General features: G+C 60.2%; 55 protein-coding genes and 1 pseudogene. 40 read left to right on the top strand and 16 right to left on the bottom strand.

Going from position 1 to position 55,054, the window contains the following annotated elements; genetic code table 11:
- Nucleotides 1–14 precede the first annotated feature (14 nt).
- Entirely contained in the window at nt 15–188 is a 174-nt protein-coding gene (locus ACQ4LH_RS17085) for a PA1571 family protein (protein WP_430698319.1), read from the bottom strand.
- Nucleotides 189–340: 152 nt separating this feature from the next.
- Here ACQ4LH_RS17085 and ACQ4LH_RS17080 point away from each other — a divergent pair, with 152 nt between their 5' ends.
- The 5 genes from ACQ4LH_RS17080 to ACQ4LH_RS17060 are packed head-to-tail and all read left to right on the top strand — an operon-like array spanning nt 341 to nt 4,702.
- Nucleotides 341–1,456 (top strand): ATP-NAD kinase family protein, encoded by a 1,116-nt coding sequence (locus ACQ4LH_RS17080; protein ID WP_430698318.1) that lies wholly within the window; start codon nt 341–343, stop codon nt 1,454–1,456.
- 24 nt (nt 1,457–1,480) lie between these two features.
- Complete coding sequence (locus ACQ4LH_RS17075; RefSeq protein ID WP_430698317.1) at nt 1,481–2,056, top strand: DUF1287 domain-containing protein; 576 nt, start codon at nt 1,481–1,483, stop codon at nt 2,054–2,056.
- Between the two features lie 23 nt (nt 2,057–2,079).
- A complete protein-coding gene (locus tag ACQ4LH_RS17070) occupies nt 2,080–2,514 on the top strand; it encodes a thiol-disulfide oxidoreductase DCC family protein (RefSeq protein WP_430698316.1) in 435 nt (144 codons plus the stop codon).
- Nucleotides 2,507–2,896, top strand: a complete 390-nt coding sequence (locus tag ACQ4LH_RS17065; RefSeq protein ID WP_430698315.1) for a DoxX-like family protein — start codon at nt 2,507–2,509, stop codon at nt 2,894–2,896. The genes ACQ4LH_RS17070 and ACQ4LH_RS17065 overlap by 8 nt, the downstream gene beginning before the upstream one ends.
- 27 nt (nt 2,897–2,923) lie before the next feature.
- Nucleotides 2,924–4,702 (top strand): ABC transporter transmembrane domain-containing protein, encoded by a 1,779-nt coding sequence (locus tag ACQ4LH_RS17060; protein WP_430698314.1) that lies wholly within the window; start codon nt 2,924–2,926, stop codon nt 4,700–4,702.
- On the opposite strand, the gene rhtA is transcribed toward ACQ4LH_RS17060, so the two are convergent.
- The 3 genes from rhtA to ACQ4LH_RS17045 form a co-directional block, all read right to left on the bottom strand.
- Nucleotides 4,699–5,571: a threonine/homoserine exporter RhtA gene (gene rhtA, locus ACQ4LH_RS17055; protein ID WP_430698313.1), complete on the bottom strand. Its 873-nt coding sequence runs from the start codon at nt 5,569–5,571 to the stop codon at nt 4,699–4,701. The genes ACQ4LH_RS17060 and rhtA overlap by 4 nt on opposite strands.
- A 71-nt stretch (nt 5,572–5,642) precedes the next feature.
- Complete coding sequence (locus tag ACQ4LH_RS17050) at nt 5,643–5,924, bottom strand: pyrimidine/purine nucleoside phosphorylase (protein WP_430698312.1); 282 nt, start codon at nt 5,922–5,924, stop codon at nt 5,643–5,645.
- Between the two features lie 96 nt (nt 5,925–6,020).
- Nucleotides 6,021–6,572 carry an exonuclease domain-containing protein gene (locus ACQ4LH_RS17045; protein ID WP_430698311.1) on the bottom strand — a complete coding sequence of 184 codons (552 nt, stop codon included), beginning with the start codon at nt 6,570–6,572 and terminating at the stop codon, nt 6,021–6,023.
- Between the two features lie 198 nt (nt 6,573–6,770).
- Between ACQ4LH_RS17045 and ACQ4LH_RS17040 the strand changes: the two genes are divergently transcribed.
- The 5 genes from ACQ4LH_RS17040 to ACQ4LH_RS17020 all read left to right on the top strand — a co-directional run bounded on the left by ACQ4LH_RS17040 (nt 6,771) and on the right by ACQ4LH_RS17020 (nt 12,848).
- A complete protein-coding gene (locus ACQ4LH_RS17040) occupies nt 6,771–7,658 on the top strand; it encodes an NAD(P)-dependent oxidoreductase (protein ID WP_430698310.1) in 888 nt (295 codons plus the stop codon).
- 90 nt (nt 7,659–7,748) lie between these two features.
- Complete coding sequence (locus ACQ4LH_RS17035) at nt 7,749–9,965, top strand: GGDEF/EAL domain-containing response regulator (RefSeq protein WP_430698309.1); 2,217 nt, start codon at nt 7,749–7,751, stop codon at nt 9,963–9,965.
- Complete coding sequence (locus ACQ4LH_RS17030; RefSeq protein WP_430698308.1) at nt 9,965–11,860, top strand: sensor histidine kinase; 1,896 nt, start codon at nt 9,965–9,967, stop codon at nt 11,858–11,860. The genes ACQ4LH_RS17035 and ACQ4LH_RS17030 overlap by 1 nt, the downstream gene beginning before the upstream one ends.
- An 89-nt stretch (nt 11,861–11,949) precedes the next feature.
- Nucleotides 11,950–12,210, top strand: a complete 261-nt coding sequence (locus ACQ4LH_RS17025) for a YkgJ family cysteine cluster protein (protein WP_430698307.1) — start codon at nt 11,950–11,952, stop codon at nt 12,208–12,210.
- A gap of 35 nt (nt 12,211–12,245) precedes the next feature.
- Nucleotides 12,246–12,848 (top strand): START domain-containing protein, encoded by a 603-nt coding sequence (locus tag ACQ4LH_RS17020; protein WP_430698306.1) that lies wholly within the window; start codon nt 12,246–12,248, stop codon nt 12,846–12,848.
- 67 nt (nt 12,849–12,915) lie between these two features.
- On the opposite strand, the gene gltA is transcribed toward ACQ4LH_RS17020, so the two are convergent.
- Nucleotides 12,916–14,190, bottom strand: a complete 1,275-nt coding sequence (gene gltA / locus ACQ4LH_RS17015) for a citrate synthase (protein ID WP_305593030.1) — start codon at nt 14,188–14,190, stop codon at nt 12,916–12,918.
- A gap of 362 nt (nt 14,191–14,552) precedes the next feature.
- Here gltA and sdhC point away from each other — a divergent pair, with 362 nt between their 5' ends.
- The 12 genes from sdhC (at nt 14,553) to ACQ4LH_RS16955 (ending at nt 28,793) form a co-directional block, all read left to right on the top strand.
- The gene (gene sdhC, locus ACQ4LH_RS17010) at nt 14,553–14,927 is read left to right on the top strand and encodes a succinate dehydrogenase, cytochrome b556 subunit (protein ID WP_304867789.1); all 375 of its coding nucleotides are present in this window, start codon (nt 14,553–14,555) and stop codon (nt 14,925–14,927) included.
- Entirely contained in the window at nt 14,921–15,289 is a 369-nt protein-coding gene (gene sdhD / locus ACQ4LH_RS17005; RefSeq protein WP_430698304.1) for a succinate dehydrogenase, hydrophobic membrane anchor protein, read from the top strand. The genes sdhC and sdhD overlap by 7 nt, the downstream gene beginning before the upstream one ends.
- A gap of 3 nt (nt 15,290–15,292) precedes the next feature.
- The gene (gene sdhA, locus ACQ4LH_RS17000) at nt 15,293–17,065 is read left to right on the top strand and encodes a succinate dehydrogenase flavoprotein subunit (RefSeq protein WP_275962789.1); all 1,773 of its coding nucleotides are present in this window, start codon (nt 15,293–15,295) and stop codon (nt 17,063–17,065) included.
- 26 nt (nt 17,066–17,091) lie between these two features.
- Nucleotides 17,092–17,799 carry a succinate dehydrogenase iron-sulfur subunit gene (locus ACQ4LH_RS16995; RefSeq protein ID WP_422582108.1) on the top strand — a complete coding sequence of 236 codons (708 nt, stop codon included), beginning with the start codon at nt 17,092–17,094 and terminating at the stop codon, nt 17,797–17,799.
- 247 nt (nt 17,800–18,046) lie between these two features.
- On the top strand, nt 18,047–20,878 hold the full coding sequence (locus ACQ4LH_RS16990) for a 2-oxoglutarate dehydrogenase E1 component (protein ID WP_430698302.1): 2,832 nt from the start codon (nt 18,047–18,049) through the stop codon (nt 20,876–20,878).
- Between the two features lie 69 nt (nt 20,879–20,947).
- Nucleotides 20,948–22,180 carry a 2-oxoglutarate dehydrogenase complex dihydrolipoyllysine-residue succinyltransferase gene (odhB, locus tag ACQ4LH_RS16985; RefSeq protein WP_430698300.1) on the top strand — a complete coding sequence of 411 codons (1,233 nt, stop codon included), beginning with the start codon at nt 20,948–20,950 and terminating at the stop codon, nt 22,178–22,180.
- Between the two features lie 66 nt (nt 22,181–22,246).
- Complete coding sequence (gene lpdA / locus ACQ4LH_RS16980) at nt 22,247–23,683, top strand: dihydrolipoyl dehydrogenase (RefSeq protein WP_430698298.1); 1,437 nt, start codon at nt 22,247–22,249, stop codon at nt 23,681–23,683.
- A 221-nt stretch (nt 23,684–23,904) separates the two neighbouring features.
- Complete coding sequence (sucC, locus tag ACQ4LH_RS16975; protein WP_090253289.1) at nt 23,905–25,071, top strand: ADP-forming succinate--CoA ligase subunit beta; 1,167 nt, start codon at nt 23,905–23,907, stop codon at nt 25,069–25,071.
- Entirely contained in the window at nt 25,071–25,958 is an 888-nt protein-coding gene (gene sucD, locus ACQ4LH_RS16970; protein ID WP_090242057.1) for a succinate--CoA ligase subunit alpha, read from the top strand. The genes sucC and sucD overlap by 1 nt, the downstream gene beginning before the upstream one ends.
- 283 nt (nt 25,959–26,241) lie before the next feature.
- On the top strand, nt 26,242–27,555 hold the full coding sequence (brnQ, locus tag ACQ4LH_RS16965) for a branched-chain amino acid transport system II carrier protein (RefSeq protein WP_430698295.1): 1,314 nt from the start codon (nt 26,242–26,244) through the stop codon (nt 27,553–27,555).
- 114 nt (nt 27,556–27,669) lie between these two features.
- Nucleotides 27,670–28,404, top strand: coding sequence for a DUF599 domain-containing protein (locus tag ACQ4LH_RS16960; protein ID WP_430698293.1), 735 nt, complete (start codon nt 27,670–27,672; stop codon nt 28,402–28,404).
- Complete coding sequence (locus ACQ4LH_RS16955; RefSeq protein ID WP_430698291.1) at nt 28,401–28,793, top strand: MAPEG family protein; 393 nt, start codon at nt 28,401–28,403, stop codon at nt 28,791–28,793. The genes ACQ4LH_RS16960 and ACQ4LH_RS16955 overlap by 4 nt, the downstream gene beginning before the upstream one ends.
- 58 nt (nt 28,794–28,851) lie before the next feature.
- Here ACQ4LH_RS16955 and ACQ4LH_RS16950 read toward each other — a convergent pair whose 3' ends face one another.
- Both ACQ4LH_RS16950 and ACQ4LH_RS16945 read right to left on the bottom strand, forming a co-directional pair.
- Nucleotides 28,852–29,142 carry a hypothetical protein gene (locus tag ACQ4LH_RS16950; RefSeq protein WP_430698289.1) on the bottom strand — a complete coding sequence of 97 codons (291 nt, stop codon included), beginning with the start codon at nt 29,140–29,142 and terminating at the stop codon, nt 28,852–28,854.
- Between the two features lie 139 nt (nt 29,143–29,281).
- Nucleotides 29,282–29,563 (bottom strand): hypothetical protein, encoded by a 282-nt coding sequence (locus tag ACQ4LH_RS16945; protein ID WP_430698287.1) that lies wholly within the window; start codon nt 29,561–29,563, stop codon nt 29,282–29,284.
- Nucleotides 29,564–29,711: 148 nt separating this feature from the next.
- Between ACQ4LH_RS16945 and ACQ4LH_RS16940 the strand changes: the two genes are divergently transcribed.
- From ACQ4LH_RS16940 to ACQ4LH_RS16920, 5 genes are all read left to right on the top strand, one after another.
- Nucleotides 29,712–30,188 (top strand): PaaI family thioesterase, encoded by a 477-nt coding sequence (locus ACQ4LH_RS16940; RefSeq protein WP_430698285.1) that lies wholly within the window; start codon nt 29,712–29,714, stop codon nt 30,186–30,188.
- A complete protein-coding gene (locus ACQ4LH_RS16935) occupies nt 30,185–30,631 on the top strand; it encodes a PaaI family thioesterase (RefSeq protein ID WP_090386159.1) in 447 nt (148 codons plus the stop codon). The genes ACQ4LH_RS16940 and ACQ4LH_RS16935 overlap by 4 nt, the downstream gene beginning before the upstream one ends.
- A 54-nt stretch (nt 30,632–30,685) precedes the next feature.
- The gene (locus ACQ4LH_RS16930) at nt 30,686–31,939 is read left to right on the top strand and encodes an MFS transporter (protein WP_430698282.1); all 1,254 of its coding nucleotides are present in this window, start codon (nt 30,686–30,688) and stop codon (nt 31,937–31,939) included.
- Between the two features lie 98 nt (nt 31,940–32,037).
- Complete coding sequence (gene htpG, locus ACQ4LH_RS16925; protein ID WP_430698280.1) at nt 32,038–33,942, top strand: molecular chaperone HtpG; 1,905 nt, start codon at nt 32,038–32,040, stop codon at nt 33,940–33,942.
- A 104-nt stretch (nt 33,943–34,046) separates the two neighbouring features.
- A complete protein-coding gene (locus ACQ4LH_RS16920; RefSeq protein WP_430698278.1) occupies nt 34,047–34,829 on the top strand; it encodes a dienelactone hydrolase family protein in 783 nt (260 codons plus the stop codon).
- 41 nt (nt 34,830–34,870) lie between these two features.
- On the opposite strand, the gene ACQ4LH_RS16915 is transcribed toward ACQ4LH_RS16920, so the two are convergent.
- From ACQ4LH_RS16915 to ACQ4LH_RS16890, 6 genes are all read right to left on the bottom strand, one after another.
- Nucleotides 34,871–35,662, bottom strand: coding sequence for a DUF4394 domain-containing protein (locus ACQ4LH_RS16915; RefSeq protein ID WP_430698276.1), 792 nt, complete (start codon nt 35,660–35,662; stop codon nt 34,871–34,873).
- A gap of 298 nt (nt 35,663–35,960) precedes the next feature.
- Nucleotides 35,961–36,674 carry an anti-sigma factor gene (locus ACQ4LH_RS16910; protein ID WP_430698274.1) on the bottom strand — a complete coding sequence of 238 codons (714 nt, stop codon included), beginning with the start codon at nt 36,672–36,674 and terminating at the stop codon, nt 35,961–35,963.
- Nucleotides 36,671–37,219, bottom strand: coding sequence for a sigma-70 family RNA polymerase sigma factor (locus tag ACQ4LH_RS16905; RefSeq protein ID WP_430698272.1), 549 nt, complete (start codon nt 37,217–37,219; stop codon nt 36,671–36,673). Before ACQ4LH_RS16905 ends, ACQ4LH_RS16910 begins: the two co-directional genes overlap by 4 nt.
- 90 nt (nt 37,220–37,309) lie before the next feature.
- Nucleotides 37,310–38,170 carry a pirin family protein gene (locus tag ACQ4LH_RS16900; protein ID WP_430698270.1) on the bottom strand — a complete coding sequence of 287 codons (861 nt, stop codon included), beginning with the start codon at nt 38,168–38,170 and terminating at the stop codon, nt 37,310–37,312.
- Complete coding sequence (locus ACQ4LH_RS16895) at nt 38,170–38,568, bottom strand: OsmC family protein (RefSeq protein WP_430698268.1); 399 nt, start codon at nt 38,566–38,568, stop codon at nt 38,170–38,172. Before ACQ4LH_RS16895 ends, ACQ4LH_RS16900 begins: the two co-directional genes overlap by 1 nt.
- Nucleotides 38,565–39,464 carry a substrate-binding periplasmic protein gene (locus ACQ4LH_RS16890; protein ID WP_430698266.1) on the bottom strand — a complete coding sequence of 300 codons (900 nt, stop codon included), beginning with the start codon at nt 39,462–39,464 and terminating at the stop codon, nt 38,565–38,567. Before ACQ4LH_RS16890 ends, ACQ4LH_RS16895 begins: the two co-directional genes overlap by 4 nt.
- 77 nt (nt 39,465–39,541) lie before the next feature.
- On the opposite strand from ACQ4LH_RS16890, the gene ACQ4LH_RS16885 reads away from it, so the two are divergent.
- The 3 genes from ACQ4LH_RS16885 (at nt 39,542) to ACQ4LH_RS16875 (ending at nt 42,901) form a co-directional block, all read left to right on the top strand.
- Nucleotides 39,542–40,564, top strand: a complete 1,023-nt coding sequence (locus tag ACQ4LH_RS16885; protein ID WP_430698264.1) for an amidohydrolase family protein — start codon at nt 39,542–39,544, stop codon at nt 40,562–40,564.
- Between the two features lie 62 nt (nt 40,565–40,626).
- A complete protein-coding gene (locus ACQ4LH_RS16880) occupies nt 40,627–41,091 on the top strand; it encodes a DUF3859 domain-containing protein (RefSeq protein WP_430698262.1) in 465 nt (154 codons plus the stop codon).
- 184 nt (nt 41,092–41,275) lie between these two features.
- The gene (locus ACQ4LH_RS16875) at nt 41,276–42,901 is read left to right on the top strand and encodes a methyl-accepting chemotaxis protein (protein ID WP_430698261.1); all 1,626 of its coding nucleotides are present in this window, start codon (nt 41,276–41,278) and stop codon (nt 42,899–42,901) included.
- A gap of 76 nt (nt 42,902–42,977) precedes the next feature.
- Here ACQ4LH_RS16875 and fabB read toward each other — a convergent pair whose 3' ends face one another.
- From fabB to ACQ4LH_RS16860, 3 genes are all read right to left on the bottom strand, one after another.
- Complete coding sequence (fabB, locus tag ACQ4LH_RS16870; protein ID WP_430698259.1) at nt 42,978–44,198, bottom strand: beta-ketoacyl-ACP synthase I; 1,221 nt, start codon at nt 44,196–44,198, stop codon at nt 42,978–42,980.
- A 12-nt stretch (nt 44,199–44,210) separates the two neighbouring features.
- A complete protein-coding gene (gene fabA / locus ACQ4LH_RS16865) occupies nt 44,211–44,726 on the bottom strand; it encodes a 3-hydroxyacyl-[acyl-carrier-protein] dehydratase FabA (RefSeq protein ID WP_304867185.1) in 516 nt (171 codons plus the stop codon).
- A gap of 176 nt (nt 44,727–44,902) precedes the next feature.
- Nucleotides 44,903–46,825, bottom strand: a complete 1,923-nt coding sequence (locus ACQ4LH_RS16860) for a response regulator (RefSeq protein ID WP_430698257.1) — start codon at nt 46,823–46,825, stop codon at nt 44,903–44,905.
- Nucleotides 46,826–47,075: 250 nt separating this feature from the next.
- Here ACQ4LH_RS16860 and ACQ4LH_RS16855 point away from each other — a divergent pair, with 250 nt between their 5' ends.
- The 10 genes and pseudogenes from ACQ4LH_RS16855 to ACQ4LH_RS16810 all read left to right on the top strand — a co-directional run.
- Entirely contained in the window at nt 47,076–48,098 is a 1,023-nt protein-coding gene (locus ACQ4LH_RS16855; protein ID WP_430698255.1) for an NAD(P)H-dependent glycerol-3-phosphate dehydrogenase, read from the top strand.
- A 34-nt stretch (nt 48,099–48,132) separates the two neighbouring features.
- Nucleotides 48,133–48,480, top strand: a complete 348-nt coding sequence (locus ACQ4LH_RS16850; protein ID WP_422581798.1) for a DUF4389 domain-containing protein — start codon at nt 48,133–48,135, stop codon at nt 48,478–48,480.
- Nucleotides 48,481–48,505: 25 nt separating this feature from the next.
- Nucleotides 48,506–48,970, top strand: coding sequence for a phosphohistidine phosphatase SixA (gene sixA, locus ACQ4LH_RS16845; protein WP_430698252.1), 465 nt, complete (start codon nt 48,506–48,508; stop codon nt 48,968–48,970).
- Nucleotides 48,971–49,084: 114 nt separating this feature from the next.
- On the top strand, nt 49,085–50,752 hold the full coding sequence (locus ACQ4LH_RS16840; protein ID WP_430698250.1) for an AMP-binding protein: 1,668 nt from the start codon (nt 49,085–49,087) through the stop codon (nt 50,750–50,752).
- Nucleotides 50,753–50,819: 67 nt separating this feature from the next.
- Nucleotides 50,820–51,266, top strand: coding sequence for a hotdog fold thioesterase (locus ACQ4LH_RS16835; RefSeq protein ID WP_430698248.1), 447 nt, complete (start codon nt 50,820–50,822; stop codon nt 51,264–51,266).
- A 146-nt stretch (nt 51,267–51,412) separates the two neighbouring features.
- Nucleotides 51,413–52,222 carry an alpha/beta fold hydrolase gene (locus ACQ4LH_RS16830; protein WP_430698247.1) on the top strand — a complete coding sequence of 270 codons (810 nt, stop codon included), beginning with the start codon at nt 51,413–51,415 and terminating at the stop codon, nt 52,220–52,222.
- Nucleotides 52,219–53,082: an alpha/beta fold hydrolase gene (locus ACQ4LH_RS16825; RefSeq protein ID WP_430698245.1), complete on the top strand. Its 864-nt coding sequence runs from the start codon at nt 52,219–52,221 to the stop codon at nt 53,080–53,082. Before ACQ4LH_RS16830 ends, ACQ4LH_RS16825 begins: the two co-directional genes overlap by 4 nt.
- Before the next feature lie 51 nt (nt 53,083–53,133).
- Nucleotides 53,134–53,796 carry a glutathione S-transferase family protein gene (locus ACQ4LH_RS16820; protein WP_430698243.1) on the top strand — a complete coding sequence of 221 codons (663 nt, stop codon included), beginning with the start codon at nt 53,134–53,136 and terminating at the stop codon, nt 53,794–53,796.
- Entirely contained in the window at nt 53,793–54,605 is an 813-nt protein-coding gene (locus ACQ4LH_RS16815; RefSeq protein WP_430698241.1) for a DUF4892 domain-containing protein, read from the top strand. Before ACQ4LH_RS16820 ends, ACQ4LH_RS16815 begins: the two co-directional genes overlap by 4 nt.
- Before the next feature lie 91 nt (nt 54,606–54,696).
- Nucleotides 54,697–55,054: pseudogene (locus tag ACQ4LH_RS16810) on the top strand (hypothetical protein); the annotation flags it as partial.

The raw sequence follows: 55,054 nt of genomic DNA, 5'->3' as shown, positions 1-55,054 counted from the left end.
CCCTGATGGGACGCTTAACGTTTAGCGGCTTGTTGCTGGGCTTTTTCCAGTGCGTTGCAGGCTTGCTGGATCATCTCTTCGGTGATCGGGATTTCGCGGCCCTGGGCGTCGATGACAAAGCCACCAATCGGCATTGTTGTGGCTTTTTGCGAATTCTGTTGTTGGCTGTGCATGGCGTGTCTCCTCATCGGTTAGCGCGATTTTATGAGTGTTAGATGAAGGCGCTATGACAACTGCGACGGCAAAAAACCGCCGCAAGACACAGGGCAAGTCAACCGTTGCAGGCACTGTGCCAGGGCCTGCGGGTATTGAGCAGGCAGGTATTGAATTAGAGGGTGTTATGGGTTTTTTCCATATTGGCTTGATCATCAACCCATTGGCCGGGCTGGGCGGCCCGGCTGGGTTCAAGGGCAGTGACGGCATGGCCGAGCAGGCCTTGGCTTTGGGCGTTGAGGCCAAGTCGGCGCTGCGTACGCAAACTGCCCTTGAGGTGCTGTTGCTGCTACGCGAGCGCCTGGAATTCGTCACCTTTCCCGGCGCCATGGGCGCCGATCTGCTGAGCGAGATGGGCTTTGCCCATCGCGTGGTCGGTGAACTGGGCGCCGGCCCCAGCAGTGCGGCCGATACCCGCCAGGCCGTTGAACGGCTGCAGGATGCCGGCGTGGCGCTGATTCTGTTCGCCGGTGGCGATGGTACGGCGCGGGATATCTGCGCGGCGGTGCGCGAAGGTCAACCCGTACTGGGGATTCCGGCCGGGGTGAAGATTCAGTCCGGCGTTTACGCCATCAGCCCGCGCGCAGCCGGCGAGCTGACCGCGCGGCTGATCGAAGGCGGCCTGGTGCGCCTGAGCAGTGGCGAAGTGCGTGATATTGATGAAAGCGCCCTGCGCGAGGGGCGCGTAACCGCGCGCTGGTATGGCGAGCTGACGGTGCCGCAGGAGGGTGGCTATGTGCAGCAGGTCAAGCAGGGTGGCGTGGAGTCCGAAGAGCTAGTGCTAGGTGACCTGGCCGACTGGTTGCAGGACAGCTGGGAAGCCGATGTGCGCTATGTGTTTGGCCCCGGTTCGACCCTGCATGGTTTGGCGCAGAACCTCGGCTTGCAGACCACCTTGCTCGGCGTCGATGTAATCGAAAACGGCCAGTTGCTGGCCTGCGATGTAACCGAAGCGCAGCTATTCGAGCTGATTGATGGCCATCCGGCGCGGCTGTTGGTCACCGCCATTGGCGGGCAGGGCCATATCATCGGCCGCGGCAATCAGCAGATCAGCCCACGGGTGCTGCGCGCCATCGGCCTGGAAAACCTGCGGGTGGTCGCCACCAAGCGCAAGCTTGGCACGCTTGAAGGCCGGCCGCTGCTTGTGGACAGCGGCGATACGGCGCTGGACGATGCCTTTCCCGATGTTGTGCGCGTGTGGGCTGGTTATAAGGAAGAGCTGCTCTATCCCGTGGGTAAGTAGCAGCTGAACTATTAAGGAGATGTTATGCGGGTGATTCTACTGTTCGCGCTGAGTATTCTGCTGAGCCCCCAGGCCTGGGCGCTGCAGGCTGATGCCCTGGTCGCAGCTGCCCGCGAGCAGGTCGGCGTGACTTTGAGTTATGACCCCGCCTATCGTCGCCTGAGTTACCCCAATGGTGATGTGCCGCTGACTACCGGCGTGTGTACCGATGTGGTGATTCGCGCGTTGCGCCAGCAGGGTCTCGATTTGCAGCAGGCGGTGCATCAGGACATGCGTGCGAATTTTCGCCTGTATCCAAAGAACTGGGGGCTAAGCCGGCCCGACAGCAATATTGATCATCGCCGCGTGCCGAACTTAATGACCTGGTTCAAGCGCCAGGGCTGGGCGCTGCCGCTTGGCCAGGATGCCGAGCGCTATCGCCCCGGCGATATCGTCACCTGGGATCTGGGTGGTGGGCTGACCCATATCGGTATTATCAGCGATCTCCAGGCCGGCAGTGGCGTACCTCTGGTGCTGCACAATATCGGCCGCGGCACCCAGGAAGAGGACATTCTCTTTAGCTTTAAAATTACCGGTCATTACCGTATTCCCGCCGCCTGAGGGCTGCACAGAAGGAGTTGGTTATGCAGGAGCAAATACCTCCACCCTTTATTCAGCCCGGCGAGCGCGTGGTGCTGTTTGATGGGGTGTGCAAGCTGTGCAACGGTTGGGCGAAGTTTCTGATTCGCCATGACGCTGAGCAGCGCTTTCGTCTGGCTTCGGTGCAATCGGCCGAGGGTCAGGCGCTGTTGGACTGGGGCGGCTTGCCCACCGAGCGCTTCGATACCATGGCGTTGATCGAGAACGGCCAAATGCTGCTGCGTTCGGATGCGGTGCTGCGCATCGTCGCGCAATTGCCTAATCGATGGCGTTTGCTGGCCTGGCTGCGGGTCATTCCACGGCCTGTGCGTGACTGGTGCTATGACCGTATTGCGCTCAATCGCTATCGGCTATTCGGTCGTTACGACAGTTGCCTCATACCAAACGCCGACCATGCCCGGCGCTTCTTGCATGACTGATCCCCGTCTACAGCAGATTGCCTGGGTCGCGCGTATCGCCTTGGCGCTGGTGTTTATCTGGCACGGTCTGGTGCCGAAGATCCTCTGGTTAAGCCCGGATGAGCTGGCGATGATTCAGGCCCATAACCTGCCAGCCCCCGAGTGGGTGGCCCGTATCGCTGGTCTGGCGGAAATCATCCTGGGTTTGTTGCTGCTTTGGCGGCGTCAGCGCTGGCCATTGTTGCTGGCGGGTGTGCTGTTGATTGGGCTGCTGCTTGATGTGGCGCTATTCAGTCCCCATCTACTGCTGCAGGCGTTCAATCCGCTGTCCACCAATCTCGCCGCTTTGGCGCTGTGTTGGGTGGCTTGGCGGGCGGAAACGCCGCAATCGCCTCCTCATTAACGGGCGTCAGCGCCCCAGCGAGACTCCATGCTTTCGATCCTGTCTTCCCGTCAGCGCAATGCCTTGCGTATGGCCTGGCGCTTTATCGCGCCGTATCGCGGTCGCGTGTTCGGGGCCTTGCTGGCGCTGATGTTTACCGCGGCCATCACCCTGTCGATGGGCCAGGGCATCAAGCTGTTGGTCGATCAGGGTTTGGCCACTCAGTCGCCAGCGGCGCTGCAGCAGTCCATCGGACTGTTCTTCGTGCTGGTGCTGGCGCTGGCCATCGGCACCTTTACCCGTTTCTATCTAGTGTCGTGGATTGGCGAGCGCTTTGTCGCCGATATCCGCAAGCGCGTGTTCAACCACCTGATCGAACTGCACCCGGGCTTTTATGAGAGCAACCGCAGCTCGGAGATTCAGTCACGCCTGACCGCCGACACCACGCTGCTGCAATCGGTGATCGGCTCGTCGCTGTCGATGGCGCTGCGCAACCTGATCATGCTGGTTGGCGGCAGCGTGCTGCTGGTGGTGACCAACGCCAAGCTCAGCGGCATCGTGCTGATGGCGCTGCCGCTGGTGGTCGCGCCGATTTTGATATTCGGTCGCCGCGTGCGCGCGTTGTCGCGGCAGAGCCAGGACCGGGTGGCGGATGTTGGCAGCTACGTTGGTGAGGTGCTGGGGCAGATCAAAACCGTGCAGGCCTACAACCACCAGGCTGAGGACAAGCGTCGCTTCGGCCTGTCCGCCGAGGCCGCCTTCGACACTGCGCGTCAGCGGATTGCCCAGCGCGCCTGGCTGATTACTGTGGTGATCGTGCTGGTGCTCGGCGCGGTCGGGGTGATGCTCTGGGTAGGCGGTATGGACGTGATCGCTGGGCGGATTTCCGGCGGTGAGCTGGCGGCCTTTGTGTTCTATAGCCTGATTGTTGGCTCGGCCTTTGGCACCTTGAGTGAGGTGATCGGCGAGCTGCAACGCGCCGCAGGCGCCGCCGAGCGCATCGCCGAGCTGTTGCAGGCGCGCAATGAAATCACCCCGCCAGCTACGGATGCTTTGCATCTGACTCAGCCGGTGCAGGGCCGTATCGGGCTGCAAGGGCTGCGTTTCGCTTATCCTTCGCGCCCCGGCAGTTTCGCCGTGGACGGTATCGATCTACAGGTTGCAGCAGGGGAAACCCTGGCGCTGGTCGGGCCGTCTGGCGCAGGTAAATCGACGCTGTTTGATCTGCTGCTGCGCTTTTTCGACCCGCAGCAGGGCAGCATCCTGATCGACGGCGTGCCGATTCAGCAGCTCGACCCTCGCGAGCTGCGCAGTAGCTTTGCCCTGGTGTCGCAGAATCCGGCGCTGTTCTTCGGCTCGGTGGAAGACAATATCCGCTACGGCAAAACCACTGCCAGCCTGGCCGAGGTCGAGGCAGCAGCCAAAGCCGCGCATGCCCATGAATTTATTATGAAGCTGCCGGACGGCTACCAGACTCACCTCGGCGATGCCGGGCTGGGGCTTTCTGGCGGTCAGCGTCAGCGCCTGGCGATTGCCCGCGCGCTGCTGGTAGATGCGCCGATTTTGCTGCTTGATGAAGCGACCAGCGCGCTGGATGCCGAGAGCGAGCATCTGATTCAGCAAGCCTTGCCGCCGCTGATGCAGGGCCGCACCACCCTGGTTATCGCCCACCGCCTGGCCACGGTAAAAAGCGCTGACCGTATCGCAGTGATCGAGCACGGCAAGCTGGCGGCTATCGGTACCCACAGCGAGCTGGTCAACAACAGCCCGCTGTATGCCCGCTTAGCCGAGTTGCAGTTCAGTAACGAGGCTGACGCCGCAGTTTAAAGCGGCTTGGCTTTCGGTTTGATGGTCGCTGCAGCACCGGCCGAGGCGAGGATGATCGCGCTGATCGCCAGCCATTGGCTGAGCGTCAGGCGTTCGCTAAGGAACAGCAGGCCGGAGAGGGCGGCAATCGCCGGCTCCATGCTCATCAGGATGCTGAAAGTGCGCGCGGGCAGGCGGGTCAGGGCGACCATTTCCAGGCTATAGGGCAGGGCCGAGGAGAGCACGGCTACGGCCAAAGCGATGGGCAGCAAGTCCACTGAAAACAGGCCGCTACCGGCTTGCCACAGACCAATCGGGAACACCAGCAGTGCCGCGACTATGGTGCCTAGGGCCACGGTTTGCTTGCCGTGTTCAGCGCCGGCCTTCTGCCCGAAGACGATATACAGCGCCCAGCACAGGCCGGCCGCCAGGGCCAGGGCCATGCCGACGGGGTCCAGCGGTACATCGCTTTGCCCGGTGGGCAACAGCAGCCAGAGGCCGAAAACCGCCAGGGCGATCCAGACGAAGTCCACCAGGCGGCGTGACGACAACAGCGCCAGGCCGAGTGGGCCGGTGAATTCCAGGGCTACCGCGATGCCCAGTGGAATGGTTTTCAGCGAGAGGTAGAACAGCAGGTTCATGCCGCCCAACGACAGCCCGTAAGCCAACAGGGAACGGCTGGACTTCAGCGTCAGCTTGGCCTGCCAGGGCCGCATCAGAATGCACAGGATCAGCGCGCCAAGGCTCAAACGCAGGGCCGTGGTGCCGCTGGCGCCAATTTCCGGAAATAGCTCCTTGGCCAGGGACGCGCCGCTCTGGATCGAGGTCATGGCGATCAGCAGCAATATGATCGGCAGGATCACCAGGGAGAATTGCGTCGAGCGCGGCATGGCTGTTCCTTGAGGTTTAATCCGTAATAAAAAAGCCGGCCATTGAGGCCGGCTTTCAGGCGCTCTATGACTTAGCGATATTCACACAGGTAAGCGGTATCAGCCGCGACCTTGAGCTGAAACTTGCTGTTGGCCGGTACGGTGAACTTGCTGCCGCTGGTGAAGGTTTCCCAGTTTTCGCTGCCTGGCAGTTTGACGGTCAGGGCGCCAGCGACCACGTGCATGATTTCCAGCTGGTTGGTGCCGAATTCGTACTCGCCTGCAGCCATCACGCCAATGGTGGCCGGGCCTTCAGCCATGCCGAAGGCGATGGATTTGACGGTGCCGTCGAAGTATTCATTGACCTTGAACATCTGCAGTTCCTCGAGAAGGGGATTTAAAAGGCTGGTTGCCAGTAGCGGCAGGCCATAGAAAAAGGCTCGCCAGTATGCCCAAGCGGTTTTTCTTCGTCATCTGCTTTGCACAGGCAAAACCAGCGGCAGCAGCCGAGCGGTATTGCGCGCATCGGTCAGAGCGCGGTGCTGCTGGCCCTGGAACTGCAAGCCAGCCAGACTCAGCGCCATTTTCAGGCCAATCGGGCTGGGCAGCTGGCGGGCTTCGGCGAAGCGTTTTTTCAGGTTGATATGCGGGATCTGGCTCAGGTAGCTCTCCAGGCCATGGGCGCGCCATTCCTGCTCGAACTGGCGACGGTCATAGTCACCCCAGCTGGCCCAGCCCGCCAGTTGCGCTTGATGGGCCAGCAACCAGCGTTCGAATTGCGCCCACACCGCACTCAGCGGCGCCGCGGCATCGACATCGGTCTGGCTGATCTGCGTGAGCTGCCGGCAGAAGTGCGTCAGGTGTGGGCGCCGGGTGGGTCGCACAAAGCGTTGGAAATACTCGATTTCATGGCCGCCAGCGTTGACCAGGCTGGCGCCGATTTCGATGATTTCCATATCTGTGACCGGCCAACCGCCTTCTTCGGTGGTGGCTTCCAGGTCGATTACCAGCCAATGCTGCATAAGCCCTCCTTAGCGTGCCGCGAGTATGGAAGCAGTTTCGGCGTTGGGTAAAGCCTGTTGGTCGGGTGCATCCATACAGTTTTGCCCTATGGCTGTACTGGCGCTGGCCCCATGTGGCGGGCATGCTTGCAGCCGGGTTCGTATCTGCCGTACAGCGGGGATATGGGGTTAAGCAGAAACGTGCGCTGTCGATGGCGTATGAAGGTAGAGGTGGATATGGCAAAGCTGGCGTTTATCGGGCTGGGCGTAATGGGTTACCCGATGGCCGGGCATCTGGCGCGCGCCGGGCATCAGGTGTGTGTGTACAACCGCACCGCAGCCAAGGCTGCGCAGTGGGCTGCCGAATATGCCGGCAGCCACGCGCCAACCCCGCGTGAAGCGGCCGCGGGTGCTGAGTTTGTGATGGTCTGCGTGGGCAATGACGATGACCTGCGCGGCGTGGTGCTGGGCGAGCAGGGCGCCTTTGCCGGTATGCAGCCCGGCGCGGTGCTGGTCGATCACACCACTGCCTCGGCGCAGGTAGCACGTGAACTGGCCGAACAGGCCGCTGCCCGCCAACTGGGTTTTCTCGATGCGCCGGTATCCGGTGGCCAGGCAGGGGCGCAGAACGGCGCGTTGACCATCATGGTTGGCGGTGAGGCAGCGACCTACGCCAAGGCTGAGTCGATCATTCAGGCTTATGCACGTATGGCCCGCTTGATGGGCGAAGCCGGCAGCGGCCAGCTGACCAAGATGGTCAACCAGATCTGCATCGCCGGCCTTGTGCAGGGCTTGTCCGAGGCGCTGCATTTCGCCGAGTGCGCTGGGCTCGACGCCCATGGTGCGATGGAAGTGATCAGCAAGGGCGCTGCGCAGTCCTGGCAGCTGGAAAATCGCCACAAAACCATGCTGGCCGGCGAGTTCGAGCATGGTTTTGCTGTGGACTGGATGCGCAAGGACCTGTCGATCCTGCTGGCCGAGGCCCGTAGCAATGGCGCGCAGCTGCCGGTAACGGCGCTGGTCGATCAGTTCTATGCCGATGTGCAGGGCATGGGCGGCGGCCGTTGGGACACTTCCAGTCTGTTTGCCCGCCTGAACAAGCGCTAACTGGCGGCTGAGAACAGCCGTCTATACTGGGCTCAAAGCCAGTTTGGATTCGGCGCTGTTCTCACTCTTCCAGGCACGTGGGCATTCTTCATGGATGATCAATTTGCATTCAGCGACGACGACCTTCCCGGCACCTCCCGTCAGCCTGTATGGCGAGTGCTGGCAGTCGATGATGATGCCGACTTTCAGCGCGCCACCGCCTTTGCCCTGAGTGAGCTGGAACTGCTGGGCGGGCGCATTGAGCTGATTCAGGCGTTCAGTTGCCGTGAAGCGTCGATGCTGCTAGCCAAGCACCATGACATCGCCCTGGTGTTGCTCGATGTGGTGATGGAGACCGAAGACGCCGGCCTGCGCCTGATCAAGGCGCTGCGCGAGGTAATTGGCAACCGTGAAACCCGCGTGGTAATGCTTACCGGTGAGCCCGGTATGGCGCCGGCCCATGAAGTGATGCGTGATTACGACATCAACGATTACTGGACCAAGAGTGAACTCGGCGCCGAACGCTTGCTCACCGTCCTCACGGCCGCAGTGCGCGGTTATGCCCAGCTCAAGGCTGTAGCCAGCGCCCGCCGTGGCCTGCAGATGATCGTCGAATCGAGCAATGCGCTGTTCTGCTCGAAGAATACCCGCGAGTTGTCAGCCAAGATTCTGTCGGAAATCACCTCGCTGCTTAACCTGCAGACCGAGGGCATCGTTTGTGTGCGCGCCGATGAGGGGGACGCCACTACCGAGCTAAATGCGCGGATTGTCAGCGCCAGCGGGCGCTTCTTCGACAGCATCGACGCCAATCTGGACGTGCTGCAGCCGCAGGTCGCGGCGGCGGTGCGCCAATGTTTGCAGGCGCAGCAGACCCTGCGCCTGAGCGACTGCACGGTATTGTTCTTTCCGCGCTTTCAGGCGGGCTCCGACTACGCCTGCTATATCGACAGCGCGCGGGCGCTGGATGACACAGAACTGGAACTGCTCAAGGTGTTCAGCGCCAGTATCAGCCGCGGGCTATATAACGTCGCGCTGTTCAGTCGCCTGGAGGAAATGGCCTACCAGGACGACCTGCTGAAGATCCCCAACCGCAATGCGCTGATTCGCATGCTGGACATGACCCTGAAGTCCGAGGCCAAGGATCAGCGGGTGTTGGTACTGATCGATATCGACAACTTCTCCGGGGCCAATACCGCCTTTGGCACCGGTTATGGCGATTTTATTCTCGGCCTGGTGGCGAAGAAGCTGCGCGAAGCCTTCAGCCCTGACGTGCTGATTGCGCGGGTGCGCGATGACCTGTTTGCCATCCTCGGCCCGCAAACCCAGGTCAATGCCGCAGAGGTGGTGGCGCTGTTTCGCCGGCATAAACGCCCCTATGAGCTTGGCCAGGTGCACAGCCTGAGCAGCGTGACCATGCACCTGGCCGACTTTACCGGTACTGCCAGCGTGGCCTTGCAGGATGCGCTGCTGACCCTGAAACAGGCCAAACGCCTGGGGCATGACCAGCACTGCGTATATGACCCGCGCCTGCAGAGCGCGCATGCCGAGTCATACCGCATGCTGCTGGCTTTGCGCGATGCGGTGGAGGCGGGGCAGATCAGCGTCGAACTGCAGCCGCAGATCGACCTGCAGACCCACCGCGTCACCGGTGTGGAGGCTCTGGCGCGCTGGCGCAAGGCCGACGGCAAGATGGTCCCGCCGCTGAGTTTTATCCCCCTGGCCGAGGCCACCGGTTACATCCTGCCGCTGGGCGATCTGCTAATGCGTCTGGCCCTGCAGGCGGCGAAACAGCTGGCCGGTGCCGGTTATGCGCATATTCGCGTGGCCGTTAACGTCTCCGCGCCGCAGCTGCTACAGCATGACTTTATCGAACGGTTTACTACTCACCTGCAGGCGGCCGGGGTCTTGCCTGAGCAGATCGAGGTAGAAATTACCGAGTCGGTGGCCATGCGCACCTTCGACACCGTCTGTGAAAAGCTGCGCGCACTGCGCGCCATGGGTGTGGAGGTGGCCATCGACGACTTCGGCACTGGCTTCTCATCGCTCAGCTATCTGCGTTTACTGCCAGCCGATCGGCTGAAAATCGACCGCAGTTTCGTCCTGGAAATCGGTGAGGTCAGCGACCAGCAGATGATTGCCGAGGCGGTGATCCAGATTGCCGCGCGGGTCGGCATGCAGGTAATTGCCGAGGGCGTAGAGACCCAGCAGCAGGCCGATTGGATTCTTGGGCATGGCTGCCGGCAGGCGCAGGGCTATCTGTTTGCCAAACCGATGGCCTGCGCCGACTTACTGAACTGGCTGAGTGACTGGTCGGAGCGCACGGCCTGATGCAGCAATCCTGGCGCAGCAAGCTGTTGTCGCAACCAGTCAGACGCAACCTATTGCTGCTATTTGTGCCGTGGACCCTGCTGATTCTGCTGCTGATGGCGCTGCTCTACGAACGCCTGCTAGATGCGCGGCTTGAGCCGCTGCTGCGCAATCAGCAGATCAGCCTGAACGAGGGCGTCGGCGTACTCAATCGGCACCTGGCAACCTTGCGTGGCAATCTGCAGTTTCTCACTCAGCAGCCGTTGTTGGCCGAGGTGCTGCAAGACCCCAGCGCAGACAATCGGCGCGCCCTGAGTCAACTGTTTGTCGAGTTCGCCCGCAGCAGCAGGGTCTATGACCAGATTCGTTGGCTGGATGAGCGTGGCGCGGAGCAGGTGCGGGTCGATTGGCGCGATGGCGAGCCGCTGGCGCGCGACCAGGCGCAATTGCACAACCAGGCGCAGCATTACTACTTCGTGGAAACCATGAACCTGCCTCAGGGTGCGTTCTACCTGTCGCGTTTTGACCTGAATACCGATTCCGGCACTGTCGAACAACCACTCAAGCCGACTCTGCGCGGTGCTGAGCCGATCTTCGATGGTGAGGGCAAGCGACGTGGCATCCTGGTGCTCAACTACCTGGGGCAAGTGCTGCTGCAGCGTCTGGCCGAGGTGTCCAGCAGTTACGGCAACAACCTGACGCTGGTCGATCATGAAGGCTACTGGATGCTCGCTACCGATGAGCAGGATGCCTGGGGCTTCGCCCTGGGCAAACCTGAGGCGACGCTGGCCAGCCGCTTTCCCGGCAGCTGGCGGCGTATGCAGAGCGCACGCAATGGGGTGTTCAGCGACAGTGCCGGTTTCTGGGCATTCAATCAGTTCGACCCTTATCAGCGCGGTGACAAGACCTTGGAGGCTGGCGAGCACTGGCTGCTGGTTTCGCATATGCCCCACGAGCAGGTCCAGGGTTTGCGCATGCAGGTGCTCTGGCAGGTGCTGCTGTTTGTCTGCGTGATGCTCTCTCTGGGCTTGCTGGTGGTGTTGCGCCTGGGCTTAGCGGAGTTCGAGCGTAATCAGGTGCGTCAGGCGCTTGAGCTCAGCAGTCAGGCATTGCAGCAAAGCAATACTGAGCTGCGCGACACGGTGGAGCAGCTACAGCGCACGCGCGGCGCATTGATCCAGGCGGAAAAGCTGTCCTCGCTCGGTACTCTGGTTGCCGGTGTGGCGCATGAGCTGAATACGCCGATTGGCGCTGCCAGCATGGCGGCCTCAACCCTGGATAAGGGCAATCAGAGCATGCAGAAAAGCTTCGGCGAAGGCCTGCAACGTTCCGTGTTGGAGCGCTTTCTGCAGCGCAATGATGAGGGTCTGGCGATCATCCTCAATAGCCTGGCGCGCATGGCGCAGCTGACCCGGGCCTTCAAGCAACTGGCCAGCGACCGCGCGAGTACCGAGCGACGCAGCTTTGATCTGGTCGAGCTGGTAGGCGAGGTCATGCTGCTGTTTACCCCCAAGCTCAAGCAGTCAAACCATCGGGTGCAGCTGGAGTTGCCGCAAAGCCTGCAGCTCGACAGCTATCCAGGGCCTTTGGGGCAGATTCTGCAGAACCTTATCGATAATGCGCTGATCCATGCCTTCGACTCCGGCATGAACGGCGTGGTGACTGTGCGGGTTGACCATGACGAGATGCGCCGCGAATGCGTGATTGAGGTCAGTGATAACGGCGACGGCATGAGCGAGGAGGTGCTGGGGAAGATCTTCGACCCGTTCTTCACGACCCGTCGTGGGCGCGGCGGCACCGGGCTTGGCTTGCATATCACCCATCAGCTGGCCGTGGATATTCTCGGGGCTGAACTGCAGGTGCGGAGCGCGCCGGGGCAGGGCACGCAGTTTCGCCTGCGCCTACCGCTCGCCTGAATCTGCGCTATCTGGGCTGCTAAATTCGGGCTTGCCAAGTAAGATCGGCGCCCATATTCGTACCCTGCTGTGTTTGAGGCTTCCCTCTGATGAATTGCCGTGCCGGCTGCGGCGCCTGCTGCATTGCCCCTTCGATCAGTTCCCCCATCCCGGGTATGCCAGATGGCAAGCCGGCGGGTGTGCGCTGCGTGCAGCTGGATTCGAATAACTACTGCCTGATTTTTGGCCAGCCTGAGCGGCCGGCGGTGTGTTCGGCGTTTCATGCCGCCGAGTATGTGTGCGGCAGCAATAGCGCAGAGGCTCTGCAGTTGATTGGCTGGCTGGAGCAGAGCACGGCGGTTGCAGTCTGATACTGTACCCAGGGTTATCGGCTGCCGGAGGCATGATGGTGCGGTTTACAGGGCTGCTCTTGGGGGTTGCCGCGTTGCTGGCGGTGAGCGTGGCGCAGGCGGGGCAATGGCGTCTGGTCAAGGATGAGGCGGGTATTCAGGTCTATTTGCAGCAGATTCCGGGCTCAAGTTTTCAGGCGTTTCGCGGTGTCACTCGTATACGAGCCGATATGCCACGCTTGTTGGCCCTGCAGGATGATGTCAGCGCGGCCTGCGCCTGGATTCATGCCTGCAGCGAACAGAAGCTGCTCAAGCATGAGGGCGATCTAAGCTGGGCCTACAGCCGTTTCCATACGCCCTGGCCGGTGCAACCGCGTGATTCGATCCTGCAGGTGACTACCACGCGCGATGCCGATGGTCGGGTAACTCGAACTTTGCATGGGGTTGCCGACTATTTGCCGCTGCAGCAAGGCTTTGTGCGGGTGAGCAAGGTTGAGGGTTTCTGGAGCCTTACGCCACGCGAGGGCGAAATCGAGGTGATCTACCAGGTGCATTCCGAACCGGGCGGCAGTGTGCCGGCCTGGTTGGCCAATAGTTTTGTCGTGGATGCGCCGTTCAATACCTTGCAGGGGCTGCGTCAGTTGGCTGAACAGCCGTAAAGCTGGCTTATTCAACGCAATAAAAAAGGCTGCCCGAGGGCAGCCTTTTTGTGCGGCGAGAACTGAATTACTTCTTCAGGTCGCGCTGCGGGTAGCCGGTGTACAGCTGGCGCGGACGGCCAATCTTGTACGGGCTGGAGAGCATTTCTTTCCAGTGCGAGATCCAGCCGACGGTCCGCGCCAGGGCGAAGATCACGGTGAACATGCTGGTTGGAATACCGATAGCCTTGAGGATGATGCCCGAGTAGAAGTCGACGTTCGGGTACAGGTTGCGCTCTTTGAAGTACGGGTCGGTCAGGGCGATCTCTTCCAGGCGCATAGCCAACTGCAGCTGTGGATCGTTGGTGATGCCCAGCTCTTTCAGTACTTCGTCGCAGGTCTGCTTCATCACGGTGGCGCGCGGGTCGCGGTTTTTGTAAACGCGATGACCGAAGCCCATGAGTTTGAACGGATCGTTCTTGTCCTTGGCCTTGGCGATGAACTTGTCGATGTTCGAAACATCGCCAATCTCGTCCAGCATGCTCAGTACGGCCTCGTTGGCACCGCCGTGCGCTGGGCCCCAGAGGGCGGCGATACCAGCTGCGATACAGGCGAATGGGTTGGCACCCGAGGAGCCAGCCAGACGTACGGTAGAGGTAGAGGCATTCTGCTCATGGTCGGCGTGCAGGATAAAGATCTTATCCATGGCCTTGGCCAGCACCGGGCTGATCGGTTTGATCTCGCACGGGGTGTTGAACATCATGTGCAGGAAGTTTTCCGCGTAGTTCAGGTCGTTGCGCGGATACATCATCGGCTGACCCATGGAGTACTTGTAGGTCATGGCGGCGATGGTTGGCATCTTGGCGATCAGGCGCATGGCCGACACTTCGCGGTGATGCGGGTTATTGATGTCCAGGGAGTCGTGGTAGAAGGCAGAGAGGGCGCCGACTACACCGCACATGATGGCCATCGGGTGAGCGTCACGGCGGAAGCCGTTGAAGAAGGTCTTCAGTTGCTCGTGAACCATGGTGTGGTTCTTGATGGTGCTAACGAACTTGGCTTTCTCTTCTGCGTTCGGCAGTTCACCGTTGAGCAGGAGGTAGCAGGTTTCCAGGTAATCGGATTGCTCTGCCAGCTGTTCGATGGGGTAGCCGCGATGCAGCAGGATGCCCTGGTCACCGTCGATATAGGTGATCTTCGACTCGCACGAGGCGGTGGACATAAAGCCAGGATCAAATGTGAAACGGCCCGTGGCGGTTAAGCCCCGCACGTCAATTACATCGGGACCAACGGTGCCGGTTAAAATGGGCAGCTCGACGGGGGCTGCGCCCTCGATGATCAACTGCGCTTTTTTGTCAGCCATGTTTGGCCTCCTAGTTATGCTTGAAATCATCTGACTGCCCCCCACGCAGGGCCCGCACCACTATAGTGAGATAAATTCGAATGTCAATTTGCGAAAACCCAGGCGGCAGAAGGGTTTGCGGGTTGTTTTCGGGCTTTTAAAGCGGCTCTTTACGCCATTTATTAGAGGTGTGCAATGCGCTTTTAGGTAGGGGCCTTTGCGTTGTCATTAGTAACCTAACTGTCTATACTCTGCGCCCAGCTACCAAGGGCTTTAGCCTGTCTTTTGGTAGTTGTCACTCCTTGGGTGATGGGTACCTGACCAGTGCACTTCCCGACAACTTTGCCCTGATAGTTAGGGGCTCTCAGTGTGATAAAAAAGCCGTGAATAGCCAAAGACCTGTAAACCTAGACCTTAGGACTATCAAACTCCCAATCACTGCTTACACGTCCATTCTTCACCGTATCTCCGGTGTCATCCTCTTTGTCGGTATCGCCATTCTGCTGTATGGCCTCGACAAGTCGCTGTCGTCCGCAGAGGGCTTTGCCCAGGTGCAGGAATGCTTGACCAGCCCGCTGGCCAAGTTTGTGATTTGGGGTCTGTTGTCCGCTCTGCTGTACCACCTGGTGGCCGGTGTACGCCACTTGATCATGGACATGGGCATCGGTGAGACGCTGGAAGGCGGCAAGCTGGGTTCGAAAATCGTTCTCGTCGTGTCGACGATCGTGATCGTGCTGCTGGGGGTGTGGATATGGTAACCAACGTCACGAATTTCTCGCGTTCGGGTCTTTATGACTGGATGGCGCAGCGTGTATCTGCTGTCGTCCTCGCGGCTTATGTGCTGTTTCTGCTTGGCTTTATCTTGTGTAACCCGGGTCTGGGTTATGCCGAATGGCAGGCACTGTTCTCCAATAACGCAATGCGTATCTTCAGCCTGTTGACCCTGGTGGCGCTCAGCGTTCACGCCTGGGTTGGCATGTGGACAATTTCCACCGATTACCTGACGCCAATGGCGCTGGGTAAGTGGGCGACTGCCGTGCGTTTTCTGTTCCAGGCTGCGTGTGGCGTTGCCATGTTCGCGTTCTTCGTCTGGGGCGTGCAGATTTTTTGGGGTAACTGATCCATGACAAGCATTCGCACTCTTTCTTATGACGCCATCATTGTTGGTGGCGGCGGCGCGGGTATGCGCGCTGCACTGCAGTTGGCTCAGGGTGGTCATAAAACCGCAGTAGTGACCAAGGTCTTCCCGACCCGCTCGCACACTGTTTCCGCTCAGGGTGGCATCACCTGCGCCATCGCTTCGGCCGATCCGAACGACGATTGGCGCTGGCACATGTACGACACCGTCAAGGGCTCCGACTATATCGGTGACCAGGACGCTATCGAATACATGTGTTCCGTGGGTCCGGAAGCCGTATTTGAACTGGAACACATGGGTCTGCCGTTCTCCCGTACTGAGCAGGGTCGCATCTATCAGCGTCCGTTCGGTGGTCAGTCCAAAGGCCCGAACAACCCGACTCAGGCTGCGCGTACCTGCGCTGCGGCTGACCGTACCGGTCACGCCCTGCTGCACACTCTGTACCAGGCCAACCTCAAGGCTGGCACCTCGTTCCTTAACGAGTGGTACGCGGTCGATCTGGTGAAGAACCAGGACGGCGCCGTAGTTGGCACCATCGCCATCTGCATCGAAACCGGCGAAACCGTATATATCCGCTCCAAGGCCGTGGTTCTGGCCACTGGCGGTGCGGGTCGTATCTACGCTTCCACCACCAACGCCCTGATCAACACCGGTGACGGCGTGGGCATGGCCCTGCGTGCTGGCGTGCCGGTGCAGGACATCGAGATGTGGCAGTTTCACCCGACCGGTATCGCCGGCGCTGGTGTACTGGTTACTGAAGGTTGCCGTGGTGAAGGTGGTTACCTGATCAACGCCCATGGCGAGCGTTTCATGGAGCGTTATGCGCCGAACGCCAAAGACTTGGCCGGTCGTGACGTAGTAGCGCGCTCGATGGTTAAAGAAGTACTCGCCGGCAACGGCTGTGGCCCGGACAAGGACCACGTACTGCTCAAGCTCGATCACCTCGGCGAAGACGTGCTGCACAGTCGTCTGCCAGGCATCTGCGAGCTGTCGAAGACCTTCGCCCACGTTGACCCGGTGGTTGCTCCGGTTCCAGTGATTCCGACCTGCCACTACATGATGGGCGGCGTGCCGACCAACATTCATGGTCAGGCCATCACTCAGGATGCCAACGGCAACGACAAGATCATCGAAGGCCTGTTCGCTGTAGGCGAAGTGGCCTGCGTATCGGTACACGGTGCCAACCGTCTGGGCGGCAACTCGTTGCTCGACCTGGTGGTGTTCGGTCGTGCCGCCGGTATTCACCTGGAAAAAGCGCTGAAAGAAGGCGTGGAAGTCCGTGGTGCCAGCGAAACCGACATCGAGCTGTCGCTCAAGCGTCTGGCGGGTGTCAACGAACGCACCACCGGCGAAGATGTCGCGCCGCTGCGTAAAGAGCTGCAAAACTGCATGCAGAATTACTTCGGTGTGTTCCGCACCGGTGAGTACATGCAGAAGGGCATCGCCCAACTGGCCGACCTGCGTGAGCGGATCGCGACTGTCAAGATCGCGGACAAGAGCCAGGCATTCAACACTGCGCGTATCGAAGCATTGGAACTGCAAAACCTTCTCGAAGTGGCTGAAGCCACCGCGATCGCTGCCGAGGTTCGTAAAGAATCCCGTGGTGCTCACGCTCGTGAAGACTTCGAAGAACGTGACGACGAAAACTGGCTGTGCCACTCCCTGTATATCCCAGGTGAAAAGCGCGTGAGCAAGCGTTCGGTCAACTTCTCGCCGAAGACAGTTCCAGCGTTTGAACCCAAGGTCCGGACTTATTAAGGGTGCCTGATATGTCGCAAGCCAATCTGTTGCAAGTAAGCGTTTATCGTTACAACCCGGAAAAAGATGCTGCTCCGTTTATGCAGGATTTCCAGGTCGACACCGGCGGCAAGGACATCATGGTTCTTGACGTGCTGGCGCTGATCAAGGAACAGGACGAGGGTTTCTCCTATCGTCGCTCCTGCCGTGAAGGCGTGTGCGGTTCCGACGGCATGAACATCAACGGCAAGAATGGCCTGGCCTGCATCACGCCTATCTCGGCTGCCGGCCTCAAAGGCGGCAAGCTGGTGATTCGCCCGCTGCCTGGCCTGCCGGTCATCCGTGACCTGGCTGTTGATATGAGCATCTTCTACAAGCAGTACGAGAAGGTGCAGCCATATTTGCAGAACGATACGCCGGCTCCGGCCATCGAGCGTCTGCAGTCGCCGGAAGAGCGTGAGAAGCTGGACGGTCTGTACGAGTGCATCCTGTGCGCTTGCTGCTCCACCAGCTGCCCGTCGTTCTGGTGGAACCCAGACAAGTTCCTCGGCCCAGCTGCGCTGCTGCAGGCTTATCGTTTCCTGGCGGACAGCCGTGATACTCAGACCGAACAGCGTCTGGCGTCGCTGGATGATCCGTTCAGCGTGTTCCGTTGCCGCGGCATCATGAACTGCGTGAACGTTTGCCCTAAGGGTCTCAACCCTACCAAGGCAATCGGCCACGTACGCAACATGTTGCTGCAGAGCGGTACCTGATTCACGGTTGTTTGCTAGACCTGTAACACCTGCGGCGCTGCTTTCAACCCAGCGCCGTAGTTTTAGCCAGGGCTGCTGCTCACAAAGCGGTGGTTCTTAATTTGAAAAATATGACGACCAGCAGGGGCATCCGGGCTGGTGCCCGGACTATCTGCGGGATCCGTAGTGGCTTACCAGTCGCTGCTTCAGGACTGACGGCCATGCGGTTTCTTCGCCGGTGGTGTCCCCTTACCGAGGGTGACCAAGCATGCAAGAAAGCGTGATGCAGCGCATGTGGGACAGTGCCCACCTATCCGGTGGTAACGCTGCCTATGTGGAAGAGCTCTATGAGCTTTACCTGCACGATCCCAACGCTGTGCCAGAAGAGTGGCGCACTTACTTCCAGAAGTTGCCGACTGACGGCAGCGCCGCCACAGACGTATCGCACTCTACGATTCGCGATCATTTCGTCCTGCTCGCTAAAAATCAGCGCCGCGCCCAACCGGTGTCCGCTGGTAGCGTCAGCAGTGAGCACGAGAAAAAGCAAGTCGAAGTGCTGCGCCTGATTCAGGCTTATCGCATGCGCGGCCATCAGGCTGCCCAGCTCGATCCGCTTGGCCTCTGGAAACGTCCTGCGCCGGCTGATCTGGCAATCAATCACTATGGTCTGACCGATGCCGACCTGGACACCACCTTCCGTACCGGTGGGCTGTTCATTGGCAAGGAAGAGGCTACTCTGCGCGAAATTCGCGATACGTTGCAGCAGACATATTGCCGCACCATTGGCGCCGAGTTCACCCATATTGTCGATTCCGAGCAGCGCAGCTGGTTCCAGCAGCGTCTGGAAAGCGTACGTGGTCGTCCACAATTCTCGGTTGACGTGCAGAGCCACCTGCTCGAGCGTCTGACTGCAGCTGAAGGTCTGGAGAAGTACCTCGGTACCAAGTACCCAGGCACCAAGCGTTTCGGTCTGGAAGGCGGCGAGAGCCTGATTCCGCTGCTCGATGAGCTGATCCAGCGTTCCGGCTCCTACGGCACCAAAGAAATCGTCATCGGCATGGCCCACCGTGGTCGCCTCAACGTGCTGGTCAACACCTTCGGCAAGAATCCGCGCGACCTGTTCGACGAGTTCGAAGGCAAGAAAACTGAAGGCCTGTCTTCCGGTGACGTGAAATACCACCAGGGTTTCTCCTCCAACGTGATGACCGCTGGTGGCGAAGTGCACCTGGCGATGGCGTTCAACCCGTCCCACCTGGAGATCGTTTCGCCGGTGGTCGAGGGCTCGGTACGCGCCCGTCAGGACCGTCGTAATGACGCCATTGGCGAGAAAGTACTGCCGGTTTCCCTGCACGGTGACGCGGCATTCGCCGGTCAGGGTGTGGTCATGGAAACCTTCCAGATGTCGCAGACCCGTGGCTTCAAGACGGGCGGCACCATCCATATCGTGATCAACAACCAGGTCGGCTTCACCATCAGCAACCCGCTGGACTCGCGTTCCACCGAGTACTGCACGGACGTTGCCAAGATGATCCAGGCGCCGATCCTGCACGTTAACGGTGATGACCCGGAAGCGGTGCTGTTTGTGACCCAGCTGGCTGTCGATTACCGCATGCAGTACAAGCGTGACGTGGTTATCGACCTGGTCTGCTACCGCCGCCGCGGCCACAACGAGGCCGACGAGCCGAACGGCACTCAGCCGATCATGTATCAGCAGATCAGCAAGCAGCGCACCACCCGTGAGCTGTATGCCGACGTGCTGACCGCTGCGGCGCGTCAATCTACTGATGACGTGCAAGCCAAGATCGACGAGTACCGCACTGCGCTGGATAACGGTCAGCATGTGGTCAAGAGCTTGGTTAAAGAGCCAAACAAGGAACTCTTCGTTGATTGGCGTCCATACCTGGGCCACGCCTGGACCGCGCGTCACGACACGCGTTTCGAGCTGAAAACCCTGCAGGAACTGTCCAACAAGCTGCTGGAAATTCCAGAGGGCTTTGTGGTTCAGCGCCAGGTCGCGAAAATTCTCGAAGACCGCCAGAAGATGAGCGCAGGCGCCTTGCCGATCAACTGGGGCTACGCCGAAACCATGGCCTACGCCACCCTGTTGTTCGAAGGCCACCCAATCCGCATGACCGGCCAGGACATCGGCCGTGGCACCTTCTCGCACCGTCACGCGGTGTTGCACAACCAGAAGGACGCCGGCACCCACCTGCCGCTGCAGAACCTCTACCAGGGGCAGCCGCGTTTCGACCTGTACGACTCCTTCCTTTCGGAAGAAGCCGTACTGGCCTTCGAATACGGCTATGCCACCACCCAGCCGCAGTCGCTGGTGATCTGGGAAGCGCAGTTCGGCGACTTCGCCAACGGTGCCCAGGTGGTATTCGACCAGTTCATTTCCAGTGGCGAGCACAAGTGGGGCCGTCTGTGCGGTCTGACCATGCTGCTGCCGCACGGTTATGAAGGGCAGGGGCCTGAGCACAGCTCGGCGCGTCTGGAGCGTTATCTGCAGCTGTGCGCCGAGCACAACATGCAGGTTGCCGTACCTACTACCCCAGCGCAGATCTACCACTTGCTGCGTCGTCAGGTGATTCGCCCGCTACGCAAGCCATTGGTCGTATTGACGCCGAAGTCGCTGCTGCGCCACAAATTGGCCATCTCGACCCTGGAAGATCTGGCCGAAGGCTCGTTCCAGACCGTGATTCCGGAGATCGATGCAATCGATCCGAAGAAAGTCGAGCGTCTGATTCTGTGCAGCGGCAAGGTTTACTACGACTTGCTGGAGAAACGCCGCAACGAAGGCCGCGAAGACATCGCCATTGTGCGTATCGAGCAGCTCTATCCGTTCCCGGAAGATGATCTGGCCGAGGCACTTGCCCCGTACAAGAACCTCAAGCACATCGTCTGGTGTCAGGAAGAGCCGATGAACCAGGGCGCCTGGTACTGCAGTCAGCATCACATGCGTCGCGTGGCGACAGCGCACAAGAAAGCGCTGTTCCTCGAGTACGCCGGTCGTGATGCGTCTGCCGCACCTGCCTGTGGTTATGCATCGATGCACGCCGAACAGCAGGAAAAACTCCTGCAAGACGCCTTTACTGTTTAACGCCTTCGCGCAACAGGCGGCCAACTGGGCCGCCTGCTAGAAGAAACCGAATTTAAGGAACCACACACAATGGCTATCGAGATCAAAGCCCCTACTTTCCCGGAATCGGTTGCCGACGGCACCGTGGCCACTTGGCACAAGAAGCCGGGCGATGCGGTCAAGCGCGACGAACTGATCGTCGACATCGAAACCGACAAAGTAGTGATCGAAGTGCTGGCCGAGGCCGATGGCGTCCTCGCGCAAATCATCAAGAATGAAGGCGACACCGTTCTCAGCAACGAACTGCTGGGCACCCTGGGCGAGGGCGGCGCTGCTGCTCCTGCACCAGCCGTTGCCGCTCAGGCTGCTGCACCTGCCGCTGCCGCCGCTGCGCCGGCCGTTGCCGCAGGCGACGATCAGATCCTTTCCCCAGCTGCACGCAAGATCGCCGAAGAAAACGGTATCGACCCGAACAGCATTGCTGGCACCGGCAAAGGTGGTCGTGTAACCAAGGAAGACGTGGTTGCTGCCGTTGAAGCGAAGAAGAACGCGCCGGCTGCTGCACCTGTCGCCAAGCCTGCTGCGCCTGCTGCTGCCGCACCGGTATTCGCCACCGGCGACCGTACCGAGAAGCGTGTGCCGATGACCCGTCTGCGCGCCAAGATCGCCGAGCGTCTGGTCGAGGCTCAGTCCTCCATGGCCATGCTGACCACCTTCAACGAAGTCGACATGACTGAAGTTATGGCGCTGCGCTCGAAGTACAAAGACCTGTTCGAGAAGAGCCACAACGGCGTGCGTCTGGGCTTTATGTCGTTCTTCGTCAAGGCCGCTACCGAAGCGCTGAAGCGCTTCCCGGCAGTCAACGCCTCGATCGACGGTACCGACATCGTTTACCACGGCTACGCCGACGTCGGTGTTGCCGTATCCAGCGATCGTGGCCTGGTAGTTCCCGTGCTGCGTAACGCCGAGCTGATGAGCCTGGCTGAAATCGAGAACGGCATCGCCACCTTTGGCAAGAAAGCCAAAGACGGCAAGCTGTCGATCGAAGAAATGACCGGCGGCACTTTCACCATCACTAACGGTGGTACTTTCGGTTCGATGATGTCGACGCCGATCGTCAACCCGCCGCAAGCCGCGATTCTGGGGATGCACAACATCATCCAGCGTCCGATGGCCGTAAATGGTCAGGTGGTTATCCGCCCAATGATGTACCTGGCGTTGTCCTACGATCACCGCCTGATTGATGGTAAGGAAGCCGTGACCTTCCTGGTGACCATCAAGAACTTGCTGGAAGACCCGGCGCGTCTGCTGCTGGATATCTAAAAGCCAGTTTCTCCCACGGCGGCTCTGTAACCAGGGCCGTCCGGTTTATTCGAGAAGGAATACGTTATGACCCAGAAATTCGACGTGGTAGTCATCGGTGCCGGCCCTGGTGGCTATGTAGCCGCCATCAAAGCAGCTCAGCTCGGCTTGAAGACTGCATGCATCGAGAAGTACCAGGATAAAGAGGGCAAGGTTGCGCTCGGTGGTACTTGCCTGAACGTCGGCTGCATTCCGTCCAAGGCGCTGCTGGACAGCTCCTGGAAATACCACGAAGCGCACGAAGGCTTTGCCATTCACGGTATCGAAGCCAAAAGCGTCACCATCGACATCCCGGCGATGATCGGCCGTAAGGCCAACATCGTGAAAAACCTCACCGGCGGCGTCGCCGGCCTGTTCAAGTCGAATGGCGTGACGCTGCTCGAAGGTCACGGCAAGCTGCTGGCGAACAAGCAGGTTGAAGTCACCGGTTCCGACGGCAAGACGCAGATCGTCGAAGCCGAGAACGTGATTCTGGCCTCCGGCTCCAAGCCGATCGACATTCCGCCGGCTCCGGTTGATCAGGACGTGATCGTTGACTCCACCGGCGCCCTGGAATTCCAGAGCGTACCGAAGAAGCTCGGCGTGATCGGCGCTGGCGTAATCGGTCTGGAACTGGGTTCGGTCTGGGCTCGTCTGGGTGCTGAAGTCACCGTGCTGGAAGCTCTGGACAAGTTCCTCCCGGCTGCCGATGAGCAGGTCGCCAAAGAAGCGCTGAAAACCCTGACCAAGCAGGGCCTGAACATTCGTCTGGGCGCTCGCGTTACCGGTTCGGAAGTGAAGAAGAAGCAGGTTACCGTCAACTTCACCGACGCCGAAGGCGAGCAGAAGATCGTGTTCGACAAGCTGATCGTTGCAGTCGGCCGTCGTCCGGTGACCACCGACCTGCTGGCGGCCGATAGCGGCGTCGACATGGACGAGCGTGGTTTCATCTTCGTTGACGACCAGTGTGCCACCAGCGTACCGGGCGTTTACGCCATTGGTGACGTGGTGCGTGGCGCGATGCTGGCTCACAAAGCCTCGGAAGAGGGCATCATGGTTGCCGAGCGCATCGCCGGCCACAAAGCCCAGATGAACTACGACCTGATCCCATCGGTTATCTACACCCACCCGGAAATCGCATGGGTTGGTAAAACCGAGCAGCAGCTGAAGACCGAAGGCGTTGCCGTTAACGTCGGCACCTTCCCGTTCGCAGCCAGCGGTCGCGCCATGGCGGCCAACGACACTGGCGGCTTCGTCAAGGTGATTGCGGATGCCGCGACCGACCGCGTACTGGGTGTTCACGTGATCGGCCCAAGCGCTGCCGAACTGGTTCAGCAGGGTGCAATCGGTATGGAATTCGGCACCAGCGCCGAGGATCTGGGGATGATGGTGTTCTCCCACCCGACGCTGTCCGAAGCGCTGCACGAAGCTGCTCTGGCAGTGAATGGCCATGCCATCCACATCGCCAACCGTAAAAAGCGTTAACAGCAAGCGTTAAGTCGTTGTTTGTTTGAGCGGATGCCTTCACCGGCGTTGTGTACCGGTGAAGGTGCAGCTCAACAGGAAGAACCACGGCCGACTGCCCGCGTACAGCTCAGGTTTTGCGCGGAACGTCAGCCGGATTGCTCCAGAAGCAGTCACAGGTGGTGCGGCATCACAAGTGCAGCACCGTATGCGCAATACCTAAACGAAGACGGTAGACAAGCATGAATCTCCACGAGTATCAGGGTAAGCAGCTGTTCGCTGAATACGGCCTGCCCGTATCCAAGGGCTTCGCGGTAGACACCCCGGAAGAAGCCGCAGCAGCCTGCGAAAAAATCGGTGGCACCGAGTGGGTCGTCAAGGCTCAAGTCCACGCTGGTGGCCGCGGTAAAGCGGGCGGCGTGAAGCTGGTGAAGAACAAAGAAGACGCCAAAGCCTTCGCCGCCAACTGGCTGGGCAAGCGTCTGGTGACTTACCAGACAGATGCCAACGGTCAGCCAGTGACCAAGATCCTGGTCGAGTCCTGCACCGACATCGCCAAGGAACTCTACCTAGGCGCGGTCGTTGACCGTTCCAGCCGTCGCATCGTGTTCATGGCTTCCACCGAAGGTGGCGTGGACATCGAGAAAGTTGCGCACGACACCCCTGAGAAGATCCTCAAGGCGACCATCGACCCGCTGGTCGGCGCTCAGCCGTTCCAAGGCCGCGAGCTGGCATTCCAGCTGGGCCTGGAAGGTGATCAGATCAAGCAGTTCACTCAGATCTTCGTTGGCCTGGCCAAGCTGTTCCAGGACTATGACCTGGCTCTGCTGGAAGTGAACCCGCTGGTGATCAAGGCTGACGGCAACCTGCATTGCCTCGACGCCAAGATCAACATCGACAGCAACGCCATGTACCGTCAGCCTAAGCTGCGCGCCATGCACGATCCATCCCAGGACGATCCGCGTGAAGCCCACGCTGCCAAGTTCGAACTGAACTACGTAGCGCTGGAAGGCAACATCGGTTGCATGGTCAACGGTGCTGGCCTGGCCATGGGCACCATGGACATCGTCAACCTGCACGGCGGCAAGCCAGCCAACTTCCTCGACGTAGGTGGCGGCGCAACCAAAGAGCGCGTGACCGAAGCCTTCAAGATCATCCTGTCCGACAGCAACGTTGCTGCCGTACTGGTGAACATCTTCGGCGGTATCGTTCGTTGCGACATGATTGCCGAAGGCATCATCGGTGCAGTGAAAGAAGTCGGCGTGAAAATCCCGGTTGTCGTTCGTCTGGAAGGCAACAACGCTGAGCTGGGCGCTAAAGTCCTGGCAGAAAGCGGCCTGAACATCATCGCGGCAACCAGCCTGACCGACGCTGCTCAGCAAGTCGTCAAAGCTGCGGAGGGCAAGTAATGAGCGTCCTGATCAATAAAGACACCAAAGTTATCTGCCAGGGCTTCACCGGCTCGCAGGGTACTTTCCACTCCGAACAAGCCATCGCCTACGGCACCAAGATGGTTGGCGGCGTGACTCCGGGCAAAGGCGGCACCACTCACCTGAATCTGCCGGTGTTCAACACCGTGCGTGAAGCAGTTGAGCAGACTGGCGCCACCGCCAGCGTGATCTACGTTCCGGCTCCGTTCTGCAAGGACTCGATCCTTGAAGCGGCCATGGGCGGCATCAAGCTGATCGTCTGCATCACCGAAGGCATCGCGACCATCGACATGCTCGAAGCCAAGGTCAAGTGTGACGAGCTGGGCGTGGTCCTGATCGGCCCGAACTGCCCAGGCGTGATCACTCCGGGCGAGTGCAAAATCGGCATCATGCCGGGCCACATCCATTTGCCAGGCAAAGTAGGCATCGTGTCGCGTTCCGGCACCCTGACTTACGAAGCTGTTAAGCAGACCACTGACGCCGGTTTCGGTCAGTCCACCTGCGTTGGCATCGGCGGTGACCCGATCCCAGGCTCCAACTTCATCGACATCCTGAAGCTGTTCCAGGAAGACCCGAAGACTGAAGCGATCGTGATGATCGGTGAGATCGGCGGTTCGGCTGAAGAAGAAGCTGCTGCCTACATCAAGGCCAACGTAACCAAGCCAGTGGTGTCCTACATCGCTGGTGTGACCGCTCCGGCGGGCAAGCGTATGGGCCACGCCGGCGCAATCATCTCCGGCGGCAAGGGTACTGCAGACGAGAAGTTCGCAGCCCTGCAAGACGCCGGTGTGAAAACCGTGCGTTCCCTGGCTGACATCGGCAAGGCCCTGGCCGAGCTGACCGGTTGGGAAGTGAAAAAAGCCTAAGGCTTTTTGACCTGAGAAAAGGCCACCTTCGGGTGGCCTTTTTTATTGCGGCCAGGGATGAACTGTTGTCGATGCGACAGCTTTTTTCACCAGTCCGACAGCCTGACCTGTGCCAGTGCCGCTGGCGTGCCAATTTCGTTAGGCTTGCAACTATTAGCGCCTGCTCCGCCACAAGCGGCTCAGGGTGCTGCAGTGGCCCCGCTTAACCGGCTGGGTGACGTTTCCCCCGATCCATCGGGAAACCCTCGGAACTTTTAACCTTCTGCCTGTGGTATTCCCTTCTATGACTCGTTTGAAAGGCTCGGATCTCCTGGCCCTCGGCTTTATGACTTTTGCGCTGTTCCTGGGCGCTGGCAACATCATCTTTCCGCCCAGCGCCGGTATGGCTGCGGGTGAGAACATCGGCCTGGCGGCGCTGGGCTTTCTGCTCACTGGCGTTGGCTTACCGCTGTTGACCATCGTCGCCCTGGCGCGCGTAGGTGGCGGTATGGCGCTACTCACCGCGCCGCTGGGCAAGCGTGCGGGCGTAATGTTTGCGGTCGCGGTTTACCTGGCCATCGGCCCGCTGTTCGCTACGCCGCGCACTGCGGTGGTGTCGTTCGAAATGGGCGTCGCGCCGTTCAGCGGTAATAGCAGCACTGCGCTGCTGCTTTATACCTTGGCCTACTTTGCGGCGGTGCTGTTCCTGTCCCTTAATCCTGGGCAACTAGTTGATCGCATCGGCAAGTACATCACCCCGGTGCTGCTGGCGGCGTTGCTGGTATTGGGCGGCGCCGCGCTGCTGATCCCGGCGGGGGAGATCGGCCAGGTATCGCCTGATTACCAGAGCACGCCCTTTGTGCAGGGTTTCCTGCAGGGTTACCTGACCATGGATACCCTCGGCGCGCTGGTATTCGGCATCGTGATCGCCACCGCGATTCGCGATCATGGCGTGACCGACAGCAAGCTGATTACCCGCTACTCGGTGATTGCCGGCCTGATCGCTGCAGTGGGCCTGTCGCTGGTGTACCTGGCGCTGTTCTACCTCGGTGCGACCAGTCAGGGCATTGCCGGTGAAGCGCAGAATGGCGTGCAGATTCTCACCGCCTATGTGCAGCACACCTTCGGTACCGCTGGCAGCTTGCTGCTGGCCGTGGTTATTACCCTGGCGTGCCTGACCACCGCGGTGGGTTTGCTGACGGCTTGTGGTGAGTTCTTCAGCGGCCTGTTGCCGGTTTCCTACCGTACGGTGGTGATCGCGTTTGGCGTGTTCAGCCTGCTGGTGGCCAACCAGGGGCTGACGCAGTTGATCAGCTTTTCGATTCCGGTACTGGTCGGTTTGTACCCGCTGGCCATCGTGCTGGTGGCGCTGAGCCTGTTGGATGACCTGTGGTGTTCGCCGGCGCGGGTGTTCCGCCCGGTGATGGCGGTCACCCTGGTGTTTGGCCTGGTTGACGGTATTGCCGCAGCCGGCGGCAAGGCGCTGATCCCGAGCTTCTTCAGCCAACTGCCGCTGGCGGACCAGAGCCTCGGCTGGCTGTTGCCGGTGCTGCTGACCTTGGCCCTCGCTGTTGCAGTGGACCGCATGTTGGGCGCGCCGAAAACCGCCGCAGCCTAAGTTCTGCTGTTTAGCCTCTGTTGTTTACCCCAGGCCGCTCACTGAGCGGCCTTTTTGTTGGCCAGCTGAAAGCCAGGCCTGTCTATAATCGGCGCAGGTTAACAAGGAGTTTGCATGCCAATCAGTGACTACTACCTACCGCACCTGCTTGCCGTTCTCTGGTTTGTCGTCTGCTGGGCCGGTTACACCCGTTATGCCCAGGCCAAGGGCCGCACCACGCCATGCCTGGCCAGCGTGCTGCACCTGTACCGCGAAGACTGGATGCGCCGCATGCTGCTACGCGATAACCGCATCGCCGATGCCAACGTGATCGGCAACCTGGAGCGCAACGCCTCGTTCTTTGCTTCCAGTACGCTGATCATTCTCGCCGGTATTCTGACCGTGCTCGGCGCCTCTGATCGCGCAGTATCGCTGCTCGCCGATCTGCCCTTTGTCCAGGCCGCCAGCCGCGAGCTGTCCGAGGTCAAACTGCTGTGCCTGGGGGTGGTGTTCGTCTACGCCTTCTTTACCTTCAGCTGGTGCATGCGCCAGTACAACTTCGCCGCCGTACTGGTGGGTTCTGCGCCGATGGTGGGTGAGCGGCATGTCACGGAGCAGGAACGCAAAGCCTTTGCCGAACGCACCGCGCGGGTGATCTCGATGGCCGCCAACCAGTTCAACCAAGGTTTGCGCGCCTATTACTTCGGCATGGCAACCCTGTCCTGGTTTATCAACCCATGGTTTTTCATGCTGGTCAGCGCAGGTGTGGTATTGGTGTTGTACCGCCGCGAGTTTCATTCCGATGTACTGGAAGTAATGGTCTACACCCAGACCCCGGCGTTCGAATCGCCCAAGGAGAAAAGCGAATGAGCATTCCATTCTGGTGCATCTTTATCAGCGCATTACTGATCTTTATCGCCAAGGCCCCAGTGGCCAAGGCCATGGCGAAGGAGGGTGACGGTCATTACGACAATCACCATCCACGTGCCCAGCAAGCGCGTCTGACCGGCTTTGGCGCGCGTGCACTGGCCGCGCACCTGAACAGTTTTGAAGCGTTTCCGCTGTTTGCCGTAGGCGTGCTGATGGCGCACGTGACCAATAACCACGGCATTCTGGTGGATGTATTGGCGGTGACCTTCGTTGTGGCGCGGGTGCTGTATCTGTTTTTCTACTGGGCTGACCTGCACTGGCAGCGCAGTGTGGTCTGGGTGGTCGGGCTGCTGTGTAGCCTGCTGCTGATGCTTACGCCGGCGCTTTGATTGCGCCATAAACAAACAAGCCCACATTAAGCGGGCTTGTTTGTTTCAGCTGGAAGGCTTACTGGCCGTCGACAGCGTCTTTGACTTCATCGCCAGCATCGTCAATGGCATCAGCTGCATCATTGGCAGCATCTTCGATTTTCTCGCCAGCGGTTGGCTCGGTGCCCATCACTTCATCGGCTTTCTGCTCGATGGCTTCGCCGGTATCTTCAGCGGCATCACCCATGGATTCAATGGCTTCAGCAGCGGATTCCTTGGCTGACTCCAATTTGTCTTCCGGGGTTTTTTCGCAGGCTGCCAGGCCAAGCATGGCGGCAAGAAGCAGGGCATAGGTGAAAGGTTTTTGCACGGTTACGTCTCCATGTGTGATGCGGATGATGGCATGTGGCCTCATCCGTGCTACTTGGAGTTATCAAGTGAAACGAAGTTCCCGGCTGCAGAAAAACAAAGCCCGCGGGTAGACCGCGGGCAAGGTGAATCAGTAGCGGTTACTGATTGGTTTGATTGGTCGGCGCCGGAGTGATCGGGGCCGTTGGCACCGGCTCGTTTGCTTCCTCGGCTTCCTCCCGGTTTTCTTCAGCGCGTTCCCGGGCGGCTTCAGCTTCCAGCTTGGCCGCTTCATTACTTTGCTCGGTCGCGTCGTTCATCGATTCCTGTGCTTCCGATTGAGCCTCGCGGGCGTCTTCGCGCGTATCTTCGGAAGGCTTATCGCACGCGGCAAGACCCAGTGTGGCGGCTAGCATGAAGGCATAAGCGACTGTTTTCTGCATGGTGTTCTCCTTGGGAAAATGACATTACATATTTTCGAGAGAGCCAAGCGCCAATAAGTTCAGGTCATGTGAAGCGTATCCAAGTGTGCCGTTCACAGTGCTCGGCGTTATCATGCGCGGTTTTACGTAGGTATCTCGAGGCTTCATGATGAGCACCAACCCTGTTCTAGAGCGCGCCCAGCGCTTTCTCTCGGTACTGCGCCATTGCCAGGTGTTGGGCCTGCAGGTGCAGGATGCCACCGCTGAGGGCCTGACCCTGCGGTTGCCCTACAGCCCGCAGATTGTCGGCAACCCGGAAACCGGGGTGATCCATGGCGGCGCGATCACCACGTTGATGGACACCACCTGCGGCATTTCCACCGTGTGTGTGTTGCCTGAGTTCGAAATCTGCCCGACCCTCGACCTGCGCATCGATTACATGCGCCCGGCCGAGCCGAACAAGGATGTATTTGGTTTCGCTGAATGCTACCGGGTGACCGAGAACATCATCTTCACCCGTGGTTATGCCTACCAGGACAACCCCGACGAACCGATTGCCCATGTGGTCGGCGCGTTTATGCGCATGGGTAAACATGTGCAGAGCGGCAAACCGGTTACCAGCAGTGTTCAGGGAGGCAGCCAATGAGCACGCTAAACCTCAACCAGCTGGTGCGCGAAGCCCACGAGCAGAATAACTACGACCCACTGATCAGCCTGATTCCCTATGCCAAATTGCTTGGTATCGAGTGTCTGCGTCTTGGCGATGACATGGTGTTTCGCCTGCCGGCCAACCAGGACAATATCGGTAATCCGACCTTGCCTGCGCTGCATGGCGGGGTGATCGCCGGCTTTATGGAACACTCGGCGATGCTTCACCTGCTGATGTTTATGGGCATTCCACATTTGCCGAAAATCATCGACTTCTCGATAGATTACCTTCGCGCAGGCCATTATCGTGACACCTTCGTGCAATGCCAGGTGTGGCGACAGGGTCGCCGGGTCGCCAACGTGGCCATCACCGCCTGGCAAACCAACCAGACCGAGCCGATTGCCACGGCGCGGGCGCACTTCAAGGTCGATGAGCCTTGAGGTATGCCGGCCCGGCGGATAACCACTCGTTTAACCATCGCTAAGGAATACTGAATGGATGCGCTGCTGATTCTGGGTGGCTTGCTGCTGATACTCGCCGGGTTGGTCTGGCTGGTGATGCGCGCCTTTGCTACCGGCCTTCTGTGGGGCTGGGCCAGTTTCATCCCGCCGTTCACCTTGCTGTATGTGTTGCGTCACTGGCGTTCGGCGCGGCCGGCCGTGATATTGGCCTGTTTGGGGATTATTCCGCTGGTGGTCGGCCTGACGTTGTTGGCCAACCATGATGCGCAGCGTCTGGAGGCCATCCTCAGCCTCAAGTGGCTCAAGCCCGAGGTGCAGGCACCGGCCGAGCTGGCTATCGATCTGCGCGGCGAGTTGAATGGCCGGCCATTCGCGCCGCAACAGGCCGAGTTGCTCGATGGCGTATTGAGCTTGCGTGAGGGTCAGGATTTCTTCGCCCAGAGCGAGCTGGTGATCCGCCTGCCTAAAGTCGACAAGGGGCCGGTGCGGGTCGATGTGCTGCCGGCCGATGAAGGCATACTGCCGGAAGTGGAAATCAGCTGGTTACTGCCTGAGCAGGAGTTACCCGAAGCGCGGCGCTTGAGCCGTGGCTATACCCTGCATCTGGATCTGCAGCCGGTGCCGCCGAACAAGCTGGCCGGTGATTTCCACCTGGTACTGCCGCCGCAGTTCAAGACCACCCTGAGCGGCAAGCTTGAGCTGTTCCGCAACGGCCTGCGTTACCAGGGCGATAAAGTGGATCGCCAGTTCGACTCGGTCGATACCGTCAGCCACGTGATTCAGGACTACTTGGAGCGCCGCTTTGCCACTCGCCGGGTTGAGTTGCTGCCAATTGGCAACTTGAACTTCCCTCTGCAGAGGGTTGATCTGAACGTCCAGGCGCAGATAAACGGTGAACTGCAGCAGTTGCCGATCCTGCTGCAGAAGCAGGACAAACGTGGCTGGCAGGTCGCTGCCGATAGTTTTCCAGCATTGCCTAGCGCAGTTGCACCACCTGTTGCCGAAGCCAAACCGGCTGCAGTAGCGGCGGTTGTTCCGGAGCGAGTCAGCCGGCCTCTGGATCGGCGCGTGCGCTTCAGTCTCGACGGCTTGCTGCGCAGCCCCAACCGCTATGAAAACCTCAGCATGCGCGCGACCACCGAGCGCGGTAACAGCGCCGAGGGGCGTTTCCATGGTATCGACCAGGACGGGCGGATCATCCTGCGTCAGCGCATGAGCGGGCAGGGCGAGGTCAGCTACAGCCTGCTGCCGGAAGAGATTACCCGTATCGAGTTGCTTGAGCCCTGAGGCAAGCTGCAGCCAAACACTTGAAATCCCACAACATGCCCCCACCTGTATGACATCCGCCGCACTGCGGCTTCGTCAACAACGTGGAGTAAGAGAGCATGAGTGTGGAAACTCAAAAAGAAACCCTGGGCTTCCAGACCGAGGTGAAGCAGCTGCTTCACCTGATGATCCATTCGCTGTATTCGAACAAGGAAATCTTCCTTCGTGAGCTGATTTCCAACGCATCGGATGCCACCGACAAGCTGCGCTTCGAGGCGCTGGCCAAGCCGGAAATGCTCGAAGGCGGCGCTGACCTTAAAATCCGTGTCAGCTTCGACAAGGACGCCAAGACCGTCACCCTCGAAGACAACGGCATCGGCATGAGCCGTGAAGACGCGATCACCCACCTGGGCACTATCGCCAAGTCCGGTACCGCCGACTTTATGCAGCACCTGACCGGCGACCAGAAGAAGGATTCGCACCTGATCGGCCAGTTCGGCGTGGGCTTCTACTCGGCCTTCATCGTCGCCGACAAGGTTGATGTGTTCAGCCGCCGCGCCGGCAGCCCGGCCAGTGAAGGCGTGCATTGGTCGAGCAAAGGCGAGGGCGAGTTTGAAGTTGCCACCGTTGAAAAGCCTGAGCGCGGTACCCGTATCGTGCTGCACCTGAAAGCGGCTGAAGACGAGTTCGCCGATGGCTGGCGTCTGCGCAATATCATCAAGAAGTACTCCGACCATATCGCCTTGCCGATCGAATTGCCGAAGGAGTTCCACGGCGAAGAGAAGGACAAACCAGCGGAAGTCGAGTGGGAAACCGTCAACCGCGCCAGTGCCCTGTGGACTCGTCCGCGTACCGAGATCAAGGACGAGGAATACCAGGAGTTCTACAAACACATCGGCCACGATTTCGAGAACCCGCTGAGCTGGAGCCACAACAAGGTTGAGGGCAAGCTGGAATACACCTCGCTGCTCTACACTCCGGCGCGTGCGCCGTTCGATCTGTATCAGCGTGAAGCACCGCGTGGTCTGAAACTCTACGTGCAGCGTGTCTTCGTCATGGACCAGGCCGAGTCGTTTCTGCCGCTGTACCTGCGCTTTATCAAGGGTGTGGTCGACTCCAACGACCTGTCGCTGAACGTCTCCCGCGAGATCCTGCAGAAAGATCCGATCATCGACTCGATGAAGTCGGCGCTGACCAAGCGCGTGCTGGATATGCTGGAAAAACTGGCGAAGAACGAGCCCGAGCACTACAAGAGCTTCTGGAAGAACTTCGGCCAGGTGCTCAAGGAAGGTCCGGCAGAAGACTTCGCCAACAAGGAGAAGATCGCCGGCCTGCTGCGTTTTGCCTCTACCCGCACCGAAGATGGCGAGCAAAACGTTGGTCTGGGCGAGTACATCGCGCGCATGGCCGAAGGTCAGGACAAGGTTTACTACCTGACTGGCGAGTCCTACGCCCAGGTGAAGAACAGCCCGCACCTGGAAGTGTTCCGCAAGAAAGGCATCGAAGTACTGCTGCTCACCGACCGTATTGATGAGTGGCTGATGAGCTACCTGACCGAGTTTGGCGGCAAGCACTTTGTCGACGTGGCCCGTGGCGATCTGGACCTCGGCAAGCTGGATTCGGAAGAAGACAAGAAGGCTCAGGAAGAAGTCGCCAAAGCCAAAGAAGGCCTGGTTGAGCGTCTGAAAACCGCACTCGGTGAGCAGGTCGCTGAGGTGCGCGTATCGCATCGCCTGACCGACTCGCCGGCTATCCTGGCCATTGGTGAGCAGGACCTGGGCTTGCAGATGCGCCAGATTCTCGAAGCCAGTGGACAGAAGGTCCCGGAGTCCAAGCCGATCTTCGAATTCAACCCAAGCCACCCCCTGATCGAGAAGCTCGATGGTGAGGCCGATGAAGATCGCTTTGCCGACCTCAGCCATATCCTCTTCGATCAGGCCGCACTGGCTGCCGGGGATAACCTGAAAGATCCAGCCGCTTACGTGCAGCGTCTGAACAAGCTGCTGGTCGAGCTGTCTGCCTGACACCTGCCGTAAAGAATTAAGCCCGCGCAAGCGGGCTTTTTTCTTGGCGCGGCGCGCACAGAGGCTACTGTTGAGGACTACTCATTCAAGAGGGATTCGGGGCGATGAAAAAATCACTTTTACCCTTGGCGCTGGCCGGTCTGGTTGGTGTCGCCGAAGCTGCCGTGGTGGTTAAACCGGTGCCTTATGAGATCGACGGTGAAGCCTTCGAGGGTCTACTGATCTACGACGATGCGGTGACCACGCCACGTCCAGGCCTGCTGGTGGTGCCCAACTGGCTGGGCGTTACCGAGGATTCGGCGAAGAAGGCCGCCCGCGCTGCTGGCGATAAATACGTGGTGTTTATGGCCGACATGTACGGCAAGGCCGTGCGCCCGACCAATGCCGATGAAGCCAAGGCCGCTGCGACCCTGGTGCGTGGCGACCGGCCGCTGATGCGCAAACGTGCGCAAGCTGCCGTGGAGGTGCTCAAGGCGCAAACTGCGCAAGTGGCGCTGGATGTCAGCAAACTGGGGGCGATTGGTTTCTGCTTCGGTGGCGGTGCGGTGCTGGAACTGGCTCGCTCCGGCGCCGATCTGAAAGGCTTTGTCTCGTTCCACGGCAACCTGGATACGCCTAATCCGAATGACGCGCAGAACATCAAGGCGCCGGTTCTGGTTCTGCATGGCGCGGACGATCCGGCGGTGCCGCAGGAACAGGTCGATGGCTTTATTGCGGAAATGAAAGCGGCCAAAGCCGATTGGCAACTGGTCAGTTACGGCGGTGCGGTGCATTCCTTCACCAGCCCGGTGGCCAATGTGCCGGGGCGCAATGAGTACCACCCAGTGGTGGCCGCGCGCGCCTTCAAGGCCATGGATGATCTGTTTGCGGAAACCTTCGCCAAATAAGTAGCGAGCGGGAAGGCCGGGCGGCCTTCCCGCATGCGGATTTACATACCTGGTAACACGGCGATATCAATGATATTGCCCGGCAGGTCGGCAACTTCACCCAGGGTGGTCGGTTTACCCGTGGCCAGATCCAGGGTATGCAGCGTGGTGCCAGTCAGCAGGTAGGCGGTGTTGCCACCTTTGCCGTCGCTGGCGATATCCAGGGCCGCATTTTTCAGACCATCAACGATCTTGCCCACGGCTTGCTGAATGCCATCGTTCGGCGGGTTTTGCAGCATCAGGCTGCTGCTGGCCAGGTCGACGTTATACAGCGCGGTGGCCTGGGTGCCGGCATAAGCGTTGTTGTAGGCACCCGCTACTACCTGGGCGCTTTTACCGGCGTAGGGGCCTTCTGCGGCGTAGGCCACGCTGCCATCGACTACCACTTCACCGGTCTCGACATTGACGCGAAAACTGGTGCCATCGGCAGCGAGCATGCGCAGCTTATCGGCGACCGGATTGAAGTCGATGACCGCCTGGCCGCTACCTGGCAGCTGCTTGTTCAGACTGGCGACCTTGCTGGCTGCGCCAGTGGCCAGGTCCAGGGTGTAAAGCTGATTGTCGCTGCCTAGCGCATAGAGCATGCCGTTGGCCGGGCGCACATCGATGCCGCGCAGCGGGCTTGGGCTGCTGGCAGCCATGTTTGCGGTGATTTTCTGGCTGGCGCTGTCGATCTTGAACAGCTGACCGTCGGCACCCAGTGCCAGCAGCGTGGCCGCGCTGGCAGTGCCGGCGGCAAGGCTGAGGGTGGCAGTGGCAACGGCGGTGGTCAGCAGGGTATTGAGCCTGTTCATAAGCGTCCTCTCATCTGTAGTAATCCAGCATCGATGCAAGGCTGGCTAAGAACCTGCTCACGATCTGCTGCGCGTCGGCCCTACTGCGTTAAAAACAAGCTCGGACTGCTCATTTACAGTTCGTAAACTCCGCGTCCTCGCTTGTTTTCGCCTTGTATGGCTCTAGCTCGCTAGACCGTGAACAGGTTCTAAGGTCCGCCTTGCAGGTGCCTCGATGAAACACCTGATAGCTATACCCACGAGAGAACGTCTGGATGTCGCCGCCGGAAAATAAATTCGGCGGCGTGCTTAAACCCTGTCAGTTGGCCGAGGCCATCACCGCGCGGCCGATATACAGCACCTTGCCGGTTGGTCGATCCTTCGGCGAGCCGCCTGCCGGTTCCAGGGTCAGTTCGAACAGCTGGCCGGTTTGTACCGGGCCAATCTGTTCGGCAGACAGCTGCAGCGGTTTACCCGGTTCGACCAAGCCCAGGGAGCGTGGGCCGATGGCTGGATCGATCAGTGTCCAGAACTGCACCGAGCGGTCGGCCGGGATTTGATCTTCCAGCAGTGGTTGCAGGCGCAAACCACCTTCGCCATCGACATGCACCACCCAGCCGGGCTTGGCTGCTTCACCCGGGGCTTGCAGCACCACGGTGTAGCTATCTCCAGCCATGTCTGTGCGCCAGAGGTTAGGCAGCAGCGCGACGATCAAGGCAAGCGCCAGGGCGGCGCTGGTAAGTCGCCAGGTGGTCAGGCTTTGCCACCAGGTCAGCCAGCTGTTTACCCGGCTTACGGCTGGTGTCAGGCCGAGGCTGTCCTGCAGGCGTTGCCATAACTGCGCAGAGGGTGTTTGCGGCGGCAGCTGATCGCTCAGTTCGAGAAAGTGCTGTTGCCATTGCAGGGCCATTTGCGCGGCTTCGCTGTCGTGCTCGATCAACTCGCGCACCTCAGCGGTTTCGGCTTCGTCGAGCAGGCCCAGGACGTATTCGCCGATCAATGCGCGGCGTTCGGCAGGTTGCTGCGTAATCATGCTTGCAAACACTCCTGCAGTGCGCGCAAACCGGCGCGGATACGGCCCTTGATGGTGCCCAGCGGCGTAGTCAGGCGGTTGGCAATCTGTTCATGGGTCAGGCCGCGATAGAAGGCCAGCAGGATCGGGTGACGGCGGTTGCGTTCGATACTTTGCAGGCAGCGGCGCAGTTGCCGTTGTTCGCCCTGTTGCTCGAGCAGTTCGGCAGCCTGTGGGCTGTCGTCGGCGGCGCGCTCGATAAAGTCGTCATCCATCTCCACCGTGCGACCACGGCTGCGCAGCTGATTCAGCGCGCGGTAGCGCAGGATGCTGTAGATCCACGCACGGCCGCTGCCAAGCGCTCGTTGAAAACGCTGGGCGTTGCGCCAGATCTGCACAAAGGCATCGTGCACGCAGTCCTCAGCTTGATCACGGCGGCCGAGCAGGGTGATGGCCAACCCGAGCATTTGCGCAGCCTCCTGTTGGTAGAGCGCCTGGAATGCGCGGTCGTCCTGCCGGGCGCAGGCTTCCAGATGGCTTTCGTAATCAAACAGCGGCTGCGCCATGCACTGGGTTCCTGAGTGTGTGAGCGTGCCAAGGGTTATACCCGAGCACCTGCGCTTTGGATGTCTCGGGAGTGCAACAAATCTTCTCCGTCAGCGCGGCAGCTCGATGCGCTCGGTCTCGCCTGGGACTGTTGGCCAGTCCTCTGCGGCCCAGCGCTGGCGGGCTTGGTCGATCAGCGCCGGGTCGCTGGCAACGAAGTTCCAGTTGATCCGCCGTGGACCAATCGGCGCGCCGCCAATCAGCACCAGATGGCTCTCGCTGCATGCGCTGAGGGTGTAGGTTTCGCCTTCGGGTAGCACCAGCATGCCGCGCAGCGGCAGTTGCTGATCGTCCAGTGTGGCCTCGCCGTCAATCAGGTACAGCGCGCGTTCGGCATGCTCCGCAGGAATCTGCAGCGCGCTGCCTGCGGCCAGCTTGATCTCGGCATAGATAGTGGGCGACAGCACTGGCACTGGTGATTGCAGGCAGAAACCGGTGCCGGCAATCAGGCAGATGTCCACGCCCATGCTGGTGCTGCGCGGCAGGCTGTCGGCGGGGTGGTGGCTGTAGCTGGGCTCGCCTTGTTCCTCAGCGGCGGGCATGGCCAGCCAGACCTGCAGGCCATGCATGTGCGAGCCACTTTCCCACAGAGCCTGCGGGGTTCGCTCAACATGCGCCACGGCACGGCCTGCGGTCATCCAGCTAACTTCGCCGGGGCTGACCAGTTGATTCGAGCCGAGGCTGTCCCTGTGCTGCAATTGCCCCTTGAACAGGTAGGTGAGGGTGGACAGGCCGATATGCGGGTGCTGGTTGATATTCATGCCGCTGCCGGCCGGGTAGGTGTTTTCCAGAATATGGTCGAAGAACACGAACGGCCCGACGCTGCGGCACTTGGCCGAGGGTAGGGGACGCAGGATAGGTTGTCCGCCGAGGTTTTCCGGGCGCGGCTGGATCAGCAGAAAGTCGCTCATTACGCCTCCTCGCGCAGCTGGGTGCTGACCTGAACTTCGCTGCTGGTCATCAGCTTGTGGATCGGGCATTTATCGGCGACGCGCAGCAGCTGCTGGCGCTGCGCGTCATCCAGTGCGCCGTGCAGGGTCAGTTCGACATCCAGGCGGTAGATGCCTTGGCGCTCCTGGCTGTCATCGCGCTTGAGCTTCACGTCGAGGCCTTCCAGCGGTAAGCCGCGCTGTTTGGCATACAGCGCCAGAGTCAGCGCCTTGCACGCGCCCAACGCAGCGTCGAACAGGTCATGGGGTTCGGGGCCAGCACCTTCACCGCCCAGTTCCACCGATACGTCGCTGTGCAGGGTGTGCGGGCCGATGCTGATGCGCTGCAGCAGGCCTTTTTCGTTACTGATGCTGATCATTTGAGCTCCTTGGGCTGAAACCATAATTCTTTACGGGCAAATGGTGTGGCAGGGGGCAAGTCAGGGTTGTGCAGTTCGATGATGCGCCGCTTGTGCAGGTTGGCCTGGCGCAACGTGTCGCCGTGGTACTGCTCGAACAGGCGCTGAAAACTGCCATCGGCAATCATCGCTTCTAGGCCGCGCTCAATATCGGCAGCCAGATCCTGGCGGTTGCGTGAGGTGAAAAAATAGAACGCAGTTGGGTAATGTAGAACCAGTTGACTGTCGATGCTCAGCTTAAGCCCGCTTTCCGCCGCGCGCGCCTGCTCCTGCCAGGCCACCACAACTTCGCGGGGGAATAGGTCGAAGCGCCCTGCGGCGAGCATCTGGAACAAGCCGCGATAGTGCTGGCTGGTGACTACTTTCAGGCCATTGGCACGCAGGATCGCGGTGTCCGGCCAGTCGTGGCGTTGGCCGAAGCTGAAGCGCTTGAGCTCATCGAGGCTTTGTACCGAAGCCAGCTGCTCGGTAGCGTTGCTACGTTGCATCAGTACACGCCAGCCGATCAGGCCGCGGTAGATCGGGATGCGGATTGGCAGCAGGCGTTCTTCACGCTCGCGGGTAGTCATGGTCCACATCACCTGCACGCTTTTGCTGTCGTGCTCGATGGCCAGCAGCGCGCGGCTTTGCGCCATGGGCACCGGGGTGGGCTGCAGTTGGTAACGCCCGGGTGTACGTTCCAGCGCCGCCATCAGCAGCGCCAGGGCATAGGCTTCTGGCTCGATACCGTCCGAGTGCAGCGGGTAGTTCAGCTGTTCTGCCGCATGGACTGGTGGCAGATTGAAAAGGGCGAGAATCAGCAGTGCCTGCAGGTAGTTTGGCCAGGTGCGTTGCTGATGTGTCGGGGTTGAAGCCATTGCAGCAATCCTGGTTTCTGAACTAGACCTCAGTGTAGTGAGTCAATTGTGCTCACGTCTTCAAGGAGGATTGGGGTTTGAAGCGACTTGCATTGAGTCTTGCTGTTTTAGTCACCGTTTGCAGCCCGTTGGTGCTGGCCCGCGATTACCGCTTCAGCGATGCGCATCTGCACTACGTCGATTTCTTTCAGGAAAGCGCGGGCATGACCGAGCTGTTCGAGCAGATGGCCGCTGGCAATATCGAGCATGTGATGCTCTCGGGCATTCCGGTGGCGAAGAAGTGGCATGAGGACGAGCCCAAGCGCCCACGTTACTACGCCGGCGATGATGCCAATGCCTATTGGTACAGCGCCACTGATGTACTGGTGGCGCATGCCTATAAGCAGGTACCCGCCGAGCAGCGCAAGCGCCTGCACCCGTTTCTCTCCGGCTTCAACCCGAACGACAAGAATGCCGATGCACATATCCGCCGCATGCTCGAACTCGACCCCGGCCTGTGGCAAGGCATTGGCGAGGTTTTCACCCGACATGACGACCTTACTGCACTGATCCATGGCGATGCGCCGCGGGCTAACAACGAGGCCCTGGCGCGGGTCTTTCACCTGGCTGCCGAATACGACCTGCCGGTGATGCTGCATTCCAACATCACCTCCAAGCGCGAGCGCAATCCGCTCTACCTGCAGGAGATCGAGGACCCGCTGCGCAACCATCCGCATGTGCGGTTTATCTGGGCGCATGCCGGCACCAGCATGGAAATCCATCGGCATCAGGAGAAACTGGATTTCCTCCTGCCCACGCTTGAGCGGATGCTCAAGCAGTACCCCAATCTGTATATCGATCTGTCCTGGACCGTGCTCCAGCCGTACCTGTTGGATGCCGACGGCAAGCCTGATCCGGCCTGGGTGAAACTGGTCAGCAGTTACCCGGCGCGTTTTATGCTCGGCTCCGATGTGGTCGGTCGCTTCACTAGCTTGTCGGACTATATGAACGGTTTTAAACCGTTTCTCGACGCCTTGCCGGAGGATGTTGCCCATCAGGTGGCACGCGATAACTTCCTTGCGGTGTTGCCGCGCCGGGTGCAGGCCGAGCTGTTGGAGTAAGGCTGTCATAGCCCTGTCACACGGGTGTCATAGGCTCGCGCCATCTAAAAAAGGAGCGCGACATGCAATACACCCGTTTCAGTGCCCTGGCCGCACTTGTGTTGATCAGCAGCCTGGCGCAGGCCGAAGTCCGGGTAGAAGGCCCGGTTGAGTACGGCGTTTTCGCCAGCGATTATCAGGACTTCCAGGAAGGTGAGCGGGTGCTGACCCGCAGTAATCAGCAGATCGAACCTGGCGAGGTGATTCCTGCCAAGCTCGGCACCAAATTCGGCCTGCGCTACAGCCTGGCCGGCAAGGTCGCCGAGGACTCGCCGCTGACCCTGCTGTACCTCACCCCCGGAGTGGTGACCCCGCAAGGCACCCGGCATGACAAATTCGTCGTGACGCAAAAGCTGGTTCCTGGCGCGCCGCTGGATGTAATGGCCTTCGAATTCACCGAAATGCATGAAGTTGTGCCAGGTGAATGGCACTTTATGGTGTTCCAGGATGACCGCAAGTTACTTGAGCAGCGGTTTATCGTGCGCTGAGTTATCCGGCGTCGTTATCGCAAACCCGAGCCATTGCTCGGGTTTTTTTATGATCAAAAGATCAAGATGACTGTCTATAGGTCGATAGCTGTACCTGTAGGTGCTGGCCGAGGGACGTAGGCAAGCAAAAGCCTGATGGCCATATGCACCTCTATAACGCTTCAGACCGTAAAGGACTGCCGTAATGACCCTAAGAAACCTCAATATTGCGCCCAGAGCGTCGCTGAGCTTTGGCTTGGTAGCGCTGCTGGTCCTGATACTCGGCAGCTTTTCGCTGCTGCAGATGGCTGAAATGAATAAGCAGTCCGATGAGATAAACGGAAATTGGCTGCCAAGTATTCTGAGCCTGGGCGAAATGAATCAGGATGTTCTGCGTATGCGGGCATTGACCTTGCGTTTGATGCTGAATAGTGAAGAAGCCGCAACCAAGCAAAATATGGCACGTATTGATGAACTCGCCAGCAAGATGGACGTCGCGCAAAACCGTTATGAAGCACTGATAGCCAGTGACGATGAGAAGGCTCTTTTCGAGCGCTTTAAACAGGCTGAAAACAATTATCTTCAGGAGCAGCGCAAGATATTAGCAGCGGTGCGTCAGGGGGATCTGGACGCTGCCTTGGCAGTGGCGAATGGCTCACTTAACGGTCATGCCGACAGCATGGCCAAGGCGTTGACTGATCTTTCAGTGCTAAACCGCACAGGGGCTACCGCTGCGTCTGAAGCGGCCGACGCCGTATTTGCCAGCGCACGTTTTTGGGTGATGGCGATGATCGCATTGGCGCTTGTTCTCACGGTGATTCTGGCGCTGATGCTGACGCGCAGCATCGTCGCGCCGCTTACCGAGGCGGTGCGGGTTGCCGAAGTGGTGGCGAGCGGTAACCTGACTCAGTCAATCGATGTGCAGGGCAGTGATGAGCCGGCACGCTTGCTGGGCGCCTTGAAAAGCATGCAGCAGAGCCTGCGTAACACCATCCAGAATATTTCCGACTCCTCCACGCAGCTGGCCTCGGCGTCAGAAGAGCTCAGTGCGGTGACCGAGGATTCGACCCGCGGCTTGCACCAGCAGAACAATGAAATCGAGCAGGCGGCTACAGCAGTCAACGAAATGACCAGTGCCGTGGAAGAGGTGGCGCGTAACGCCGTCAGCACCTCTGAAGCTTCCAGCGAGTCCAACCGTACGGCGCAGCATGGCCGCGAGCAGGTACGCCAGACTGTGGAATCGATCAGCCACCTGGCTGATGACGTGACCCATACCGCCACCGAAGTTGAGCAGCTGGCGGGCCAGGTGCGTGATATCAGCAAGGTGCTGGACGTGATCCGTTCGATTGCCGAACAGACCAATCTGCTGGCGTTGAACGCGGCAATTGAAGCGGCGCGGGCCGGTGAAGCCGGGCGCGGTTTTGCCGTGGTGGCCGATGAGGTACGTGCCCTGGCGCACCGTACTCAGCAGTCGACGCGGGAGATCGAGCAGATGGTCAGCGGCATTCAGCAGGGCACCGACAAAGCGGTCAACGCCATGCAGAACAGCAACACCCGCGCCCGCTCGACCCTGGATATAGCCAAGGCTGCGGGCCAAGCGTTGGATGAGATTGCCGCCGCGATTTCGCAGATAAATGAACGTAACCTGGTGATCGCCAGCGCATCGGAAGAGCAGGCCCAGGTGGCCCGCGAAGTCGACCGTAACCTGGTGAATATCCGTGACCTGTCGATGCAGTCTTCGGCTGGGGCTAACCAGACCAGTGCGGCCAGCCAGGAGCTATCACGCCTGGCTGTGGACTTGAATGCACTGGTGGCGCGCTTCTCGGTCTAATCAAGGCAACGGCAGCCACAATAAAAAGGCCACCCCGAGGGGTGGCCTTTTTATCTTGCAAACAAACGGCTTGGGCTTATTTGCCAGCCCAGCGCTTGAGTACCAGGGTGGCGTTGGTGCCGCCGAAGCCGAAGCTGTTGCTCATTACGGTGTCGAGCTTGGCGTTCTCGACGGTGCTGCGCTGGATCGGCAGGTCGGCGATTTCCGGGTCGACCTCGTCGATGTTGACCGAGCCGGCGATAAAGTTGCCTTCCATCATCAGCATGCAGTAGATCGCTTCCTGTACGCCGGCGGCGCCCAGGGAGTGACCGGACAGGCTCTTGGTCGAGCTGATGGCTGGCGCCTTGGCACCGAATACTTCACGCACTGCGCGGCTTTCCGCGACGTCGCCGACCGGAGTCGAGGTGCCGTGGGTGTTCAGGTAGTCGATTGGTGTATCGACGGTAGCCAGGGCCTGCTGCATGCAGCGCACAGCGCCTTCACCGCTTGGGGCGACCATGTCATAGCCGTCGGAGGTGGCGCCGTAACCGACGATTTCCGCATAGATCTTGGCGCCACGCTTGAGGGCGTGTTCCAGTTCTTCGACCACAACCATGCCGCCACCGCCGGCGATGACGAAACCGTCACGCTTGGCGTCGTAGGCACGGGAGGCTTTCTCCGGGGTTTCGTTGTACTGGGTGGAGAGGGCGCCCATGGCGTCGAACAGGAAGCTCTGGCTCCAGTGCTCTTCTTCACCTCCGCCGGCAAACACGATGTCCTGTTTGCCCAGCTGGATCTGCTCCATGGCATTACCGATGCAATGGGCACTGGTGGCGCAGGCCGAGGAGATCGAGTAGTTGACCCCCTTGATCTTGAACGGCGTGGCCAGGCAGGCGGACACGGTGCTGCCCATGGTGCGCGGTACGCGGTACGGACCGACGCGCTTGACGCCTTTCTCGCGCAGGATGTCCATGGCCTCCATCTGGTTGAAGGTCGATGCGCCGCCGGAGCCTGCGATCAAACCCACACGAGGGTTGGAGATTTCTTCCGCGCTCAGATTGGCATCCTTGATCGCCTGCTCCATGGACAGGTAGGCGAAGGCTGCGGCATCACCCATAAAGCGATAGACCTTGCGGTCGATCAGCTCTTCCAGGTTCAGCTCAACCGAGCCGGATACCTGGCTGCGTAGGCCCATTTCTGCATAGGCAGGGTTGAAGCGGATGCCTGACTTGCCAGCACGCAGGTTGGCCGAGACGGTGGCTTTGTCATTGCCCAGGCAGGAAACGATGCCCAGGCCGGTAATCACGACGCGACGCATGCGATGAGTCCTTTAGAAATTGTCGGTAGAGGTGAACAGGCCAACCCGCAGGCCTTCGGCGCTGTAGATTTCGCGGCCATCAACGCTGACGGTGCCATCGGCAATAGCCAGGACCAGGGAGCGGGCGATGGTGCGTTTGATATGAATGTTGTAGGTGACTTTCTTGGCGGTCGGCAGGACCTGGCCGAAGAACTTCACTTCGCCCGAACCGAGGGCGCGGCCACGGCCGGGGTTGCCCTGCCAGCCGAGGTGGAAACCCACCAGCTGCCACATGGCATCAAGGCCCAGGCAGCCTGGCATCACCGGATCGCCTTCGAAATGGCAGGCGAAAAACCACAGATCAGGAGTGATATCGAGCTCGGCGACTATTTCGCCCTTGCCGTACTTGCCGCCGGTGTCGCTGATGTGGGTGATGCGATCGATCATCAGCATGTTCGGCGCGGGCAGTTGCGCATTACCTGGGCCGAATAGTTCGCCGCGACCGCAAGCGAGCAGTTCTTCCCGGGTGAAGGCGTTTTGTTTGGTCATGCGAGCTCCTCAATATGTCCCATGCGCCAAGGCTGGGCGAATCGTCCTGGCTGGCGGCGCAGTCTGCTGCGCCTGCCAACAGCCTAGTCATAGACTGTTGCGTTGTGGTGAAAGTCACAGCCTTGTGAGTACAGTTGTACTCCGCTCTCGTTGGCCTGTCATAGCGCCCATGCTCGTTAGCCTGCAGCAGTTGAGTCCTCTTGACTACCCGTCGAAGGTCGAGGGGGCAGCCAGCGCTGCAGGATTCGTTGCAAATCTGCCCGTTTAAAGGGTTTTGCCAGGTAGTCATTCATGCCCGATTGTAGGCAAGCCTCGCGGTCGCCCTGCAGGGCGTTGGCGGTCAGGGCGATGATCGGCAATTCAGCGCAGCCGGGCAGGCGGCGGATCTGCCGAGTGGCCTCGTAGCCATCCATGATTGGCAGGCGGCAATCCATCAGAATCGCTGAATAATGCTGCTGGCTAACCTGGTGCACCGCCTGGGCGCCATCGCCAACCAGGCTGACCTGATAGCCCAGGCTGCGCAGCATGGCCTCGATAACGGTCTGGTTGACCGGGTTGTCTTCCACCAGCAGCACTGGCTGGCCGTTGCCCTGGTCAGCAGGCAGCGAGGTGTCGCTGACAGCCGGTGCGACCTGCTGGGAAAACGGCAATGGCACTTCCAGGGTAAATATCGAGCCTTGGCCCTCTTGGCTGACCGCACGCAGGGTGCCGCCCATGCGCTCGGCGAGGGTGCGAGCAATGGGTAAACCCAGCCCGGTGCCGCCGTAACGTCTTGAAATAGAAGTGTCGGCCTGCTGGAAGGCATCGAACATATGTTCCAGCCGCTCGGGGGAGATACCGATGCCGCTGTCGTGTACCGAGCAGCTGAACCACAGCACCTGGTTGTCCAGCGCTTGCCAGGTGCTTTGCACGCGGATGCTGCCGCTTTCGGTGAACTTCAGGGCATTGCCGATCAGGTTGACCAGAATCTGCCGGATCCGCGTCGGGTCACCCTGTACCTGCAGTTGCTCCAGGCCGCTCTGGGTATCCAGCAACAACTGCAGGCCGCGCTGTTGGGCGCTGTGCTGGAACACCTGAATCGAGCTTTGCAGCAGATCGAGCAGGCTGAAGGGGATGCGCTCCAGTTCCAGCGCGCCGCGTTCGATGCGCGAGAAGTCGAGAATATCGTTGATGACTTTCAACAGATGCTCGGTGGACTCGGTAGCCAGTGCCGCGTACTCCGCCTGCTCCTGGGTCATTTCCGTGGTTTCCAGCAGCTGCAGCATGCCCAGCACACCATTCATAGGCGTACGCAACTCGTGGCTCATCATGGCCAGGAAGTCAGATTTGGCGCGGTTGGCCAGCTCCGACTGCTCGCGGGCCTGAATCAGCAGGGTCATGGCCCGCTGCTGTTCTTCACTGGCGCTGGCCAGGCCGTGGGCGAGGTTGTTGATATGCCGGGCCAGAGCCTGCAACTCACCTTCACCGACTTCAGGCAGGGTGGTCTGGTAGTTGCCGGCCTGGATCGCGCTGACGGCTTCACCCATTGCGCTGAGTGGTTGCGACAGATGGCGGGCCAGGCGCCGGGCGAGAATAAAAGTCAGGGCTAGGGCGAACAGAGCGAGCAGGGTGGCTTTGAAAAGGATTTCCTGCTGGCGGGTGTTGAAGGCATCGTTGGACATGCCCACCACCACATAGCCCAGGTAGTCATCGTTGAGTGTCTGCTGCGTGGGATTGTTCAGCGCCGCGCGTTGCAGATGAATGGGAGCCTGGAATACCTCGACCTGGCTACTGGCGTGGCCGCTGCCCGGCGTCTGTTCGACGTAGACGAGAATCTTGCCGGTGTGATCGCGTACTTCCAGAAAGCGCACATGCGGGGTCTTCAACGTGGCTTGCAGTAGGGCGTCGAGAACATCGAGGTTGCCGGAAATCACCCCGTAGGTGCTGGCCGGGGCCAACTGGCTGGCGATCAGCTGGCCGTTGTGGTTGAGCTCCTGACGCAGGTCCTGTAGGCGGGCAAAGGTGAAGAATCCGGTGAGCAGCAGGGTCAGCAACAGGGCGGGGCCGACACTGATCAGTTGGGTACGGGTATGGATATTCCAGCCGCGGCGCAGAATCATCGGGCCACTCCGCTGCTGCGCAGAACTTGCGAGCGCTGGAGGGCTGGCCGGCTTTTCGCGGTTTCAGGGTGAAGCCGGGCTTGGGTGTTGTCGATCACGCCACAACCTTGTTTGCGTTTGAAAGTCTGCATGTTAACTGAGCTGCTTGGCTTTGCCAGTGCTAGCCAACCTGCTAAAAGCTGGCTGCGTACGGGTGTCGCCGTATAATGCGAGCGATTCGCCACTTTCAATGGTTTACCACGGATACGTTATGACTGATCAGCAACCCATCGCAGTGCTCGGCGGCGGTAGCTTCGGCACTGCGATTGCTAATTTGCTGGCCGAAAATGGCCAACAGGTTCTGCACTGGATGCGCGACCCACAACAAGCCCAGGCGATTCGGCTGACCCGTGAGAATCCGCGTTACCTCAAAGGGATCAAGATTCACCCAGGCGTTGACCCGGTAACCGATCTGAGTGCGACCCTGAATGCCTGCCAGCTTATTTTCGTAGCCTTGCCCTCCAGCGCGCTGCGCCAGGCGTTGCAGCCGGTGGCTGAGTTGCTGAGCGGCAAATTGCTGGTGAGCACCACCAAGGGCATCGAGGCGCAGAGTTTTCTGCTGATGAGCCAGATTCTCGAAGACATTGCCCCGCAGGCGCGCATTGGCGTGCTGTCCGGGCCGAACCTGGCGCGTGAAGTAGCCGAGCATGCGCTGACTGCGTCGGTCGTCGCCAGCGAGGACGAAGACCTCTGCCAGCAGGTGCAGGCCGCGCTGCACGGGCGTACCTTCCGCGTGTACGCCAGTGGCGACCGTTTTGGCGTCGAGCTGGGTGGCGCGCTGAAGAACGTTTACGCGATTATCGCCGGCATGGCGGCAGCCATGGGCATGGGCGAAAACACCAAGAGCATGTTGATTACTCGCGCCCTGGCGGAAATGACTCGTTTTGCGGTCAAACTGGGCGCCAATCCCATGACCTTCCTCGGCCTGGCCGGTGTGGGCGATCTGATCGTCACCTGCTCCTCGGCGAAAAGCCGCAATTACCAGGTCGGTTTCGCCCTCGGCGAGGGCTTGAGCCTAGAGGATGCCGTGGCGCGTCTGGGCGAAGTGGCGGAAGGGGTGAACACCATCAAGGTGCTGAAGACCAAAGCCGAAGAGTTGCAGGTCTATATGCCTCTGGTAGCTGGCCTACACGCCATTCTGTTCGAAGGGCGCACGCTGAATCAGGTGATCGGCGCACTGATGAGCGGCGAGCCGAAGACCGACGTCGACTTTATTCCTACCACCGGTTTCTGAGTTTTACCTTTCTAGACCCTGCAAGGAGATGAGCATGAGTGATGACAATCAGGAACTGCAGCGCGAATCGATTCTGCTGCGCATCCTCTGGATGGTGATCTTTACCATCGTCTGGCAACTGGCGGAAATCCTCCTGGGCGCAGTGGTGTTGCTGCAGCTGGGTTATCGCCTGTTTTACGGTGCGCCGAATGCTGGCTTGCTGGGTTTTGGTGACAGCCTGAGCCAGTACCTGGCGCAGATCGGCCGCTTTGGCACCTTTAATAGCGATGAAAAGCCATGGCCGTTTGCCGACTGGCCAACCCCGCAAGCGCCGCAAGGTGAGACGCCGCACAGCATTCCGCCGGCGGCCCACCCGGTGCGTGACGAAGAGCCGAAGCTTTGAGTCGTCGGCTTATCGGGTTAAGCCTGTGAAGCTCTGGCTACTGCGCCACGGTGAAGCCGAACCGACTGCGCGCACTGATGCCGAACGCAACCTGACTGTCTATGGTCGGCAGCAGGTGCGCGAGGCGGCTGCGCAGTTGCTGGGCCGACCGTTGCAGGCCGTACTGGTCAGCCCCTATGTACGGGCGCAGCAGACGGCCGATCTGGCCTGCGAAGTCTTGGCCTTTAGCGGTATCCGGCAGACCGTGCCCTGGCTAACGCCGGAGAGTGATCTGCGCCAAACGCTACGGGAACTGGACGGCTATGCCTTCGATGAGCTGCTGCTGGTCACTCATCAGCCGCTGGTTGGCGCCTTGGCGGGCCTGCTAATACACGGCCATCGCCAGCAACCGCTGCCGATGAACACCGCCAGTCTGGCGTTGCTGGAAGGTGATGAACTGGCTGCTGGGTTGATGGAATTGTCTGCCCACAAGCATCCAAGCCGTTCCTGACGCCTCACTACACACCGAAACATTTCTCCTCTTGCGGGCCGCCTTTGTGCGTGGAATAGTCAAACCAAGCAATTGCTTGGTTGGCTCCACAAAAACAACAAAGGAGGAAGCCCTGTGGCTGATGCAATCCGTTTGCCGCTTGAGGTGTTTTATGAGCGTGAGGCTCGGCACCCGAATAAACGCTACATGGTGCAGCCGCTGCCGGGCGGTCAGCTGCAGGAACTGAGCTGGGCCGACGTCGGCGAGCAGGCGCGCCGTGCGGCCAACTGGCTGCGTAGCCGCGAACTGCCGCAGGGCAGCCGCATTGCGATCATTTCCAAGAACTGCGCGCACTGGATCGTCACCGACCTGGCGATCTGGATGGCCGGGTACGTCTCGGTGCCGCTCTATCCCAATCTCACCGCCGAGTCTGTCGGTCAGGTGCTGCGCCACTCCGAGGCGGCGCTGGTGTTTGTCGGCAAACTGGACGATTGGCCGGCCATGGCCCCTGGTGTGCCGCAGGATGTGCCGACCATCGGCCTGCCACTGCGTCCGCAGGGCGAGTTCAGTTTTACCTGGGATGACCTGCAGGCCTGCACGCCGATTCAGGACAACCCCAAGGCGGCCGCCGATCAGCTCGCCACCATCATCTATACCTCCGGTACCACCGGCACGCCGAAAGGGGTGATGCATCACTTCAGCAATTTCGGCTTTGCCGCCAGCCACGCCACTGAGCTGTTTGGTGTTGGCGAGAATGACCGGGTGCTGTCCTACCTGCCGCTGTGCCACGTGGCCGAGCGCATGTTTGTCGAGCTGGCATCGATCTACGCCGGGCAAACGATCTTCTTTGCCGAAAGCCTGGATACCTTCCTTGAAGACCTCAAGCGCGCGCGGCCAACCGTGATGTTTGGCGTGCCGCGGATCTGGACCAAGTTCCAGATGGGCGTCTATAGCAAGATGCCGGCGGAGAAGCTGGATTTCCTGCTCAAGCTGCCAATTATCGGCCGCATCGTCGGCAAAAAGGTGCTGGTCGGCCTGGGCCTGGATGCCGTGCGTTATGCGCTGTCTGGCGCGGCGCCGGTGCCTGAAGCGCTGCTCAACTGGTACAAGCGCCTGGGCCTGGATGTGCTTGAGGTGTACGGCATGACCGAGAACTGCGGTTACTCGCATGTGTGCCGGCCGGGCAAGTTCAAACAGGGCTGGATCGGCCAGAACAGCCCAGGCGTGGAAGTACGGATTGCCGAGGATGGCGAAGTACAGGTGCGCAGCGGCGCGACCATGCAGGGTTACTACAAGGATCCGGAAAAAACTGCGGAAACCATCACCCCGGATGGCTTCCTGCGCACTGGCGACAAGGGCGAACAGGATGCCGAGGGCAACCTGCGCCTGACCGGGCGGATCAAGGAAATCTTCAAGACCAGCAAAGGCAAATACGTTGCCCCGGCGCCGATTGAAAACCGCCTGGGTGAGCACTCGCGTATTGAGCAGGTGTGTGTGGTCGGCGATGGCATGGCCCAGCCCATGGCGCTGTGTGTGCTCTCTGATGTGGGTCGCAGCGAAGCCCTCAACGGCGCGCGTGGCGAGCTGGAAAACAGCCTGAAAAAGCTGCTGGAAGAGGTCAATCAACGCCTCGACAAGCACGAGCGCCTGCAGCGCCTGGTGCTGGTCAAAGAGGTGTGGGCGGTGGATAACGGCTTTCTCACGCCTACCCTGAAGATCAAGCGCGCGGTGGTTGAAGGCACCTATGGCGAACGCTTCGACGAGTGGACCGCTCGCAGCGAAGCGGTACTCTGGCACGAGTGATCAGGCGTGTGGCCGGCATGCAGTGTGTCGGCCACGTTCTGGCTGAATCGACCCTAAAGGACTGACTATGGCCCTCTGGCAGCAAACCCCGAATCTCGAACAGCTCAACGCGTTTCTGAAAAACACCATCGGCGAGCAACTGGATATCCGCTTTGACGCCTTCGACGACGAGTCGCTTACCGCCAGCATGGTGGTCGACGCGCGCACTCATCAACCCTACGGCCTGTTGCATGGTGGCGCGTCGGTGGTACTGGCGGAAACCCTCGGTTCCACCGCCAGCCATCTGTGCATCGACAGCAGCAAGTTCTACTGCGTCGGCCTGGAAGTGAACGCCAACCACCTGCGTGGCTTGCGCAGCGGTCGGGTCACAGCGGTCGCCCGCGCCGTGCATCTGGGGCGTACCACTCATGTATGGGACATCCGCCTGAGCGGTGAAGATGGCAAGGCCAGCTGCATTTCCCGGCTGACCATGGCCATTGTGCCGCTGGGTGAGAACGGCCCGGCGCTGCGTTAATCCGCAAAACCCGTCACTGCCGCTCCGGCTGGCGGGCCTCCCATCAGGTTTGGCTATAGTGCCGTCATTCACTGGCCGTTTTGTCATTGCTGCATCTCAAACACTGCCGGACAATCATTGGCAACTTTCCAGATAAGCCCGCCGCCATGACCCAGTCCGTGTTCTTCGCCCATGCCAACGGCTTTCCCTCGGCCACTTACGGCAAGTTGTTTGCCGCGCTGGCACCTGACTATTCGGTGCAGCACCTGGAGCAGCATGGCCATGACCCGCGTTTTCCGGTGAATGACAACTGGAGCAACCTGGTCGATGAGCTGATCCATCACCTTGAAGCCAACCAGCAGCCGGTATGGGGTGTTGGTCATTCGCTGGGTGGTGTGCTGCATTACCATGCCGCCTTGCTGCGCCCCGAGCTGTACCTGGGCGTGGTGATGCTTGATTCGCCGGTGCTGACCCTGGCCGACAAGATGGTTATTCGCGCCGCCAAACGCTTCGGCTTTATCGACCGCATTACCCCGGCCGGGCGCACCCTGGGCCGGCGTGAGGAGTTTGTCGACCTGGCCGAGGCGCGCGGTTATTTCGCCGGTAAAGGCCTGTTCCGACGCTTCGATCCCGAATGCCTGGATGCCTATGTGCAACACGGGCTGCAAGCGGCGGGCAATAACCTGCGCCTGCGTTTTGATCCAGCCACGGAAATCAGCATCTACCGCAGCGTGCCGCACACCAGCCCGGGTCGTCCGCAGCAGCTGAAAGTGCCGCTGGCCATGGTTCGCGGTCGTCACAGTCGGGTGGTTATGCCACATCACGCCCATCTGGTGCGGCGCGTGCCGAAAGGCGAGTACCTGACGCTGCCCGGCGGCCATATGTTTCCCCTGGAACGTCCGCAGGACACCGCCGAACTGCTGAAAAAGCTGTTCCAGCGCTGGGCCGGGCAACCTGCAAGCGAGCAAAGTGCATGAGCCTGAATTTCGAAGAAGTCCGTCTGCGTCTACCGCATATCGAGCTGGCCGCTCACCTGTATGGCCCCGAAGACGGCGTGCCGGTGATTGCCCTGCATGGCTGGCTGGACAATGCCGCAAGCTTTGCCCGCCTGGCGCCACTGCTGCCGGGGCTGCGCATCGTCGCCCTGGATTTTGCTGGCCACGGCCATTCCGATCACCGCCCGCCAGGTGGCAGTTACGCTATCTGGGACTATGCCCACGACGTGCTGCAGGTCGCCGAGCAGTTCGGCTGGCAGCGTTTTTCCCTGCTCGGTCATTCCATGGGCGCGATTGTTTCGGTACTGCTGGCTGCGGCGATGCCGGAGCGTATCGAGCGCCTGGCACTGATTGATGGGCTGATTCCCTATACCGGCGAGCCGGACACGGCGCCGCAGAAACTCGGCGAAGCGCTCAAGGCGCAGCTGGCTCTGGCCGGCAAGAGCAAGCCGGTATACGCGGAGTTTGCTCGCGCCGTGGAAGCACGGATGCGTGGCGTCGGTGCAGTCAGTCGTGAAGCCGCCGAGTTGCTCGCCCAGCGCGGCCTGATGCCGGTGCCTGGTGGCTACACCTGGCGCACCGACAGCCGCTTAACGCTGCCATCGCCGCTGCGTTTGACCCACGCCCATGCGCTGGCGTTTGTGCGTAACCTGCAATGCCCGGCCAAACTGGTGATGGCGCAGCAGGGCATGCTGCTCGCGCAGCCGAGCATTACTCAGCTAGTCGAGGGCCTGGCCATCGAGGTGGCACAGTTGCCTGGCGGCCATCATCTGCACCTGGATGACGACGTGGGCGCGTGCTTGGTAGCAGACTGTTTCAAAGCTTTCCTGGGCGCGCCTTGACTTGCTAAAGGCAACTGGGGAAAGGTGTGGGCGATACCCACGGAGATTCGCATGATCGACCTGTATACCGCCGCCACTCCCAACGGCCATAAAGCGTCCATCGCACTGGAAGAGTTGCAACTGCCGTACACCGTGCAGGCTTTGAGTTTCGACAAGCAGGAACAGAAGGCTGCGGCCTTTCTCAAGATCAATCCCAATGGCCGTATTCCGGCGATTGTCGACCGCGGCAATGATGATTTCGCCGTGTTCGAGTCCGGCGCCATCCTTCTATATCTCGCTGAGAAAACCGGCCAACTGCTGCCCAGCGACGCCAAAGGCCGCTCGCGGGTGATCCAGTGGCTGATGTTCCAGATGGGCGGGGTCGGCCCGATGCAGGGCCAGGCCAATGTGTTCTTCCGCTATTTTCCGGAGAAGCTGCAGGGCCCAATCGACCGTTATCAGCATGAAACCCGCCGTCTTTATGAAGTGCTCGACACGCGCCTGAGCGAGTCGCAGTACCTGGCCGATGACTACAGCATCGCCGATATCGCCACCTATCCCTGGGTACGCATTCATGACTGGGCCGGCGTCTCGGTTGATGGTCTTGAGCATCTGCAGCGCTGGATGGCTGAGCTGGCCGCGCGTCCTGCAGTGCAACGCGGTTTGCTGGTGCCGCAGCGCGAAGCAGACGGCGAAAAAGTCGTCAAAGCCGCGCAAGCGATGTTGATCAAATGAGCCGCCTTAATGGTTACTGCCTCGGCCTGAGCCTGCTGCTGGCCAGTGCCGTTGCCTGGGCAGACGTTGCTGGCAGCCAGGACCTGGAAGTGCTGCCGCGTTTCGCCGGGAGCAAGATTGTCAGCTTCAAGGATGTTGCCGAGCAGGAGCGTATTTACCCGCAAGGGGCGATTCGCCGTATTAGCGGCACCCTGCGTTACGAGCGCGAAGTGGCCGCCCAGGGCCAGTTGACCGCCCTGACCTATGAGCTGCCGCGCACCCACTCAGCCAATGAGGTATTCGCCAAGGCCCGGGGCGAACTGCAAGCCCAGGACGCCGAGTTGCTTTACTGGTGCGTGGGCCGTGAGTGCGGCTCAAGCAGCCTGTGGGCCAATGCGGTATTTACCAATGCCACTCTGACCGGCTCCGATGACCAGCAGACCTATGCACTGCTGCGTCTGGCCGAACCGCGCCAGGATAGCCTGCTGGCGCTGTACAGCATCACCCGTGGCAACAAGCGCGCTTACCTGCATGCCGAGTTGCTGACGGCCAATGCGCCGTTGGGTGAAGTGTTGCCGACCCCAGCCACCCTGCAGCGGCAGCTGAAAAGCACCGGTGAACTGCGTCTGGCCAAGCAGGTCGAACCCAGCGCTGCCTGGACCGAACTGCTGGCGCGTAGCCTCAGACTCGACAGCACCTTGCGTGTCACCATCAGCGGCGCACAAGCCGAAGCCTGGCGCGATGCGCTGGTTGAGCAACGGGTGCGCGCCAGCCGCCTGGAGCTGGGTGACGCAGATGTGAGCGGCGTACAACTCAACGTGCTGCGCTAAGACGCCACTGTCGGTACTCTTGTCGTTATTAATTGATCCGGCTCTGTCCCTCGTGGCAGAGCCTTTTTGCGTTGTGCAGGGAGCTGGTTGAATGGCCAATAACGATCGTTTGCTGGTGCAGATACTGCTGCTGGTCTTGCTGGGTGCCAGCCTGTGGGTGTTGGCACCGTTCTGGTCGGCGCTGTTCTGGGCCGCAGTGTTGTCGTTTGCCAGCTGGCCGGTGATGCGCGTGCTGACGCGCCTGCTCGGCGGCCGTCAGGCGCTGGCCGCAGGTCTGCTGACCCTGACTTGGACCGTGGTAGTGGCGGTGCCGKTGGTGGTGCTCCGGCTTCCACCCCGCGGGGCACATCMAAAAAGTCACCGCCCTTCTCMAANGAWTTTCCGGGNCGRCGGGSTGCCGCCCGCACCCCCCCCGCCTGGCCSGCGKACCMCCSGKTKGGGGGGGCCCG

This window comes from Pseudomonas peli, assembly GCF_050563605.1.
Lineage (GTDB): Bacteria > Pseudomonadota > Gammaproteobacteria > Pseudomonadales > Pseudomonadaceae > Aquipseudomonas > Aquipseudomonas peli_A.
Note: the sequence above shows the minus strand (reverse complement) of the source record. Positions and strands in the feature narration are given on the sequence as shown.

Excerpts from the sequence above, each read along its gene's own strand:
- ACQ4LH_RS17085 (WP_430698319.1), bottom strand. The coding sequence starts at position 188 with ATGAGGAGACACGCCATGCACAGCCAACAACAGAATTCGCAAAAAGCC.
- ACQ4LH_RS17080 (WP_430698318.1), top strand. The coding sequence starts at position 341 with ATGGGTTTTTTCCATATTGGCTTGATCATCAACCCATTGGCCGGGCTG.
- ACQ4LH_RS17075 (WP_430698317.1), top strand. The coding sequence starts at position 1,481 with ATGCGGGTGATTCTACTGTTCGCGCTGAGTATTCTGCTGAGCCCCCAG.
- ACQ4LH_RS17070 (WP_430698316.1), top strand. The coding sequence starts at position 2,080 with ATGCAGGAGCAAATACCTCCACCCTTTATTCAGCCCGGCGAGCGCGTG.
- ACQ4LH_RS17065 (WP_430698315.1), top strand. The coding sequence starts at position 2,507 with ATGACTGATCCCCGTCTACAGCAGATTGCCTGGGTCGCGCGTATCGCC.
- ACQ4LH_RS17060 (WP_430698314.1), top strand. The coding sequence starts at position 2,924 with ATGCTTTCGATCCTGTCTTCCCGTCAGCGCAATGCCTTGCGTATGGCC.
- rhtA (WP_430698313.1), bottom strand. The coding sequence starts at position 5,571 with ATGCCGCGCTCGACGCAATTCTCCCTGGTGATCCTGCCGATCATATTG.
- ACQ4LH_RS17050 (WP_430698312.1), bottom strand. The coding sequence starts at position 5,924 with ATGTTCAAGGTCAATGAATACTTCGACGGCACCGTCAAATCCATCGCC.
- ACQ4LH_RS17045 (WP_430698311.1), bottom strand. The coding sequence starts at position 6,572 with ATGCAGCATTGGCTGGTAATCGACCTGGAAGCCACCACCGAAGAAGGC.
- ACQ4LH_RS17040 (WP_430698310.1), top strand. The coding sequence starts at position 6,771 with ATGAAGGTAGAGGTGGATATGGCAAAGCTGGCGTTTATCGGGCTGGGC.
- ACQ4LH_RS17035 (WP_430698309.1), top strand. The coding sequence starts at position 7,749 with ATGGATGATCAATTTGCATTCAGCGACGACGACCTTCCCGGCACCTCC.
- ACQ4LH_RS17030 (WP_430698308.1), top strand. The coding sequence starts at position 9,965 with ATGCAGCAATCCTGGCGCAGCAAGCTGTTGTCGCAACCAGTCAGACGC.
- ACQ4LH_RS17025 (WP_430698307.1), top strand. The coding sequence starts at position 11,950 with ATGAATTGCCGTGCCGGCTGCGGCGCCTGCTGCATTGCCCCTTCGATC.
- ACQ4LH_RS17020 (WP_430698306.1), top strand. The coding sequence starts at position 12,246 with ATGGTGCGGTTTACAGGGCTGCTCTTGGGGGTTGCCGCGTTGCTGGCG.
- gltA (WP_305593030.1), bottom strand. The coding sequence starts at position 14,190 with ATGGCTGACAAAAAAGCGCAGTTGATCATCGAGGGCGCAGCCCCCGTC.
- sdhD (WP_430698304.1), top strand. The coding sequence starts at position 14,921 with ATGGTAACCAACGTCACGAATTTCTCGCGTTCGGGTCTTTATGACTGG.
- sdhA (WP_275962789.1), top strand. The coding sequence starts at position 15,293 with ATGACAAGCATTCGCACTCTTTCTTATGACGCCATCATTGTTGGTGGC.
- ACQ4LH_RS16990 (WP_430698302.1), top strand. The coding sequence starts at position 18,047 with ATGCAAGAAAGCGTGATGCAGCGCATGTGGGACAGTGCCCACCTATCC.
- odhB (WP_430698300.1), top strand. The coding sequence starts at position 20,948 with ATGGCTATCGAGATCAAAGCCCCTACTTTCCCGGAATCGGTTGCCGAC.
- lpdA (WP_430698298.1), top strand. The coding sequence starts at position 22,247 with ATGACCCAGAAATTCGACGTGGTAGTCATCGGTGCCGGCCCTGGTGGC.
- sucC (WP_090253289.1), top strand. The coding sequence starts at position 23,905 with ATGAATCTCCACGAGTATCAGGGTAAGCAGCTGTTCGCTGAATACGGC.
- sucD (WP_090242057.1), top strand. The coding sequence starts at position 25,071 with ATGAGCGTCCTGATCAATAAAGACACCAAAGTTATCTGCCAGGGCTTC.
- brnQ (WP_430698295.1), top strand. The coding sequence starts at position 26,242 with ATGACTCGTTTGAAAGGCTCGGATCTCCTGGCCCTCGGCTTTATGACT.
- ACQ4LH_RS16960 (WP_430698293.1), top strand. The coding sequence starts at position 27,670 with ATGCCAATCAGTGACTACTACCTACCGCACCTGCTTGCCGTTCTCTGG.
- ACQ4LH_RS16955 (WP_430698291.1), top strand. The coding sequence starts at position 28,401 with ATGAGCATTCCATTCTGGTGCATCTTTATCAGCGCATTACTGATCTTT.
- ACQ4LH_RS16945 (WP_430698287.1), bottom strand. The coding sequence starts at position 29,563 with ATGCAGAAAACAGTCGCTTATGCCTTCATGCTAGCCGCCACACTGGGT.
- ACQ4LH_RS16940 (WP_430698285.1), top strand. The coding sequence starts at position 29,712 with ATGAGCACCAACCCTGTTCTAGAGCGCGCCCAGCGCTTTCTCTCGGTA.
- ACQ4LH_RS16935 (WP_090386159.1), top strand. The coding sequence starts at position 30,185 with ATGAGCACGCTAAACCTCAACCAGCTGGTGCGCGAAGCCCACGAGCAG.
- ACQ4LH_RS16930 (WP_430698282.1), top strand. The coding sequence starts at position 30,686 with ATGGATGCGCTGCTGATTCTGGGTGGCTTGCTGCTGATACTCGCCGGG.
- htpG (WP_430698280.1), top strand. The coding sequence starts at position 32,038 with ATGAGTGTGGAAACTCAAAAAGAAACCCTGGGCTTCCAGACCGAGGTG.
- ACQ4LH_RS16920 (WP_430698278.1), top strand. The coding sequence starts at position 34,047 with ATGAAAAAATCACTTTTACCCTTGGCGCTGGCCGGTCTGGTTGGTGTC.
- ACQ4LH_RS16915 (WP_430698276.1), bottom strand. The coding sequence starts at position 35,662 with ATGAACAGGCTCAATACCCTGCTGACCACCGCCGTTGCCACTGCCACC.
- ACQ4LH_RS16910 (WP_430698274.1), bottom strand. The coding sequence starts at position 36,674 with ATGATTACGCAGCAACCTGCCGAACGCCGCGCATTGATCGGCGAATAC.
- ACQ4LH_RS16905 (WP_430698272.1), bottom strand. The coding sequence starts at position 37,219 with ATGGCGCAGCCGCTGTTTGATTACGAAAGCCATCTGGAAGCCTGCGCC.
- ACQ4LH_RS16900 (WP_430698270.1), bottom strand. The coding sequence starts at position 38,170 with ATGAGCGACTTTCTGCTGATCCAGCCGCGCCCGGAAAACCTCGGCGGA.
- ACQ4LH_RS16895 (WP_430698268.1), bottom strand. The coding sequence starts at position 38,568 with ATGATCAGCATCAGTAACGAAAAAGGCCTGCTGCAGCGCATCAGCATC.
- ACQ4LH_RS16890 (WP_430698266.1), bottom strand. The coding sequence starts at position 39,464 with ATGGCTTCAACCCCGACACATCAGCAACGCACCTGGCCAAACTACCTG.
- ACQ4LH_RS16880 (WP_430698262.1), top strand. The coding sequence starts at position 40,627 with ATGCAATACACCCGTTTCAGTGCCCTGGCCGCACTTGTGTTGATCAGC.
- ACQ4LH_RS16875 (WP_430698261.1), top strand. The coding sequence starts at position 41,276 with ATGACCCTAAGAAACCTCAATATTGCGCCCAGAGCGTCGCTGAGCTTT.
- fabB (WP_430698259.1), bottom strand. The coding sequence starts at position 44,198 with ATGCGTCGCGTCGTGATTACCGGCCTGGGCATCGTTTCCTGCCTGGGC.
- fabA (WP_304867185.1), bottom strand. The coding sequence starts at position 44,726 with ATGACCAAACAAAACGCCTTCACCCGGGAAGAACTGCTCGCTTGCGGT.
- ACQ4LH_RS16860 (WP_430698257.1), bottom strand. The coding sequence starts at position 46,825 with ATGATTCTGCGCCGCGGCTGGAATATCCATACCCGTACCCAACTGATC.
- ACQ4LH_RS16855 (WP_430698255.1), top strand. The coding sequence starts at position 47,076 with ATGACTGATCAGCAACCCATCGCAGTGCTCGGCGGCGGTAGCTTCGGC.
- ACQ4LH_RS16850 (WP_422581798.1), top strand. The coding sequence starts at position 48,133 with ATGAGTGATGACAATCAGGAACTGCAGCGCGAATCGATTCTGCTGCGC.
- ACQ4LH_RS16835 (WP_430698248.1), top strand. The coding sequence starts at position 50,820 with ATGGCCCTCTGGCAGCAAACCCCGAATCTCGAACAGCTCAACGCGTTT.
- ACQ4LH_RS16830 (WP_430698247.1), top strand. The coding sequence starts at position 51,413 with ATGACCCAGTCCGTGTTCTTCGCCCATGCCAACGGCTTTCCCTCGGCC.
- ACQ4LH_RS16825 (WP_430698245.1), top strand. The coding sequence starts at position 52,219 with ATGAGCCTGAATTTCGAAGAAGTCCGTCTGCGTCTACCGCATATCGAG.
- ACQ4LH_RS16820 (WP_430698243.1), top strand. The coding sequence starts at position 53,134 with ATGATCGACCTGTATACCGCCGCCACTCCCAACGGCCATAAAGCGTCC.
- ACQ4LH_RS16815 (WP_430698241.1), top strand. The coding sequence starts at position 53,793 with ATGAGCCGCCTTAATGGTTACTGCCTCGGCCTGAGCCTGCTGCTGGCC.